53 protein-coding genes and 1 pseudogene (1 of these 54 running past the window's edge) are annotated in these 57,671 nt (G+C 71.8%); 38 read left to right on the forward strand and 16 right to left on the reverse strand.

Translation table 11 applies throughout. The annotated features are described in order from the left end of the window. The first annotated feature begins 493 nt into the window (after window positions 1-493). Window positions 494-1,132 carry a DedA family protein gene (locus ABEA93_RS24230; RefSeq protein ID WP_345677840.1) on the forward strand — a complete coding sequence of 213 codons (639 nt, stop codon included), beginning with the start codon at window positions 494-496 and terminating at the stop codon, window positions 1,130-1,132. 77 nt (window positions 1,133-1,209) lie between these two features. Here the strand turns inward: ABEA93_RS24230 and ABEA93_RS24235 are convergent, their stop codons facing one another. The 4 genes from ABEA93_RS24235 to ABEA93_RS24250 form a co-directional block, all read right to left on the reverse strand. Next, complete coding sequence (locus ABEA93_RS24235) at window positions 1,210-1,896, reverse strand: DUF305 domain-containing protein (protein ID WP_425585082.1); 687 nt, start codon at window positions 1,894-1,896, stop codon at window positions 1,210-1,212. 8 nt (window positions 1,897-1,904) lie between these two features. After that, complete coding sequence (locus ABEA93_RS24240; RefSeq protein ID WP_345677842.1) at window positions 1,905-2,618, reverse strand: thioredoxin-like domain-containing protein; 714 nt, start codon at window positions 2,616-2,618, stop codon at window positions 1,905-1,907. A 93-nt stretch (window positions 2,619-2,711) separates the two neighbouring features. After that, window positions 2,712-3,113 carry a hypothetical protein gene (locus ABEA93_RS24245; protein ID WP_345677843.1) on the reverse strand — a complete coding sequence of 134 codons (402 nt, stop codon included), beginning with the start codon at window positions 3,111-3,113 and terminating at the stop codon, window positions 2,712-2,714. A gap of 157 nt (window positions 3,114-3,270) precedes the next feature. Beyond that, window positions 3,271-3,891 carry a TOPRIM nucleotidyl transferase/hydrolase domain-containing protein gene (locus ABEA93_RS24250; RefSeq protein WP_345677844.1) on the reverse strand — a complete coding sequence of 207 codons (621 nt, stop codon included), beginning with the start codon at window positions 3,889-3,891 and terminating at the stop codon, window positions 3,271-3,273. A 142-nt stretch (window positions 3,892-4,033) separates the two neighbouring features. Here ABEA93_RS24250 and ABEA93_RS24255 point away from each other — a divergent pair, with 142 nt between their 5' ends. The 4 genes from ABEA93_RS24255 to ABEA93_RS24270 all read left to right on the forward strand — a co-directional run bounded on the left by ABEA93_RS24255 (window position 4,034) and on the right by ABEA93_RS24270 (window position 7,471). Continuing rightward, window positions 4,034-4,273 (forward strand): hypothetical protein, encoded by a 240-nt coding sequence (locus tag ABEA93_RS24255; protein ID WP_345677845.1) that lies wholly within the window; start codon window positions 4,034-4,036, stop codon window positions 4,271-4,273. Window positions 4,274-4,287: 14 nt separating this feature from the next. After that, a complete protein-coding gene (thrS, locus tag ABEA93_RS24260; protein ID WP_345677846.1) occupies window positions 4,288-6,264 on the forward strand; it encodes a threonine--tRNA ligase in 1,977 nt (658 codons plus the stop codon). A gap of 134 nt (window positions 6,265-6,398) precedes the next feature. Next, complete coding sequence (locus ABEA93_RS24265) at window positions 6,399-6,947, forward strand: HIT family protein (RefSeq protein ID WP_345677847.1); 549 nt, start codon at window positions 6,399-6,401, stop codon at window positions 6,945-6,947. 98 nt (window positions 6,948-7,045) lie between these two features. Beyond that, window positions 7,046-7,471 carry a thiol-disulfide oxidoreductase DCC family protein gene (locus tag ABEA93_RS24270; protein ID WP_345677849.1) on the forward strand — a complete coding sequence of 142 codons (426 nt, stop codon included), beginning with the start codon at window positions 7,046-7,048 and terminating at the stop codon, window positions 7,469-7,471. A gap of 63 nt (window positions 7,472-7,534) precedes the next feature. Here the strand turns inward: ABEA93_RS24270 and ABEA93_RS24275 are convergent, their stop codons facing one another. After that, entirely contained in the window at window positions 7,535-8,833 is a 1,299-nt protein-coding gene (locus ABEA93_RS24275) for a glycoside hydrolase family 15 protein (protein ID WP_345677850.1), read from the reverse strand. A 180-nt stretch (window positions 8,834-9,013) separates the two neighbouring features. On the opposite strand from ABEA93_RS24275, the gene ABEA93_RS24280 reads away from it, so the two are divergent. Beyond that, entirely contained in the window at window positions 9,014-9,904 is an 891-nt protein-coding gene (locus tag ABEA93_RS24280; RefSeq protein WP_345677851.1) for a polysaccharide deacetylase family protein, read from the forward strand. A 62-nt stretch (window positions 9,905-9,966) separates the two neighbouring features. Here ABEA93_RS24280 and ABEA93_RS24285 read toward each other — a convergent pair whose 3' ends face one another. Further along, entirely contained in the window at window positions 9,967-12,132 is a 2,166-nt protein-coding gene (locus ABEA93_RS24285) for an elongation factor G-like protein EF-G2 (protein WP_345677852.1), read from the reverse strand. Window positions 12,133-12,527: 395 nt separating this feature from the next. Here ABEA93_RS24285 and pgsA point away from each other — a divergent pair, with 395 nt between their 5' ends. From pgsA to ABEA93_RS24320, 7 genes are all read left to right on the forward strand, one after another. After that, window positions 12,528-13,181 carry a phosphatidylinositol phosphate synthase gene (gene pgsA / locus ABEA93_RS24290; protein ID WP_345677853.1) on the forward strand — a complete coding sequence of 218 codons (654 nt, stop codon included), beginning with the start codon at window positions 12,528-12,530 and terminating at the stop codon, window positions 13,179-13,181. Then, a complete protein-coding gene (locus tag ABEA93_RS24295) occupies window positions 13,178-14,101 on the forward strand; it encodes a phosphatidylinositol mannoside acyltransferase (RefSeq protein WP_345677854.1) in 924 nt (307 codons plus the stop codon). Before pgsA ends, ABEA93_RS24295 begins: the two co-directional genes overlap by 4 nt. Beyond that, on the forward strand, window positions 14,098-15,270 hold the full coding sequence (locus ABEA93_RS24300; RefSeq protein ID WP_345677855.1) for a glycosyltransferase family 4 protein: 1,173 nt from the start codon (window positions 14,098-14,100) through the stop codon (window positions 15,268-15,270). The genes ABEA93_RS24295 and ABEA93_RS24300 overlap by 4 nt, the downstream gene beginning before the upstream one ends. A gap of 3 nt (window positions 15,271-15,273) precedes the next feature. Continuing rightward, window positions 15,274-15,819, forward strand: coding sequence for a hypothetical protein (locus ABEA93_RS24305; RefSeq protein ID WP_345677856.1), 546 nt, complete (start codon window positions 15,274-15,276; stop codon window positions 15,817-15,819). A 112-nt stretch (window positions 15,820-15,931) separates the two neighbouring features. Beyond that, complete coding sequence (gene pdxS, locus ABEA93_RS24310) at window positions 15,932-16,855, forward strand: pyridoxal 5'-phosphate synthase lyase subunit PdxS (protein WP_345677857.1); 924 nt, start codon at window positions 15,932-15,934, stop codon at window positions 16,853-16,855. Window positions 16,856-16,965: 110 nt separating this feature from the next. Beyond that, a complete protein-coding gene (pdxT, locus tag ABEA93_RS24315; RefSeq protein ID WP_345677858.1) occupies window positions 16,966-17,571 on the forward strand; it encodes a pyridoxal 5'-phosphate synthase glutaminase subunit PdxT in 606 nt (201 codons plus the stop codon). A 78-nt stretch (window positions 17,572-17,649) separates the two neighbouring features. After that, window positions 17,650-18,402 (forward strand): YebC/PmpR family DNA-binding transcriptional regulator, encoded by a 753-nt coding sequence (locus ABEA93_RS24320; RefSeq protein ID WP_345677859.1) that lies wholly within the window; start codon window positions 17,650-17,652, stop codon window positions 18,400-18,402. Between the two features lie 39 nt (window positions 18,403-18,441). Here ABEA93_RS24320 and ABEA93_RS24325 read toward each other — a convergent pair whose 3' ends face one another. Both ABEA93_RS24325 and ABEA93_RS24330 read right to left on the reverse strand, forming a co-directional pair. After that, the gene (locus ABEA93_RS24325; RefSeq protein ID WP_345677860.1) at window positions 18,442-19,710 is read right to left on the reverse strand and encodes a mannosyltransferase family protein; all 1,269 of its coding nucleotides are present in this window, start codon (window positions 19,708-19,710) and stop codon (window positions 18,442-18,444) included. 166 nt (window positions 19,711-19,876) lie between these two features. Beyond that, window positions 19,877-20,323: a group III truncated hemoglobin gene (locus tag ABEA93_RS24330; RefSeq protein ID WP_345677861.1), complete on the reverse strand. Its 447-nt coding sequence runs from the start codon at window positions 20,321-20,323 to the stop codon at window positions 19,877-19,879. 179 nt (window positions 20,324-20,502) lie between these two features. Between ABEA93_RS24330 and ruvC the strand changes: the two genes are divergently transcribed. From ruvC to ABEA93_RS24370, 8 genes are all read left to right on the forward strand, one after another. Continuing rightward, the gene (ruvC, locus tag ABEA93_RS24335) at window positions 20,503-21,051 is read left to right on the forward strand and encodes a crossover junction endodeoxyribonuclease RuvC (protein ID WP_345677862.1); all 549 of its coding nucleotides are present in this window, start codon (window positions 20,503-20,505) and stop codon (window positions 21,049-21,051) included. A 4-nt stretch (window positions 21,052-21,055) separates the two neighbouring features. After that, window positions 21,056-21,655, forward strand: coding sequence for a Holliday junction branch migration protein RuvA (ruvA, locus tag ABEA93_RS24340; protein ID WP_345677863.1), 600 nt, complete (start codon window positions 21,056-21,058; stop codon window positions 21,653-21,655). 211 nt (window positions 21,656-21,866) lie between these two features. Continuing rightward, window positions 21,867-22,970, forward strand: a complete 1,104-nt coding sequence (ruvB, locus tag ABEA93_RS24345) for a Holliday junction branch migration DNA helicase RuvB (RefSeq protein WP_345677864.1) — start codon at window positions 21,867-21,869, stop codon at window positions 22,968-22,970. A 140-nt stretch (window positions 22,971-23,110) separates the two neighbouring features. After that, window positions 23,111-23,542 carry a preprotein translocase subunit YajC gene (gene yajC, locus ABEA93_RS24350; protein ID WP_345677865.1) on the forward strand — a complete coding sequence of 144 codons (432 nt, stop codon included), beginning with the start codon at window positions 23,111-23,113 and terminating at the stop codon, window positions 23,540-23,542. A 177-nt stretch (window positions 23,543-23,719) separates the two neighbouring features. Further along, window positions 23,720-25,615, forward strand: a complete 1,896-nt coding sequence (gene secD / locus ABEA93_RS24355) for a protein translocase subunit SecD (RefSeq protein WP_345677866.1) — start codon at window positions 23,720-23,722, stop codon at window positions 25,613-25,615. Beyond that, the gene (secF, locus tag ABEA93_RS24360) at window positions 25,615-26,799 is read left to right on the forward strand and encodes a protein translocase subunit SecF (RefSeq protein ID WP_345677867.1); all 1,185 of its coding nucleotides are present in this window, start codon (window positions 25,615-25,617) and stop codon (window positions 26,797-26,799) included. The genes secD and secF overlap by 1 nt, the downstream gene beginning before the upstream one ends. Before the next feature lie 137 nt (window positions 26,800-26,936). Then, window positions 26,937-27,473 carry an adenine phosphoribosyltransferase gene (locus ABEA93_RS24365; protein ID WP_425585069.1) on the forward strand — a complete coding sequence of 179 codons (537 nt, stop codon included), beginning with the start codon at window positions 26,937-26,939 and terminating at the stop codon, window positions 27,471-27,473. A 404-nt stretch (window positions 27,474-27,877) separates the two neighbouring features. Beyond that, window positions 27,878-30,493, forward strand: a complete 2,616-nt coding sequence (locus ABEA93_RS24370) for a RelA/SpoT family protein (RefSeq protein WP_425585070.1) — start codon at window positions 27,878-27,880, stop codon at window positions 30,491-30,493. 166 nt (window positions 30,494-30,659) lie between these two features. On the opposite strand, the gene ABEA93_RS24375 is transcribed toward ABEA93_RS24370, so the two are convergent. Together ABEA93_RS24375 and ABEA93_RS24380 are read right to left on the reverse strand one after the other, a co-directional pair. Further along, on the reverse strand, window positions 30,660-31,889 hold the full coding sequence (locus ABEA93_RS24375; protein WP_345677868.1) for a DUF349 domain-containing protein: 1,230 nt from the start codon (window positions 31,887-31,889) through the stop codon (window positions 30,660-30,662). Between the two features lie 120 nt (window positions 31,890-32,009). Beyond that, on the reverse strand, window positions 32,010-32,831 hold the full coding sequence (locus ABEA93_RS24380; RefSeq protein ID WP_345677869.1) for a peptidylprolyl isomerase: 822 nt from the start codon (window positions 32,829-32,831) through the stop codon (window positions 32,010-32,012). A gap of 325 nt (window positions 32,832-33,156) precedes the next feature. On the opposite strand from ABEA93_RS24380, the gene ABEA93_RS24385 reads away from it, so the two are divergent. From ABEA93_RS24385 to ABEA93_RS24400, 4 genes are all read left to right on the forward strand, one after another. After that, the gene (locus ABEA93_RS24385; RefSeq protein ID WP_345677870.1) at window positions 33,157-33,852 is read left to right on the forward strand and encodes an MBL fold metallo-hydrolase; all 696 of its coding nucleotides are present in this window, start codon (window positions 33,157-33,159) and stop codon (window positions 33,850-33,852) included. 13 nt (window positions 33,853-33,865) lie between these two features. Continuing rightward, complete coding sequence (hisS, locus tag ABEA93_RS24390; protein WP_345677871.1) at window positions 33,866-35,125, forward strand: histidine--tRNA ligase; 1,260 nt, start codon at window positions 33,866-33,868, stop codon at window positions 35,123-35,125. Then, window positions 35,122-36,975 (forward strand): aspartate--tRNA ligase, encoded by a 1,854-nt coding sequence (gene aspS / locus ABEA93_RS24395; protein WP_345677872.1) that lies wholly within the window; start codon window positions 35,122-35,124, stop codon window positions 36,973-36,975. The genes hisS and aspS overlap by 4 nt, the downstream gene beginning before the upstream one ends. 603 nt (window positions 36,976-37,578) lie before the next feature. Next, window positions 37,579-38,046: a hypothetical protein gene (locus ABEA93_RS24400; protein WP_345677873.1), complete on the forward strand. Its 468-nt coding sequence runs from the start codon at window positions 37,579-37,581 to the stop codon at window positions 38,044-38,046. A gap of 32 nt (window positions 38,047-38,078) precedes the next feature. On the opposite strand, the gene ABEA93_RS24405 is transcribed toward ABEA93_RS24400, so the two are convergent. Continuing rightward, complete coding sequence (locus tag ABEA93_RS24405; protein WP_345677874.1) at window positions 38,079-38,666, reverse strand: hypothetical protein; 588 nt, start codon at window positions 38,664-38,666, stop codon at window positions 38,079-38,081. 802 nt (window positions 38,667-39,468) lie between these two features. On the opposite strand from ABEA93_RS24405, the gene ABEA93_RS24410 reads away from it, so the two are divergent. Beyond that, window positions 39,469-40,155 carry a vWA domain-containing protein gene (locus ABEA93_RS24410; protein WP_345677875.1) on the forward strand — a complete coding sequence of 229 codons (687 nt, stop codon included), beginning with the start codon at window positions 39,469-39,471 and terminating at the stop codon, window positions 40,153-40,155. Between the two features lie 30 nt (window positions 40,156-40,185). Here the strand turns inward: ABEA93_RS24410 and ABEA93_RS24415 are convergent, their stop codons facing one another. Then, window positions 40,186-40,521: a hypothetical protein gene (locus tag ABEA93_RS24415; protein ID WP_345677876.1), complete on the reverse strand. Its 336-nt coding sequence runs from the start codon at window positions 40,519-40,521 to the stop codon at window positions 40,186-40,188. 255 nt (window positions 40,522-40,776) lie between these two features. On the opposite strand from ABEA93_RS24415, the gene ABEA93_RS24420 reads away from it, so the two are divergent. Next, window positions 40,777-42,141: a replication-associated recombination protein A gene (locus tag ABEA93_RS24420; protein ID WP_345677878.1), complete on the forward strand. Its 1,365-nt coding sequence runs from the start codon at window positions 40,777-40,779 to the stop codon at window positions 42,139-42,141. 60 nt (window positions 42,142-42,201) lie between these two features. Here ABEA93_RS24420 and ABEA93_RS24425 read toward each other — a convergent pair whose 3' ends face one another. The 3 genes from ABEA93_RS24425 to ABEA93_RS24435 form a co-directional block, all read right to left on the reverse strand. Beyond that, window positions 42,202-43,074, reverse strand: a complete 873-nt coding sequence (locus ABEA93_RS24425; protein ID WP_345677879.1) for an MBL fold metallo-hydrolase — start codon at window positions 43,072-43,074, stop codon at window positions 42,202-42,204. Window positions 43,075-43,335: 261 nt separating this feature from the next. After that, on the reverse strand, window positions 43,336-44,880 hold the full coding sequence (locus ABEA93_RS24430; RefSeq protein WP_345677880.1) for a threonine/serine exporter family protein: 1,545 nt from the start codon (window positions 44,878-44,880) through the stop codon (window positions 43,336-43,338). A gap of 179 nt (window positions 44,881-45,059) precedes the next feature. Further along, a complete protein-coding gene (locus ABEA93_RS24435; protein WP_345677881.1) occupies window positions 45,060-45,908 on the reverse strand; it encodes a DUF2470 domain-containing protein in 849 nt (282 codons plus the stop codon). A 162-nt stretch (window positions 45,909-46,070) separates the two neighbouring features. Here ABEA93_RS24435 and rpsD point away from each other — a divergent pair, with 162 nt between their 5' ends. The 7 genes and pseudogenes from rpsD (at window position 46,071) to ABEA93_RS24470 (ending at window position 53,439) form a co-directional block, all read left to right on the forward strand. Further along, window positions 46,071-46,679: a 30S ribosomal protein S4 gene (rpsD, locus tag ABEA93_RS24440; protein WP_345677882.1), complete on the forward strand. Its 609-nt coding sequence runs from the start codon at window positions 46,071-46,073 to the stop codon at window positions 46,677-46,679. Window positions 46,680-47,063: 384 nt separating this feature from the next. Beyond that, window positions 47,064-47,492, forward strand: a complete 429-nt coding sequence (locus tag ABEA93_RS24445) for a DUF948 domain-containing protein (RefSeq protein ID WP_345677883.1) — start codon at window positions 47,064-47,066, stop codon at window positions 47,490-47,492. 1 nt (window position 47,493) lies between these two features. Continuing rightward, on the forward strand, window positions 47,494-48,009 hold the full coding sequence (locus tag ABEA93_RS24450; protein ID WP_345677884.1) for a DUF6167 family protein: 516 nt from the start codon (window positions 47,494-47,496) through the stop codon (window positions 48,007-48,009). Beyond that, window positions 48,009-50,678 carry an alanine--tRNA ligase gene (gene alaS, locus ABEA93_RS24455; RefSeq protein WP_345677885.1) on the forward strand — a complete coding sequence of 890 codons (2,670 nt, stop codon included), beginning with the start codon at window positions 48,009-48,011 and terminating at the stop codon, window positions 50,676-50,678. Before ABEA93_RS24450 ends, alaS begins: the two co-directional genes overlap by 1 nt. Before the next feature lie 76 nt (window positions 50,679-50,754). Next, window positions 50,755-51,204 (forward strand): annotated as a pseudogene (gene ruvX, locus ABEA93_RS24460) (Holliday junction resolvase RuvX); the annotation flags it as partial. Between the two features lie 250 nt (window positions 51,205-51,454). Continuing rightward, window positions 51,455-52,597: an endolytic transglycosylase MltG gene (gene mltG, locus ABEA93_RS24465; protein WP_345677886.1), complete on the forward strand. Its 1,143-nt coding sequence runs from the start codon at window positions 51,455-51,457 to the stop codon at window positions 52,595-52,597. A gap of 5 nt (window positions 52,598-52,602) precedes the next feature. Beyond that, window positions 52,603-53,439, forward strand: coding sequence for a shikimate dehydrogenase (locus ABEA93_RS24470; RefSeq protein WP_345677887.1), 837 nt, complete (start codon window positions 52,603-52,605; stop codon window positions 53,437-53,439). Between the two features lie 42 nt (window positions 53,440-53,481). On the opposite strand, the gene ABEA93_RS24475 is transcribed toward ABEA93_RS24470, so the two are convergent. Next, entirely contained in the window at window positions 53,482-54,159 is a 678-nt protein-coding gene (locus tag ABEA93_RS24475; protein WP_345677888.1) for a prepilin peptidase, read from the reverse strand. Between the two features lie 341 nt (window positions 54,160-54,500). On the opposite strand from ABEA93_RS24475, the gene aroC reads away from it, so the two are divergent. From aroC to aroQ, 4 genes are all read left to right on the forward strand, one after another. Beyond that, window positions 54,501-55,685 carry a chorismate synthase gene (gene aroC / locus ABEA93_RS24480; protein ID WP_345677889.1) on the forward strand — a complete coding sequence of 395 codons (1,185 nt, stop codon included), beginning with the start codon at window positions 54,501-54,503 and terminating at the stop codon, window positions 55,683-55,685. 73 nt (window positions 55,686-55,758) lie between these two features. After that, a complete protein-coding gene (locus ABEA93_RS24485; protein WP_345677890.1) occupies window positions 55,759-56,373 on the forward strand; it encodes a shikimate kinase in 615 nt (204 codons plus the stop codon). Beyond that, window positions 56,370-57,476 carry a 3-dehydroquinate synthase gene (gene aroB, locus ABEA93_RS24490; protein WP_345677891.1) on the forward strand — a complete coding sequence of 369 codons (1,107 nt, stop codon included), beginning with the start codon at window positions 56,370-56,372 and terminating at the stop codon, window positions 57,474-57,476. Before ABEA93_RS24485 ends, aroB begins: the two co-directional genes overlap by 4 nt. Then, a protein-coding gene (aroQ, locus tag ABEA93_RS24495; RefSeq protein ID WP_345677892.1) for a type II 3-dehydroquinate dehydratase crosses the window boundary here: on the forward strand, window positions 57,473-57,671 show its 5' end (the start). The gene runs 251 nt beyond the window's last position; the window shows 199 of its 450 coding nt (coding positions 1-199); it begins with the start codon at window positions 57,473-57,475; its stop codon lies beyond the right edge, outside the window. The genes aroB and aroQ overlap by 4 nt, the downstream gene beginning before the upstream one ends.

Here is a 57,671-nt window from a genome sequence, read left to right on the forward strand (position 1 = left end):
ACCCAGGCTGTCCTGGCCCTGGCTCGCCGGAGAGTCAACGTCCTGTGGGCGCTGATTCGCGACGGACAGTGCTTCCAACGCGGACTCCCGGTCACAGCAGCGGCTTGACAACATCATTAGGAGGTGGGGCTGCGCCTCTTGCCCTCGCTTTCTGGTGGGTCCGGAGCTGGATGGGGTTTGGGGCTGCGCCCTTGCCTCGGCTCTTGGCGGTGGGCTCGGATGCGGGTGGGGTTTGGGGGTGTGTCCTCTTGTCTTGCTTCCCGTGGTGAGGATGGGGGGCGTGGGCTTTCGGGTTGCTGGGGTGTCCAGTTCGTTGGGTGCTCGGGTGTGGAGGGGCGTTCACCTGGGGTTTCGGGCATCGGCTCGTGGGGAGTCGTGTGAGTGCCGAGGCGGGACCCGCTGTCGGGGTGGGTGGGGCGACGCGCGATGATCGGTCGGTGACCGACACCGACATCGACCTAACCGGCACCAACCGGTCGACCGGAGGCACCCCGTGACCGCGGCCGGAACAGGCCTACTGTTCTCGCCTTGGCTCTGGTTCGTACTGCCGCTCATCGTCTGTGCGGACTCCGTGGTCCCGATCATCCCCGGCGACGAACTCGTCATGGCCGCCGCGGCGGTCGGACGCGACCACTTCGGCTATCTCGCCCTCGTGCTGCTGCTGGCTGCCATGGGTGCCTTCGTCGGCGACCAGTGCGCGTACGCGGTGGGCCGGGCGAAGCTCCGCCGGGGCGGGGACATGACCCTCGGGCCGCGGCGGCAGAAGGCCTTCGATCTTGCGGAGAGTGCCCTCAACCGCGGCGGGATGGCCGCGTTGGTGGCGGCACGGTTCCTGCCCGGTGGTCGGACCGCGGTGAACATCCTTGCGGGACGGGTGGGTTACCCGCCGCGGGACTTCCGGGCCGCCACGCTGGTGGGTGCCTGTATATCGATGTCGTACGCGCTCACCCTCGGCGCGCTCGCCGGCCAGTTCGTGCACGACAGCCCGCTGGTGGTCGCGGGCTGCGGCATGGCGCTCGGGGCGTCGGTGCCGTTGCTGGTCGGCATACCCGCGCGCTTGGTCCGCGCCGTGCGGCAGCGTCGGCTGGAAGCCGCCGCGGAACCGGCCGAAGCCGCGGCCGAAATCGGCTGACCGTACCGCCGGAAGAGCCCCCGGAAAGGCCGGGGGCCGGATACGCGGTGCGCATCCGGCCCCGACAGGTGTCCGCGTCAGGCGCCGCGGGCCGCCAGCATCTGGCGCATCAGGTCGATCTCCGAGTTCTGGCCGACGACCATCGTCTTGGCGAGATCCTTCGCCACCTGCGACTGCGCGTGGTCGAGGGCGTCCTGCGCCATCTGCACACCCGCCTGGTGGTGCTTGATCATCAGCTGCAGGAACATCACCTCGGCCTCGCGGCCCTTGAGCGTCTTGAGCTTCTCCAGCTCCGCCTTGGTCGCCATGCCGGGCATCAGCGGGTCGTCCGGACCCGGCGTCCCCATCGGCATCGTGTGGTCGCCCATCATCGCGGTCATGCCCTGCTGGCTCATCCACTGCATGGGCGGCGCCATCGTCGTCTGGGTCAGGCCCCACAGGTCGAGCCAGCCGGTCATCTGGCCGATCTGGTTCTGCTGCGTCATGGCGATGTCGTACGCCAGCCGCCGCGTCTCCTCGTCCTGCGTCAGGTCGCGGACGATCATGCTCATTTCCACGGCCTGCGTGTGGTGCACCTTCATGTCGCGCGCGAAGCCCGCGTCCACGGAGGTGTCCGACGGCGGGTTGGCGACCTCGGCCTTCGGCACGCCCAGCATGACGGGGGAGCCCGTCGCGGCCGGCGTCTTGCCGCCGTCGTCGGACGAGCATGCGGCGAGTGCGGGCAGACCGAGCACCGCGGTCGCGACGAGCGCGGCCGCCTTCATCCGGCGGTTCACTCCGGCTTCCCGATCCCGCCGGTGCACGCGGCGCCGTACTCCGGCGTCGTCTGCTTGTTGACCCGGTACTGCTTGATGAACGCGTCGATCCGCGGGTCGTCGGGGTTGTCGACCTTGAGCTGGAAGCCCCACGAGGTGACCGTGATCGGCGTCGACATGCCGTCGTGCGGGCTCAGCAGCATGAAGTCGGTGCGCGCCTTGGTCTGCAGCTTCGCGACCTGGTCGGCGGGCAGCGACGGGTTGTAGGTGATCCAGACCGCGCCGTGCTCCATCGAGTGGACGCCGTTGCGGTCCTGGATCGGCTGGCTGTAGATGCCGCAGTTCTGCCACACCGGGTCGTGCTGGCCGCCGACCGGCGGGGTCTGCTTGTAGGTGATGTTCTTGTTCGGCTCGTGGCCCTGCGACGCCGTGTACGTCGACACGCCCTCGATCGGGCTGCTGATGTTCGGGGCCGCCGAGACGTCGGCGGTGATGTTGCCCGACAGGTTGTTGCCGCTCTTGCCGTCGTCGGACGTCATCACGACCGCGGCCAAGCCGGCGACGACACCGGCCGCGACCACGGCGGCGGTGCCGCCGATCAGGATCGAACGCCGCTTGGCGGCCTTCCGGTCGCGTTCCCGCTGCTCGGCCACCCGCTGGCGGGCGGCCGTCATCTTCGCGTTCTTCGCGGCCTTGTTCTGCTTCTTCGAGGTGCCGGACTGCGGCGCCATGATCCCCTCCGGGGAAAGTCATCCGTGATGTGTCGGTGGTCTGCGGGCACGCGCACTCGCCCCGGGACGTGCCAGGGGTGCGCGGAACGCCGGTCAGGTCCGACTGACGCAGAGGTCGTGCAGGTTGCGGAACACCGCGCTGGGCGCGGCGCCGAGGGCGGGACCGGAACCGTCCGGGTCGACCAGCCACGGCGGCACGAACGAGCCGTCCGGCACATCCATGACCGGCGGCAGCGGCGGCACTGTGGACACCTGGCACACCCGGACCTCGCCGCCGCAGCCTCCGCTGCCGCCTTGCGGCTCGTGCGGGCCGCTGACGTGGTACGGGCAGGCGATCGGCCCGGTGAACGGCGCGACCGGCGGCGGCGCGGCGGCGCGCTCCGCGTGCGCGGGGAAGGCCCCGCCCGTCACGGCGGCGAGCACGAACAACGCCACGGCCAACACCCGAACGGCGGGCCGCAGCGATGCGGCCACGAAGTCCGTCCGATGCGTCACGGGCCCCATTCTCACCCGAACGGGTGACCGTGTAAGCCCCGGGAGGGATATTTCACGGCCGCAAAGGCGTAACTCCTTGCGCGATCGGGACACGATCCGTGGCGATGCCGCCAAAACGGGCGACCGGGTCTTGCGCGGCCGTGGGCGGTCCCGCGCGTCAGAGCACGGCGAACAGGCCGGCGAGCGGGGCGGGGACCCGGTCGGGGGGCAGCGCGGCGGCGAGGACGCGCCCGTAGTGGATCTTGCGGCCCTTCTTGGTGCCGAGGAAACGCCGGAGCTGCTGCGGGGCGGGGCGGGTGCGCTGCGCGGGCTGCTGGAGGAAGGTCTCCAGGGCCCGCAGGTCGCCTTCCGCGGCGATCAGCTCGGTCACCCGGCCGACGCCGAGCGCGCGGATCAGCTCGTCCTCGAGGTCGGCTCTGCAGACGAAGAAGTCCCGGACGTCGGCTCCGGCACCGGCCCAGCCGCGGACGTAGAAGTCGCGTTCCCGCTCGTCGCACAGGCCGGTGAGATGCAGGCCGAGCCCGTTCGGGCCGAGAAACCGGGCGAAGCGGCCGACGCTCATCGCGCCGCCCATCGCCAGGACGCAGATTCCGTCGCCGGGCAGATCCCGTCCGCGGCTCGTCGCCAGCGCCTCGACCGCGGCGACGTCACTGGGGCCTTCGAGCAGGACCGTCGTCCGGATCGGCGGGCCCGCGGCGATCGTGCGGGCCGCGTCGTCGCCGGGGGCACCGGCCGCCCATGCGGCCACGGCGGCACGGAACGCGGCCATGTCGGCCATCGGAGCCCCTTCCGACGCAGTGCCCGGACCCATGACGGCATCCCAGCAGGCGGGCGGTCGGGAGGCAATCCAGTCGGCGTCCGCCTGGGGACGGACGGCCGGAGGGGCCGTCCGCGGTGCCGGGCACGAACGACCGGCACGGGTGGGGGGCCGAGAGCGGCTGGTCCGGCGGACGCCCGGCGCGGTGCTGCTGCTCGCGCTCGGTGCCGCGTCACCGGACGCGCTGATCGCCCGGGTCGCGCTCGCGCAGTACCGGACCGAGGGCGTCGTCGACGTGCGCGACCTCGAGGGTTTGTCGACGGGCGGGTCCGGTCCTCGCCCGGGCAGCGCGTCTTCCTCCCGCGCCCCGATAGCATCGGAGGCGCATCCGTTCACATCATGAGTCAGGAGAAGGCTGTGTCCGACGCCCGAGTGATCATCAAACGCGACCCGGAGCGGGAAGAGCGCTTGGTGGCCACGGGGACGACGGCCGCCGAGTTGTTCGGCGGCGACCGCTCGGTGGTGGCCGCGCGGGTCGCGGGCCGGCTGAAGGACCTTGCGTACGTCGTCGTGGACGGCGACGAGGTCGAGCCCGTCGCGATGGACTCCGAGGACGGCCTCAACATCCTGCGCCACTCGGCCGCGCACGTGATGGCGCAGGCCGTGCAGGAGCTGTTCCCCGAGGCCAAGCTGGGCATCGGCCCGCCCATCAAGGACGGGTTCTACTACGACTTCGACGTCGAGACCCCGTTCACCCCGGACGACCTCAAGCGCATCGAGAAGAAGATGCAGGAGATCGTCAAGCAGGGCCAGCGGTTCTCCCGCCGGGTCGTCGCCGACGACGACGCCCGCACGGAACTGGCCGCGGAGCCGTACAAGCTGGAGCTGATCGGCCTCAAGGGGTCCGCGTCCAGCGACGACGGCGCGAACGTCGAGGTCGGCGCCGGCGAGCTGACGATCTACGACAACCTGGACGCCAAGACCGGCGACCTGTGCTGGAAGGACCTCTGCCGGGGCCCGCACCTGCCGACGACCCGCAACATCCCGGCGTTCCGGCTCATGCGCAGCGCCGCCGCCTACTGGCGCGGCAGCGAGAAGAACAAGCAGCTGCAGCGGATCTACGGCACCGCGTGGCCGAGCAAGGACGCCCTCAAGGCGCACCTGAGCTTCCTCGAGGAGGCCGAGAAGCGCGACCACCGCAAGCTCGGCAACGAGCTGGACCTGTTCTCCATCCCCGAGGAGATCGGCTCCGGCCTCGCGGTCTTCCACCCCAAGGGCGGCATCATCCGCCGCGTCATGGAGGACTACTCGCGCCGCCGCCACGAGGAGGCCGGCTACGAGTTCGTCTACACGCCGCATGCCACCAAGGGGAAGCTGTTCGAGCTCTCCGGGCACCTGGACTGGTACGCCGACGGCATGTACCCGCCCATGCAGCTCGACGAGGGCGTCGACTACTACCTCAAGCCGATGAACTGCCCGATGCACAACCTGATCTACCGGGCCCGCGGCCGTTCCTACCGGGAACTCCCGCTGCGGCTGTTCGAGTTCGGCACGGTGTACCGGTACGAGAAGTCGGGTGTCGTGCACGGCCTGACCCGGGCCCGCGGCTTCACCCAGGACGACGCGCACATCTACTGCACCAAGGAGCAGATGGCGGGCGAGCTGGACTCGCTGCTGACCTTCGTGCTGAACCTGCTGCGCGACTACGGCCTCGACGACTTCTATCTCGAACTGTCCACGAAGGACCCGGAGAAGTACATCGGGTCCGACGAGGACTGGGAGGAAGCCACCGAGACGCTGCGCGCGGCCGCCGAGAAGCAGAGCCTCGACCTGGTCATGGACCCGGGCGGCGCGGCGTTCTACGGCCCGAAGATCTCCGTCCAGGCCAAGGACGCGATCGGCCGCACCTGGCAGATGTCGACCATCCAGGTCGACTTCCAGCTGCCGCAGCGGTTCGACCTGGAGTACCAGGGCTCGGACGGCACCCGGCAGCGCCCGGTGATGATCCACCGCGCGCTGTTCGGCTCGATCGAGCGGTTCTTCGCGGTGCTGCTGGAGCACTACGCGGGCGCGTTCCCGGCGTGGCTGGCCCCGGTGCAGGTGGTCGGCATCCCGATCACCGACGCGCACGTGCCGTACCTCCAGGAGGTCGCGGCGAAGCTGCGGGCGCAGGGCATCCGCGTCGAGGTCGACATGTCGGACGACCGCATGCAGAAGAAGATCCGCAACGCGCAGAAGTCCAAGATCCCGTACATGCTGCTGGCCGGCGACGAGGACGTGTCGCAGGGCGCGGTGTCGTTCCGCTACCGCAACGGCGAGCAGAAGAACGGCATCCCGGTCGACGACGCGGTCGCCGAGATCGCGAAGGCCGTCGCGGACCGCGTCCAGGTCTGATCCGGACCGCGCCACCCGCCGGACACCGGGCCGGGCACCCCGCACGGGGCGCCCGGCCCGCGGCGTTGCGGGCGCCCGGTCGGCGGCCGACCCGTGCGCGGGGCGTGACGGCGGGGCGGCATAGGATTTCCCCCATGACGAGCGAGCCGGAGATCCAGAACGGGGTAGGCGAACCGGATGCGTTCCAGCGCCTGTGGACTCCGCACCGGATGGCCTACATCAAGGGTGAGGGCAAGCCCAGCGGCCCCGCGGCCGCGGACGGCTGCCCGTTCTGCGAGATCCCCACGATGAGCGACACCGACGGGCTGATCGTGCAGCGCGGCGAGAGCGTCTATGCGGTGCTCAACCTGTACCCGTACAACGGCGGCCACCTGATGGTCGTGCCGTACCGCCACGTCGCCGACTACACGGACCTCGACGAGCCGGAGACGGCCGAACTCGCCGACTTCACCAAGCGCGCGATGACCGCGCTGCGCAAGGCGTCCGGCGCGCAAGGCTTCAACATCGGCATGAACCAGGGCCACGTCGCGGGCGCGGGCATCGCCGCACACCTGCACCAGCACCTGGTCCCGCGCTGGGGCGGCGACACCAACTTCATGCCGGTCGTGGGACACACCAAGGTGCTCCCGCAGCTGCTGGCCGACACGCGCGCGATGATCGCCGACGCGTGGCCGGTCGACTGAGCACCCGGCCTACCCACGCAGCACGCGGCACGCAGGGCCACAACGGCCGCGACACCCGACCGCGCCGGCGTCCGGGCCGGCGGTGAAGGCAGGAAGCAATGGCAGCGACGGCAGCACACGCACCGGCGGAACAGCGCCCCGTCCTCGTCTACGACGGCGACTGCGGCTTCTGCACGAAGTCCGTCCAGGTCCTGGAGCGCCTCATCGGCCCCGATGTCGAGGTCGTCGCCTGGCAGTTCGCCGACCTCGACGAACTCGGCGTGACCGCGGAACGAGCCCAGCACGAAGTCCTGCTGGTCACCCCGATCGGGGACGTGTACGGCGGCGCCGAGGCGTTCGCCAAGCTCCTGGCCTTCGAACGCGGCCCCTGGACGCTGCCCGGCGCGGTGCTCCAGCTCCCCGGCGTCGACAAGACCGCGGCCGCGGTCTACCGCCTCATCGCCGAGAACCGCTACAAGCTCCCCGGCGGCACCCCCGCCTGCGCCCTGCCCGCGGACCGCCGCCCGGGCGCCCACCACAGCTGACCGACCGGCTCCTCCACGGGCCGACGTGCCGACGGGTTGACGTGCTGACGGGTTGACGACCGGTCAGCCCGGCGGCACCGGCAGCGGCTGCTCCTGCGCGGTCAGCGCCAGCAGCACCGTCGCCGCGGTCCACGCCAGCGGCGCGACGGACGCGGGCTGCCCGTGCACGTCGACCTTCTCCGGCAGCGACCCGGCCGCGGTGCGGTGCGCCGCCAGCCAGTCGAGGTACGCGTCCGCGCCCGCCCGGTCGCCGGACGCCGCGGCGTACAGCGCGAAACCGGCCGTCTCCGGCGTCCACGCCGCATGCGGGTCGCCGCGCCACGCCTTCCCCGGCAGGATCCCCCCGTTGGGCAGCGTGAGTTCGTGCGCGGTCCGGGCCGCCGCCGCGGCCACCCCGGGGTCCGGCGCGGCGAACGGCGGGCCCAGCCACACCACGGCCGCGTCGGCGCCGCTCCGCTCCGACGGCGTCCGGTTGTACCCGTGGGTGCCGAAACGTTTGCGTACCGCTCCGGCGAGACGCTCGGCGGCGCTCGACCAGCGCTGCGCCTCGGCGGCCGCGCCGGTGCGGCGGGCCAGGTCGGCGGCACCGCGCAGGCCCGCGAGCAGCGGCGCGGCGGTGCCGAGGGTCTGCTGGTCGGTGCGGGTCTCCCAGTAGTCGGGCGCGGCCGGCGGCAGGCCGTCGCGGCCGAGCGAGTCCGCGGCCTTGTCGGCGGCGGTGCGGACGGCGGGCCACAGCGCGGCGAGGGTGCCGCGGACCCCGGGGTCGTCCGGGCGCTGACGCACGTACCAGAACCAGGTCGCCCACGGCATCCAGCCGTCGGCGTCGAGCTGGGCGGCGCGGCCGTCGCCGACCTTGCCGCCGTCGAGCCGGTAGCGGGCTTCCCAGGTGCCGTCGGGGCGCTGCAGTCCGGCGAGGTGGCGCAGCACTTGGGCGGCGTCGTCGCCGTGTCCGGTGACCGTGTAGGCGGCCGCGGCCCAGGCGGCGTCGCGCGGCCACACGTACTTCCAGATGCCGTGCCAGGCGGCCGCGACGGCGCCGTCGTCGCCGGTCAGGACGCGCAGGTCGACGAGTGCCTGGCCGGCCATCTCGCGCTGCGCCGGGGTGCTGCCGGGCACCGTGCCGGCGGCGAGCCAGGCCTGTTCCTCGGCGGTGTGCCGGCGCGGTGCGGCGTTCGGCGGGCGTTCGGCGACGCCGCCCGGTGCGGCGCGGTCGTCGGCGACGCCGCCGAGGAGCAGCGGGCGGGTGCCGGGCCGCGGGGGGTCGGCGGGGCTGCGGAGTGCGGCGACGAGGGTGATGCACAGGGCGACCCCGAACAGCACGGCCGTGAACCAGAGGGGCCGGTGCGGCGTGCGGATCCGCATCGCGACCTCCTCAGCGTTGGACCGGTTTGGCGGCGGGCCGCGAATCGTCAGACGATCACCAAGTATGACGCCTGGGTGGTCGGGCCGCCGACCGCACCCGGCTACGCTGAGGCCGCGCCCCCAACCGGGCGTGCCGGTCCGCGGGACGACCGACCGGCGGACCACCAGGGGAAACGGGTAGTGGACCGACCAGAGGACCGAGCCAAGGACCAACCGACGGACCGCACGGCCGAGTCGGCCGCGGACGGCGGAGACGGCGCAGGACGCGGGGACGGCGCGGCCAAGCGTTCGCGCCGCAGATTCCTGCGGGACTTGTCGATGGTCGGCGCGGGCGGCGTCGTCGGTGCCGCGGCGGCCGCCACGGTGGACCGCACGGCCCTGGCCGACGACCACAAGTTCCCGGCGAACGGCCCTGCCACGCACCCGGACCGGCACCACCCGCCCAAGCACGGACACGTCGACGTCCACTGGAACGTCGACACCGAGAAGAAGCTCGTCGCGCTGACGTTCGACGACGGGCCGATGCCGCAGTGGACGCCGATGGTCCTCGACACCCTGGAGAAGGCCGACGTTCCGGCCACGTTCTTCCTGGTCGGCCGCCGCGTCCTCGACAACGCGCGCATTTTGGAAGGCCGCACGGCACGCCACGAGTTCGGCAACCACACGTGGGCCCACAAGAACCTCGCGACGATGGGCGTCGACGCCGCGCACGACGCCATAGCCCGCGCGCACGACGCCATCGAGAAGGTCACCGGCCGCGAGCCCACGCAAATGCGCCCGCCCTACGGCCACCTCGGCGGCACGACGCTCCTGGCCGCCGCCGACCTCGGCTACGACGTGACGCTGTGGTCGCTCCAGATGGTCGAGTCGGAGTACGTGAACAACCCTCCGGGCCTCGTCACCTACATCGTCGACTCGGTCCTGCCCGGCACGATCCTCCTCGCCCACGACACCGGCCCCCAGGACCGCCTGGTGGCGCTGAAGGGCCTGCCCGACATGATCAGCGGGCTGCGCGCCAAGGGCTACGAGTTCACCACCGTGTCCGAACTCGTCGCGGAGAACCGGAAGTAGCGCAGGTGCCCGGCCGGACCGCCGACGGGGCCGACCGGACACCTGCGGGGGCAAAGCAGCGGTCAGGCGCCGTGGCCGTTCGCCTTCACCTTCGCCGCCATATGCGTCGGCATCGGCTCGTGGCGCACGTACGCCCGGCTGAACTCGCCGGTGCCGTGCGACAGCGAACGCAGGTCGATCGCGTACCGGCTGATCTCGATCTCGGGCACTTCCGCGCGGACCAGCGTCCGCCCGGTGCCGACCGGTTCGGTGCCGACCACGCGGCCGCGGCGGGACGACAGGTCGCTCATGATGGAGCCCACGTACTCGTCGGACACGATGATCTGCACGTCCGACACCGGTTCCAGCAGATGCACCTCCGCCGCCGCGGCGGCCTCGCGCAGCGCGAGTGCGCCGGCCATCTGGAACGCCATGTCGGACGAGTCGACCGAGTGGGCCTTGCCGTCCACCAGCGTCACGCGCAGGTCGACGACCGGATAGCCGGCCGCCACGCCCTTGGCCATCTGGGCGCGCACGCCCTTCTCCACCGACGGGATGAACTGCCGGGGGACCGAGCCGCCGTACACCTTGTCGACGAACTCGAATCCGGCGCCGTTCTCCAACGGCTCCACTTCGATCTCGCACACCGCGAACTGGCCGTGCCCGCCGGACTGCTTCACGTGCCGGCCGCGCCCGGGCGCCTTCGCCGCGAACGTCTCGCGCAGCGACACCTTGTGCGGCACCGCGTCGACGGCGACGCCGTAGCGGCTGCGCAGCCGGTCGAGGAGCACATCGACGTGTGCCTCGCCCATGCACCACAGCACCAACTGCCGTGTGTCGGGGTTGTGTTCCAGCCGGAGCGTGGGGTCTTCGGCGACCAGCCGGGACAGGCCCTGGGACAGCTTGTCCTCGTCCGCCTTGCTGTGTGCCTCGATCGCGACCGGCAGCAGCGGGTCCGGCATGACCCACGGCTCCATGAGCAGCGGCGTGTCCTTGTCGGACAGCGTGTCGCCGGTCTCGGCGCGGGTGAGCTTCGCGACGGCGACGACGTCGCCCGCGATGCCCTTGCCGAGCTGCCGCTGGGTCTTGCCGAGCGGCGACGACAGCGCGCCGACCTTCTCGTCGACATCGTGGTCCTCGTGGCCGCGGTCGGCCAGGCCGTGCCCGGACACGTGCACGGTCATGTCCGGGCGCAGGGTGCCGGAGAAGACCCGGACCAGCGAGATGCGGCCGACGTACGGGTCGGAGGTGGTCTTGACGACCTCGGCGACGAGCGGGCCTTCCGGGTCGCAGGTCAGTGGCGCGTGGGGCTTGCCTTCGGGTGTGGTGACCGCGGGGACGTCGTGCTCCGGCGGGGAGGGGCAGGCACGCACGATGCCTTCGAGGAGTTCGACGGTGCCGAGGCCGTTGGCCGTGGACGACGCGAGCACCGGGTAGAAGCTGCCGCGTGCGACGGCGGTCTCCAGGTCGGTGACGAGCGTGTCGACGTCGATCTCCTCGCCGCCGAGGTAGCGGTCCATGAGGGTCTCGTCTTCGCTTTCCGCGATGACGGCCTCGATGAGCCGGTTGCGGGCCTCGTCGATGAGCGGCAGGTGCTCGGGATCGGGGTCGCGGGTTTCGCGGCTGCCCGAGCTGTAGTCGTACACGCGTTTGGTGAGCAGGCCGAGCAGGCCGGCCACGCCGCCGTCGTCGTCGTGCAGCGGCAGATACAGCGGGAGCACCCGGTCGCTGTCGCCGTCGCCGAACACGCGCTGGCAGATCGCGGTCATCTCGTCGAAGTCGGCACGCGCCGAGTCGAGCTTGGTGACCACGATCGCGCGCGGCATGCCGACCGCGGCGCATTCGTCCCACAGCATGCGCGTCGACCCGTCGACGCCGTCCGCGGCGGACACCACGAACAGCGCCGCGTCCGCGGCGCGCAGGCCGGCCCGCAGGTCGCCGACGAAGTCCGCGTAGCCGGGGGTGTCCAGAAGGTTGATCTTGACGCCGCCGAACTCGACGGGGGCGAGGGACAGCGACACCGAGCGGTGCTGCCGGTGCTCGATGTCGTCGAAGTCCGACACCGTGGTTCCGTCCTCGACGCGACCGGGGCGCGAGATGGTTCCGGTCGCGACGAGCAGGGACTCGACGAGCGTCGTTTTCCCCGCGCCCGTGTGGCCGACCAGGACGACGTTGCGGACGCTACCCGGGCCGTCCACCGCCGGACCTGCACCGGCGGCCCCGGTTGCTCCACCAGACTTGTCCGCCAATGCCCTCACCTCCTCTGTGTCGGGTCTTGCCTCGAAGCCATCGGAGTCATCCGCGTCATCGGAGTCATCCGAGTCGTCAGTGGGGGAGCTGTGCGTGGAGGAGGCGCGGGGAAAGGCCGGTCGCTCGGCGCTTCACGTCCGCACATCCGGTTCCTCACGGCAGCTTTCCGCCCAAAGCGGGCCGAGCACAAGAGCACAAGGCACGTTCTTCCAGTCTCCGCCAGTCTCCGTCCCCCTGCCCGCGCGGCGGATCCGGCACGCCCGCGTGACGCGGGGACACCCCCATCCGGCGGCGTCAGTACGATGGCGTGACCGGGCGGTCGCGGTGTGGGGTCCCGAGGGGGAGACCCCGGGAGAATCGCGGCCGCGGTCCCCAGCGATCCTTCGGGAAGGCGATGCTCAACAAATACGCACGCGCTTTCTTCACCAGCGTGCTCACACCGTTCGCGAGCTTTCTCGTCCGCAAGGGGGTCAGTCCCGACACGGTCACCCTCATCGGGACGCTCGGCGTGGTCGCGGGAGCCATCGCGTTCTTCCCGTTCGGATGGTTTTTCGTCGGAACGCTCGTGATCACCGCGTTCATCTTCTCCGACCTGGTGGACGGCAACATGGCCCGCCAGCTCGGCCGCTCCACCAAGTGGGGCGCGTTCCTCGACTCCACCCTCGACCGGGTCGCCGACGCGGCGATCTTCGGTGCGCTGGCGGTGTGGTTCGCGGGCGACGGCGACAACTTGCGCCTGACCGTGCTGTGCGTGTTCTGCCTCGCGTCCGGCCAGGTCGTGTCCTACACGAAGGCGCGCGCCGAGAGCCTCGGCCTCAAGTGCGACGTGTCCGGACTCGTGGAACGCGCCGAACGCCTGGTCGGCGTACTTGTCGCCACCGGACTGGACGGACTCGGCGTGCCGTACATCCAGGAAGTGGCCTTGTGGGCCATCGCAGTCGGTAGCTTCGTCACCGTGTTCCAGCGCATGATCGCGGTGCGCAAGGAAGCCGACGGCCTGACCATGGGCCGTCCCGAGCCGGCCCCGGAAGGCGGTGGAACGGCGTGAAGCAGCGCCTGGTCGACGCGGGGTTCGGCCTGGGCTGGGCGATGGTCAAGCGGCTGCCGGAACCGGTCGCCCGAGGCGCCTTCACCGCCGCCGCCGACTTCGTGTGGTGGCGCCACGGCGGCGGGGTCCGCCAACTCGAAGCGAACCTGCGGAGGGTGCTGCCGGACGCGGACGACGCGGCGATCCGGCGGGTGTCCCGGCAGGGCATGCGCTCGTACCTGCGGTACTTCCAAGAGGCCTTCCGGCTGCCGGTGTGGAAGCGCGACGCCATCGTGGACGGCATGTCGATCGCGCACTACGACCGGCTGGAGAAGGCCTCCGCGCTCGGCAAAGGCGTCATCTTCGCGCTGCCGCACATGGGCAACTGGGACCTCGCCGGAGCGTCCATCACCGTGCGCGGCTACCCCTTCACCACGGTCGCCGAGCGGCTCAAGCCCGAGTCGCTGTACGAGCGGTTCCTCGAATACCGCCAGTCGCTCGGCATGGAAGTCCTGCCACTGACCGGCGGCGACGGCAACACCTTCGGCACCCTCGCCCGCCGCCTGCGGCAAGGCCGCCTGATCTGCCTGCTCGCCGACCGCGACCTGACCCGCAGCGGCATCCCCGTCGACTTCTTCGGCGAAGAGACCCGCATGCCCGCCGGGCCCGCCGCCCTGTCGCTGCAGACCGGCGCCGCGCTCATCCCGGTCACCCTCGCGTACCGCAAGAAGTCCGGCATCCACGCGACACTGCACCCGGTGGTGGAGATCCCCGCCGACGGCGACCGCAAGGCCAAGATCGCCGCGATGACGCAAGGCGTCGCCGACGCGTTCGCCGACGGGATCCGCGGCAACCCCGAGGACTGGCACATGCTCCAGCGGCTGTGGCTGTCCGACCTCGACGCCGCCCGCCGCGCCCGCATCGAAGGCGGCGCCGCGTGAGGATCGGCATCGTCTGCCCCTACTCGTGGGACGTCCCCGGCGGTGTCCAGTACCACGTCCGCGACCTCGCGAACTGGCTCATCGACCGCGGCCACGACGTGTCCGTGCTCGCCCCCGCCGACGACGACACCCCGCTGCCGCCGTACGTGGTCAGCGCCGGCCGCGCCGTCCCCATCCGCTACAACGGCTCCGTCGCCCGCCTCAACTTCGGCTTCCTGTCCGCGGCCCGGGTCCGCCGCTGGATCCACGACGGCGAGTTCGACGTCCTGCACATCCACGAGCCCGCCACCCCCAGCCTGTCGCTGCTCGCCTGCTGGTCGGCGTCCGGGCCGGTCGTCGCGACCTTCCACACGTCGAACCCCCGCTCGCGCGCGATGATCGCCGCGTACCCGATCCTGCAGACCGCGCTGGAGAAGATCAGCGCCCGGATCGCGGTCAGCGAGTACGCCCGCCGCACCCTCGTCGAACACCTCGGCGGCGACGCCGTCGTCATCCCCAACGGCGTCGACGTCGGGTTCTTCGCCGACGCCGAACCCCTTCCGGACTGGCAGGGCACCCCCGAGGCGCCCACGCTCGGCTTCATCGGCCGCATCGACGAGCCCCGCAAAGGCCTGCCCGTCCTCCTCGAAGCCTTCCCGCGCATCGCCGCCGCCTTCCCCGGCGTCCGCCTCCTGGTCGCCGGACGCGGCGACGCCGAGGAAGCCGCCGAAGGACTCCCCGCCGACGTCCGCGGCCAAGTCGAATTCCTCGGCATGGTCAGCGACCACGACAAGGCCCGGCTGCTGCGCAGCGTCGACGTGTACGCCGCCCCCAACACCGGCGGCGAGAGCTTCGGCATCATCCTCGTCGAGGCCATGTCCGCCGGGGCGCCCGTGCTCGCCGCCGACCTCGACGCCTTCCGCCAGGTCCTGGACGGCGGCCGGGCCGGCGAACTGTTCCCCGTCGAGGACGCCGGAGCCCTCGCCGACGCCGCCATCGCGCTGCTGCGCGACCCGGAGAGCCGCGCCCGGCTCCGCGAGATCGGCACCCGCCACGTGCGCCGCTACGACTGGGCCACCGTCGGCGCGGACATCCTCGGCGTCTACGAGACCGTCACCGACGGCGCCGCCGGCTACGCCCCGCCGGCCGCCGAACGCGGCCCCGCCCGAACCGTGCCGCCCGCGGAGTAGCCCATGATGACCATCGTCTGGATCGTCATCGCCGTCGTGGCGATCGGCGTCTACCTCAGCTGGACCGCCGGACGCCTCGACCGGCTGCACGCCCGCGTCGACTCCACCCGCGCCGCCCTCGACGCCCAGCTCGTCCGGCGCGCCTCGATCGCCCTGGAAGTCGCCACGTCCGGCCTGCTCGACCCGGCCAGCTCGCTCGTCCTCGCCGGCGCCGCACACGATGCCCGCGGCGCCGTCGAGGAGGACCGCGAGATGGCCGAGAGCGAACTCACCCGGGCCCTCCGCCTCGTGTTCGAAGACCCCGGCCAGGTCGAGGACTTGCGCGGCCGGCTGGGCGGCGAGGAACTCGTCGGGGAACTCCGCACCGCCGTCCGCCGGGTGCCCATGGCGCGGCGCTTCCACAACGACGCGGTCCGGGCGGCCCGCGCCGTCCGCCGCCACCGCCTGGTGCGCTACCTGCGCCTCGCCGGCCACGCGCCCTACCCGGTGACCTTCGAGATGGACGACGAGGAACCGCCCGCGCTGCTGCCCGGCGGCCCGGTCGCCTGAGGGGACCGGGCGAAGTGGTCCGGTTTTTCGCCCCTCGATTGGTGCGGAATGCCGGTACATGTCACCCGTACGATGGACAAGTACCCTCGTTTCCCGTCGTGTGAGGTCTCACGTGTCCAGCACCCCTGCAAACCCCGAGTCGAACGGCACCGCCCCCCAGACCGGCACCGACCTGGTCAAGCGCGGCATGGCCGAGCAGCTCAAGGGCGGTGTGATCATGGACGTGGTCACGCCGGAGCAGGCCAAGATCGCCGAGGACGCGGGCGCCGTCGCCGTCATGGCCCTCGAGCGCGTCCCCGCCGACATCCGCCGGGACGGCGGCGTCTCGCGCATGTCCGACCCCGACATGATCGACGGCATCATCGAGGCCGTCTCGATCCCGGTCATGGCCAAGGCCCGCATCGGCCACTTCGTCGAGGCCCAGGTCCTCCAGGCCCTCGGTGTCGACTACATCGACGAGTCCGAGGTCCTCACCCCGGCCGACGAGGCCAACCACATCAACAAGTGGAAGTTCACCACCCCCTTCGTGTGCGGTGCCACCAACCTGGGCGAGGCGCTGCGCCGTATCGCCGAGGGCGCGGCCATGATCCGCTCGAAGGGCGAGGCCGGCACCGGCAACGTCGTCGAGGCGACCCGCCACATGCGCACCATCTCCGGCGACATCAAGAAGCTCGGCGCGATGGACGAGGACGAGCTGTTCGTCGCGGCCAAGAACCTCCAGGCCCCGTACGCGCTGGTCAAGGAGGTCGCCGCGCTCGGCAAGCTGCCCGTCGTCATGTTCACCGCGGGCGGCATCGCCACCCCGGCCGACGCCGCGATGATGATGCAGCTCGGCGCCGAGGGCGTCTTCGTCGGCTCCGGCATCTTCAAGTCCGGCGACCCGGCCAAGCGCGCCAAGGCCATCGTCGACGCCACCCTGCACTTCGACGACCCGGCGATCGTCGCCAAGGTCTCCCGCGGCCTGGGCGAGGCCATGGTCGGCATCAACATCGACACGCTGCCGGAGACCGAGCGCTACGCCGGCCGCGGCTGGTAACCACCCGCCAGGCAGCACCGCAGTACGCGCAGTTCCCGCAGGACCCCCCGGGCCCGGCCGCCGCACGGCTGCCGGGCCCGGCCCCGTGCCACCACCGAAAAGGTCTTCACGTGTCCTCACCCACCATCGGCGTCCTCGCCCTGCAAGGCGACGTCCGCGAGCACGCCGTCGCGCTCGCCGAGGCCGGCGCCCTGGCCCGCCCGGTGCGCCGCCCCGAGGAGATCGCCGACCTCGACGCCCTGGTCATCCCCGGCGGCGAGTCCACCACGATGTCGAAACTCGCCGTCTCCTTCGGCCTGTTCGGCCCGCTGCGCGAACGCGTCGCGGCCGGCATGCCGGTGTACGGGTCGTGCGCGGGCATGATCATGCTCGCCGACAAGATCCTCGACGGCCGCGACGACCAGGAGACGGTCGGCGGCATCGACATGACGGTGCGCCGCAACGCGTTCGGCCGCCAGAACCAGTCGTTCGAGGCGGACATCGCGTTCACTCCTTCGCCTGACCGTCCGCTGCACGGCGTGTTCATCCGCGCCCCCTGGGTCGAGTCCGTCGGCGCCGGCGTCGAGGTGCTCGCCACCCTGGAATCCGCACCCCACGAGGGCCGCGTCGTGGCCGTCCGGCAGGGCAACCTGGTCGCCACGTCCTTCCACCCCGAGCTGACCGGCGACGGCCGCGTCCACGAGTACTTCGTGGACCTGGTCCGCGACGCGGTGTGACGCACCGGGCTCGGTAGGATCTTTGCCGTGGCCTCCGGGCCGCGCGCATCAGTAGGTGACCCGAAGGAGTAGAGGCGGATGTCCGGCCACTCAAAGTGGGCGACCACCAAGCACAAAAAGGCCGTCATCGACGCCAAGCGCGGAAAGCTCTTCGCCAAGCTCATCAAGAACATCGAGGTGGCGGCGCGGACCGGCGGCGGTGACATCTCGGGCAACCCGACGCTGTACGACGCCATCCAGAAGGCGAAGAAAAGCTCGGTCCCCAACGACAACATCGACCGCGCGGTCAAGCGCGGCTCCGGAGCCGAGGCCGGCGGCGCGGACTACCAGAACATCACGTACGAGGGCTACGGCCCGAGCGGCGTCGCGGTGCTCATCGAGTGCCTCACCGACAACCGCAACCGCGCCGCGTCCGACGTGCGCGTGGCGATGACCCGCAACGGCGGCTCGATGGCCGACCCGGGTTCCGTGTCGTACATGTTCACCCGCAAGGGCGTCGTGATCGTCCCGAAGAACGACCTCAGCGAGGACGACGTCCTCGGCGCCGTGCTCGACGCGGGCGCCGAAGAGGTCAACGACCTCGGCGAGGCGTTCGAGGTGGTCAGCGAGGCCGGCGACCTCATCCCGGTGCGCACCGCGCTCCAGGAGGCGGGCATCGACTACGACTCGGCCGAGGCCAACTTCCTGCCGAGCGTCACCGTCGAACTCGACGAGGACGGCGCCCGCAAGATCTTCCGCCTCATCGAGGCCCTCGAAGACTCCGACGACGTGCAGAACGTCTACGCGAACTTCGACGTGTCCGACGAGGTCATGGAGAAGATCGACGCCTGAGCGAGCGGTCGGACCCGTAGTCCCGCATTCCCCGCGGGGCTACGGGTTCGTGTTGACGACGTAGACCAGGTAGCCGACGTACCAGCCGGAGAACGCCGCGCCCGCGACCACCACCGACGCGGCCACCGCACGCGGCCACTTCGCCATCAGCACCGCCAGCGGCAGCACGATCGTGAACGCCGGCAGCATGAACCGCGGCTTCGACTGGAAGAACCACCCGTTGCTCGTGGTCAGCGCCAGGACCATCACCAGCCCGCCGTACACGTGCACCGGCAGCGGCACCCGGCGGTCCCGGAACGACCAGATCATCAGCGCCACCGACAGGATGATCACGAACGTGGTCACCACATAGATCGGCTTGCCCAGATGGGTGAGGTACTTGTTCATCATCTGGACGGTGCTCACGCCGAAGTCGAAGCGCAGGTTGAACGCCTTGTCCTGGATCCACATCCAGGCGTCCCAGCGCCGGCCGATCACGGCCACCCAGAACAGGAACCCGAGCACGCCCAACGGCGCCAGCAGCGTCGCCACCACCGGACGCCGGGCCTCCGGAGCGAGCAGCCCGACCCGGGTGCCGTCCTCGCGCTTCGCCAGCACCACCTGAAGCGCGGCGATGCCCAGCGCGGCGACCAGCGCCACCGCGGTATTGCGGGTCAACCCGGCCAGAATGCACAGCACCGTCGCCGCGGTCCACTGCCGCCGCACGATCGCCAGCAGGCCCCACGAGGCGAACGCCATGAACAGCGCCTCGGAGTACACCATCGTCAGCACCATCGCGCCGGGCGCCACACCCCACAGCACCGCGAACAGCGTCGCCGTGCGGTGGCTCTTGGTCAGCTCCCGGCCCAGCGCGTACACGCCCCACGCGGCCACCGCGCCCGACGCGAACGTGACCACCATCCCGGCGTTCAGGCTGCCGAGCCCGGTCACCGACGACACCACCCGCACGAGGTACGGGTAGCCGGGGAAGAACTCGACGTTGACCCAGTACGGCTTGCCCGCGGGGGAGACCGGCAGCTTGTCGACGTAGCCGTAGTCGGCGATGTCGCGGAACCACTTGCCGTCCCACGAGCCCACCATCGACCAGAACGGCTTGTGCGCGGCGTGCGCCATCAGCGCCAGCACCACCAGGTTCACCACGCGCGCGGCGAGGTACCCGGAGATCGCCGGCAGCGCGGGGCGCAGCGCGGTCACGAAGCTCCCGCGCGCGGCCGCCGCCCGCGCCCGCAGCCGGGCCGCGCGGTCCGCGGGCACCGGGCCGCCGGAATCCGGGCGCTCGGGAGCGACCGGGGTAGACGGTGACGCCATATGTGGGTCCTTCTGGGTGCTCATCGGTGCTCGGCGGTGCCCCGCGGCGACGGCGCGGGGCCCGGAGCGGCCCGCTCGGTGCGTTCCCGGTGCTCGCCCGGCGGCCGCTCGGCTGACCGGCCGAGCACAGCTTAACTGCGCGTGCCCGCCGGGCCCCGCGACACGGTCACTCTGCGTGGCCCGACAGCGGCAGCATGCGGCGGCCCTCAGGAGCGGCCGTCCACGCCGGGGCTCGCACGTCCAGCCGCTTGCGCATCGCCGCGGCCACCCGCCCCGCCTGCACGACCGCGCGCGTCGCCGCCGGACCGGCGAAACGGTTCTCGACGGCCGCGGTCCACAGCGCGAGCCACGTGTCGAAGTGCTCCGCGGTCAACGGGTGGACGGCGTGCAGCGCACGGTGCGGCGCCAGCGCGTTGCCCTGGTAGGTGCCGCGCTTGAGCAGCGCGACCTCCCAGAAGTCCGCCAGCCGCGGCAGATGCGCGGCCAAGTCCATGCGCGCCACGTCCACGAAGACGGGGCCGAGCAGCGGATCGGCGAAGGCGGCCGCGTAGAAGTCCTCGAGCAGCACGACGATGTCGGAGCGGGTGGCGATGTCCCGGCGTTCCTGACCCATGGCTTCCGAGTCTACGGACGGCGGCCCGCGCCACAGGCCGGGTGGCGCGGGGAGTGGCGCGGCTCACGGGGGAGCGCGCGCGGCGCGTCGGGCGGTGCGGGTCATTCCGGTCCGCTAAGGTCATGCCGCAGGCGAACAAATGTTCGCATGCGTGTTCGTACCGAGCCAAGGGGGCCCTCATGCGCGTCTTCGGAGTCGACCCCGGGCTGACCCGCTGCGGGCTCGGCGTCGTCGACGGCGGGGTCGGCAAACCGCTGCGCATGGTCGAAGCCGGGGTCGTCCGCACCCCCGCCGACGCCCCCATCGACGCCCGTCTCCTCGCCGTCGAACAAGGCATCGAGGAATGGCTCGACCGGCACCGACCGGACTGCGTCGCCGTCGAACGCGTCTTCGCCCAGCACAACGTCCGCACCGTCATGGGCACCGCGCAAGCCTCCGCGGTCGCCATCGTGTGCGCCGCCCGCCGCGGACTCCCCGTCACCCTGCACACCCCCAGCGAAGTCAAAGCCGCCGTCACCGGCAGCGGCCGCGCCGAGAAAGCCCAGATCGGCGCCATGGTCGCGCGCATCCTGCGGCTCGACGCACCCCCCAAACCCGCCGACGCGGCCGACGCCGTCGCGCTCGCCATCTGCCACATCTGGCGCGGCGGCGCCTCCGGACGCCTCGCCGCGGCCGTCGCCGCCGCCCGCACGCCGACCCCGCGCCTGCCGCGCGGTACGCGAGGATGACCCCGTGATTGCCTTCGTCAGCGGCACCGTCGCCGCCCTCGCCCCCGAACTCGCCGTCGTCGAGGTCGGCGGCGTCGGCATGGCCGTCCTGTGCACCCCCGGCACGCTCGCCGCCCTCCGGGTCGGCGAACCCGCCCGCCTCGCCACCAGCCTCGTCGTCCGCGAAGACTCGCTCACCCTCTACGGCTTCGCCGACGACGACGAGCGCACCGTCTTCGAACTCCTGCAGACCGCCAGCGGCGTCGGCCCCCGCCTCGCCCAGGCCATGCTCGCCGTGCACAGCCCCGACGCGCTGCGCGCCGCGGTCGCCGGCGGCGACGAGAAAGCCCTCACCGCCGTCCCCGGCATCGGCAAAAAGGGCGCCCAGAAACTCCTCATCGAACTCAAGGACCGGCTCGGCGCCCCCACCGGCACCGCCCGCGTCGGCGCCCCCGTCTCCGCCTCCTGGCGCGACCAGCTGCACGCCGCCCTCGTCGGCCTCGGCTACGCCGCCCGCGAAGCCGACGACGCCGTCGCCGCGGTCGCCCCCGAAGCCGAAGCCGCCGCCACCCCCGATGTCGGCCTGCTCCTGCGCTCCGCACTGCGCACCCTCAACCGCCGGTGAGCCCAGGTTGACCCAGGCGACCCAGGCGACCCAGGCGACCCAGGCGACTCAGGCCCCGAGTGCGCCCCCGCGCCCGGCCGTTTCCGCATGTCGGCCGGGTGCGGAAGGATGACCCGCGGGCGCCGCGGCCGCCGGGACGACCGCACACGCCGCGGCGGGCCGCCTGCCGACACGACCGCCGCCGACACGACCGCGCAAAGGGCGACTACGGATGACGCACGACGGTGACCGCCTGGTCACAGCCGAGGCCGACGGGGACGACCAGGCCGTCGAAGCCGCCCTGCGCCCGCGCAGCCTGGACGAGTTCATCGGCCAGGAACGCGTCCGCGAGCAGCTCTCCCTCGTCCTGCACGCGGCCCGCGCCCGCGGCGGCACCCCCGACCACGTCCTGCTGTCCGGCCCGCCCGGACTCGGCAAGACCACCCTGTCGATGATCATCGCCGCCGAGATGGGCGTCCCGATCCGCATCACCTCGGGCCCCGCCATCCAGCACGCCGGCGACCTCGCGGCGATCCTGTCCTCGCTGTCCGAAGGCGAAGTCCTCTTCCTCGACGAGATCCACCGCATGTCGCGGCCCGCCGAGGAAATGCTCTACATGGCCATGGAGGACTTCCGCGTCGACATCATCGTCGGCAAAGGCCCCGGCGCCACCGCCATCCCCCTCGAACTCCCGCCGTTCACCCTGGTCGGCGCCACCACGCGGGCCGGCCTGCTGCCGCCCCCGCTCCGGGACCGCTTCGGCTTCACCGGCCACATGGACTTCTACGGCCCCGCCGAACTCGAACGGGTGATTCACCGCTCCGCCCGCCTCCTCGACGTGCCCGTCGACGACGACGGCGCCCTCGAAATCGCCGGCCGGTCCCGCGGCACGCCCCGCATCGCCAACCGCCTGCTGCGCCGGGTCCGCGACTACGCGCAGGTCCGCGCGGACGGCCGGGTCAGCCGGGAGATCGCCTCGCTCGCGCTGGACGTGTACGAGGTCGACGCCTCCGGCCTGGACCGGCTCGACCGCTCCGTGCTGCACGCTCTGGTTACCCTGTTCGGCGGGGGACCGGTCGGACTGTCGACGCTCGCGGTCGCGGTCGGCGAGGAGACCGAGACCGTCGAGGAAGTCGCCGAGCCGTTCCTGGTGCGCAGCGGCCTGCTCGCCCGCACGCCCCGCGGCCGGGTCGCCACCGCGGCGGCCTGGAAGCACCTGGGGCTCGTACCCCCGCAGAACGCCGCAAGCGGCCAGTCGGGGCGTACCGGACAGCCGGGACTCTTCGGTATCGGGCCGGAACACGGCGGGAACCCGGCCCCCTCGGCGAACGAGTGACGTCGGGGAACGCATACGCGGCGCGATCGTTGTTCCTTGTGTATCCGTCCGTCTAGACTCCGCCGAGGCCACACGTCGGCCTTGATCGCACGTCATGATCCGAGCCGCCGCGCGGCACCGGAAAGGAACCGTTTCCCGCCGTGAACATCGTCAGCCTTCTGCCACTTCTGCTCATCTTCGTCGTGGTCTATCTGTTCATGATCAAGCCCGCGAAGAAGCGTCAGCAGGAGGCGGCCCAGACGCAGCAGTCGCTGCGCCCGGGATCCGAGGTCCGCACGATCGCCGGTCTCTTCGCGACCGTCACCGAGGTCGAGGACGACACGGTGGTCCTGGAGATCGCGCCGGACGTGCACTGCCGCTACCTCAAGAGCGCCATCGCCGCCGTGCTGACCACCGGCGACGACGCCGAGGACGAGCACGAGGACGAGCACGACGGAGACCACGACGGGGCCTCCGCGGACGCCGGCGACCACGCCGCGGCGTCCGACGACCACGGGGACAGCGTCGACCTGGACAAGAAGCCGGAGAACGGCTCGGCGAACGGCGACCGCGGCGAACAGCCCAGCAAGTAGTAGGGCCGGTTCACCGACAGTGGCCTCCCGTACGCGGGAGGTGGGCGGCGGCCCGCGCGGCCGCCGTCGGCAATACAGTCATGTCCAGGCCACGGATGCACCCGGGCACAGACTCGGGAGCTGTGCCGAGATCCGGCGACCGACGCCGGCACGGCACCAACAGGGAGATGGGCGAAGGTGGCAGCACCGAAATCAAGCACGCGAGGGCACCCCGGCCGGGCGTTGGCCCTCATCGCGGCGATCATCGTGGCCCTCTACGGGCTGATGTTCGCAACCGGTGACACCACGCCGCGGCTCGGCATCGACCTCGCGGGCGGCACCAGCGTGACGCTCCAGGCGAAGCCCGACCAGGGCTCCGGCAAGAACGCGGTCAACGCCGACAGCATGAACACCGCGGTCCAGATCATCCGGGACCGCGTCAATGCGTTCGGCGTGTCCGAGGCCGAGGTGCAGACCCAGGGCAGCGACCACATCGTCATCAACATCCCCAAGGGGAAGGGCGAGAAGGAAGCCGCCGCGCAGGTCGGCCAGACCGCCAAGCTCTACTTCCGGCCGGTGCTCGCCGCCGAGCGACTCCCGGTCACCCCCCAGCAGGCCACCGCGTCGCCGAGCCCCAACGCGTCGCAGAGCCCGAGCGGCTCCCCGAGCCCGTCGGGCAGCCCGGCCGGGAACCAGCCGCAGGGCCAGGCCACGTCCGCGCCGCCGTCCGGCGGCGCCACGCCGACGGCCACCGGTTCGGCCAAGGCCACCGCGACGTCGTCGACGACCGCGAAGCCGCAGAGCCGGGTCATCCCGAACCTCAAGGACGAGACCCCGGCCCCGAACCCGTCCGGCGGGGCGACCACGCCGGCGCCGTTCGACATGACGTCGCCGGGCGGCGCCGCGACCGACCCGACGCAGCAGCAGCAGCCCACCACGCAGGACCTCAGCGCCTTCGGGGTCACCCCCGAGCTGCAGGCCAAGTACGACGCGCTGGACTGCTCGAACCCGGCCAACCGCGGCATCGGCAACGTCACCGACCCGACCAAGGCGACGGTCGCGTGCGAGACCAAGCCGGAGGACGGCTCGATCGAGAAGTACATCCTCGGCCCGGCCGCCATCGACGGCACCGACGTGAAGTCCTCGAACGCGCAGCTCCCGCCGCAGGGCCAGGCCGGCGGCTGGGAGGTCGCGCTCAAGTTCGACGGCTCCGGCACCAACAAGTTCACCGGGATCACCGGCGACCTGGCGGGCGGCAAGTACCCGACCAACCGCTTCGCGGTCGAGCTGGACGGCACCGTCGTCGTCGCGCCGAGCGTGCAGCAGGAGCTTCCGGGCGGCCAGGCCGTCATCACCGGCAGCTTCAGCCAGAAGGAAGCCAAGAACCTCGCGAACGTCCTCAAGTTCGGCGCCCTGCCGCTGTCCTTCGAGCAGAGCGAGGTCACCACGGTCTCCGCGGCGCTCGGCAGCGACCAGCTGCGCGGCGGCCTGATCGCCGGCGCCATCGGCATGTTCCTGGTGATGGTGTACTCGATCGCCTACTACCGCGGCCTCGGCGTGGTCAGCCTCGTCAGCCTGCTGGTCTCCGCGATCCTGACCTTCGGCGTGATGAGCGTCCTCGGCCGCGGCATCGGGTTCGCGCTGAACCTGCCCGCGGTCTGCGGCGCCATCGCGGCCATCGGCATCACCGCGGACTCGTTCATCGTCTACTTCGAACGCATCCGCGACGAAGTCCGCGAAGGCCGCTCGCTGCAGCCCGCGGTCTTCAAGGCCTGGCCGCGCGCCCGCCGCACCATCCTGGTGTCCGACTTCGTGTCGTTCCTCGCCGCCGCGGTCCTGTACTGGGTGTCCGTCGGCAAGGTCAAGGGCTTCGCGTTCACGCTCGGCCTCACCACGCTCCTCGACATCGTCGTGGTGTTCCTCTTCACCAAGCCGCTGATGGTGATCCTGGCGCGCCAGAAGTTCTTCGCGTCCGGCCACCCGTGGTCCGGTCTGGACCCGAAGCGGCTCGGCGCCAAGACGCCGAAGCTCGCGTACCGCGCGACCCGGCGCCCCCGCCCCCGCCCCGGCTCCGCCGAACCCAAGGAGGCCTGATGTCACGCCTCTCCAACCTGCGGAGCGTCGGCCACAAGCTGTACTCCGGCGAGATGGAGTACGACTTCGTCGGCCGGCAGAAGCGCTGGTACGCCGTGTCGGCGCTCATCCTCATCCTGGCCGTGGGCGGGCTCCTGGGCCGCGGCCTGTCCAAGGGCATCGAGTTCGAGGGCGGCGCGGTCTACACCGTGTCCAAGCCCGGCATCACCGTGTCCCAGGCGCACGAGGCGATCAACGAGTACACCGGCGACCACGAGCCGATCGTGCAGAAGGTCGGCGGCGACAAGGTCCGCATCCAGATCGCCAGCAAAGACACCGCCAAGTTCAACGACATCAAGAACGCGCTGAGCAACAAGCTCGGCGTCTCGCAGAACAACATCGAGAGCGAACTGGTCGGCCCCAGTTGGGGCAAGGAGATCTCCAACAAGGCCATGCAAGGCCTGGTCATCTTCATGATCCTGGTGGTGATCTACCTCACCGTCGCCTTCGAATGGCGAATGGCGCTGGCCGCGTTCGTCGCGCTGGTCCACGACATCGTCATCACCGTCGGCGTGTACGCGCTCGTCGGATTCGAGGTCACGCCCGGCACGGTCATCGGTCTGCTCACGATCCTCGGTTATTCGCTCTACGACACGGTCGTCGTGTTCGACACGGTGCGTGAGAACACCCGTTCGATCACCAAGCAGAACAAGATGACGTTCAGCGCGGCCGCCAACCGGGGCCTGAACCAGACCCTGGTCCGGTCGATCAACACCTCGGTCGTGGCCCTGCTGCCGGTCGGCTCGCTGCTGTTCGTCGGCGGCGGCCTGCTCGGCGCGGGCATGCTCAAGGACATCGCGCTGTCGCTGTTCGTCGGCCTCGCGGCCGGCGCCTTCTCGTCGATCTTCATCGCGACGCCGCTCTACGCGGACATGAAGGAGCGCACGCCCGAGATGCGCGCCCTCAAGAAGCGCGTCGAGCAGCACCAGGCCGCGCAGGCCAAGGCCGCCGCGAAGGCGGCCGCGGCCGGCGAGCCCGCCGCGGACACCGCAGCGGACCACGACGCGGACGACGAGGACGAGGACGACGACGGCGAGCCCGCCGGCGCGGGCTCCGGCACCCGCACCCCCGGACCCCGGCGCCAGCCGGTGTCCAACCGCAGCCGGGCGTCGCGCAACCGCCCCGGCGGCAAGCGCAAGCACTGACGCACCGCCGCGGCTCCGGCCGCGGCACGCAGCACCGGCGGCCGGCGTTCCGCGGGTTTTCCAGCCCGCGGGGCGTCGGCAGCCGCCGTTCCGCCCCGACCGGGGGTCCCGCCGGGATCCCGCAGGAGGAGACCTCCGTGGACCTGCACGACCTGCTGGTGAGCCGTATCCGGGACGTCCCCGACTGGCCCAAGGCCGGAGTCGTGTTCAAGGACATCTCGCCGCTGCTCGCCGACCACGACGCGTTCACCGCGCTCGTCGACGCGTTCGCGGGGCAGTGCGGCGAAGCCCGCGTCGACAAGGTCGCGGGCATCGAAGCGCGCGGCTTCATCCTGGCCGCGCCGGTCGCCTACCGGGCGGGCGCGGGCTTCGTGCCGGTCCGCAAGCAGGGCAAGCTGCCGCGTGCGACCTTCGCGGAGAGCTACGACCTCGAGTACGGGTCGGCGACCCTGGAGGTCCACCAGGACGCCTTCGCTCCCGGCGACCGCGTCCTGGTCATCGACGACGTGCTCGCCACCGGCGGGACCGTCGCCGCGACCGTCGAACTCGTGCGCCGCTCGGGCGCCGACGTGGTCGGCGTCTCGGTCCTCATGGAACTCGGGTTCCTCGGCGCGGCCGCCAAGCTCGCCGGCCGCTATCCGGATCTGCCGATCCGGTCGTTCCTCACCATCTGAGGCTCGGGCCCGGATCCGAGGGTCCCGCCCGGCCTCGGCCGGGCAGGCCGCTCCGCGCGGTCCCGGCCGCGCCCGGGGCGGAATCCGGCCGCCGCCGGACGCCGGGGCGACATCTCGCCCCGGGAGAGCGGCGGCAGACCCGGAAGGAGCGCCGCGGCGGCCCCGAAGCGCCGGCGCACCCCGGCCGGGCAGGCCGGGCAACCCTTCCGATCGACATTCCCCGCGCCGACCCGAACCCCCGCACGGCCGCTCTCGTTACGATGGAGGCCCCGGGAAATCCGTCGGCCGGACCGTCCGGAAATTTCCCCGGGGCTCGAAAGCGTTCACGCACGGACCGGCAGGGCCCGAAACCGGGGGACCGCCCTCCGGATGCCGTGATCACCGAATCGGCGGGAGGAGAGCCGTTGCCGGACGAGGTCGTGCCCGTGGCACCGACACCGGGCGGGTCCGCATCGGACCCCGACCCGGCCGCGTCGGAACGGGACCACCGGCAAACCCCCGACGACCCGGCGCCGGGGCGTACCGGCGCGCCGGACGCGCCGCCGCCCGCCCCCGCGGCCGACGAGCCCGCCCCGGACGCCGCAGCCGCGGCAGCCGCGGCGGAACGCACCGGCACCGACCCCGGCGCGGCCGCGGCCGGCCCCGCCAGCGCCGAATCCCGCGTCGCGAACAGCCGCCCCGCGGTCGTCCGCCGCGGCACGACGTCCGGCGACCGCGTGCGCAGCCTCCGCGGCGACACCGGCGGCCGCGTCCGCGCGCGCCTCGCCCGGCTGGGCGTGCAGCGCTCCAGCGTCTACAACCCGGTCCTGGAACCGCTGCTGCGGATCGTCCGCGCCAACGACCCCAAGGCCGACCTGCGCGAGATCGAACGCGCGTACACCACCGCGGAACGCTGGCACCGCGGGCAGCGCCGCAAGAGCGGCGACCCGTACATCACGCACCCGCTCGCCGTCGCCACGATCCTCGCCGAACTCGGCATGGACCCGCCGACCCTCATGGCCGGGCTCCTGCACGACACCGTCGAGGACACCGACTACGGCCTGGAGACCCTCCGCCGCGACTTCGGCGACACCGTCGCCATGCTCGTCGACGGCGTCACCAAGCTCGACAAGGTCAAGTTCGGCGAGGCCGCGCAGGCCGAGACCGTCCGCAAGATGGTCATCGCCATGGCCAAGGACCCGCGCGTCCTGGTCATCAAGCTCGCCGACCGCCTGCACAACATGCGCACCATGCGCTACCTCAAGCGCGAAAAGCAGGAGCGCAAGGCCCGCGAAACGCTCGAGATCTACGCCCCGCTCGCCCACCGCCTGGGCATGAACACCATCAAGTGGGAGCTGGAAGACCTCGCCTTCGCGATCCTCTACCCGAAGATGTACGACGAGATCGTGCGCCTGGTCGCCGAACGCGCCCCCAAGCGCGACGAATACCTCGCCGTGGTCATCGACCAGGTCCAGCAGGACCTGCGCGGCGCCCGCCTCAAGGCGACCGTCACCGGCCGCCCCAAGCACTACTACTCCGTCTACCAGAAGATGATCGTCCGCGGCCGGGACTTCGCGGAGATCTACGACCTGGTCGGCATCCGCGTCCTCGTCGACTCGGTCCGCGACTGCTACGCCGCCCTCGGCACCATCCACGCACGCTGGAACCCGGTGCCGGGACGGTTCAAGGACTACGTCGCGATGCCGAAGTTCAACATGTACCAGTCGCTCCACACGACGGTCATCGGCCCCGAAGGCAAGCCGGTCGAACTCCAGATCCGCACCTTCGACATGCACCGCCGTGCCGAGTACGGCATCGCCGCGCACTGGAAGTACAAGGCCGAAGCGGTCGGCGGGAACCGCGCCGTCACCGACGGGAAGGCGTCCAAGAAGGACAACGCCCAGGTCGGCGACATGGCGTGGCTGCGGCAACTCCTCGACTGGCAGCGGGAGACCGACGACCCGGGGGAGTTCCTCGAGTCGCTGCGGTTCGACCTGTCGTCGCAGGAAGTCTTCGTGTTCACGCCCAAGGGCGACGTCATCGCGCTGCCCGCCGGCTCCACGCCCGTCGACTTCGCCTACGCCGTCCACACCGACGTCGGCCACCGCACCATCGGCGCCCGCGTCAACGGCCGCCTCGTGCCGCTCGAATCCCGGCTCGACAACGGCGACTTGGTCGAGGTCTTCACCTCCAAGGCGGAGACCGCCGCGCCCAGCCGCGACTGGCTCGGCTTCGTCAAATCACCGCGCGCCCGCAACAAGATCCGCCAGTGGTTCTCCAAGGAGCGCCGCGAAGAGGCCATCGAGCACGGCAAGGAAGCCCTCACGCGCGCCATGCGCAAGCAGGGCCTGCCGCTCCAACGCCTCATGACCAGCGGCGACGCCCTGGTGACCCTCGCCCACGAACTCCGCTACCCGGACATCTCCTCGCTGTATGCCGCCATCGGCGAACAGCAGGTCTCCGCGCAGCACATCGTGCAGCGGCTCGTCGCCTCGCTCGGCGGCGAAGAAGGCGCGACCGAAGACCTCGCCGAAGTCACCACGCCCAGCGCCACCCGGCGGGCCCGCCGCTCCGGCGGCGACCCCGGCGTCATCGTCAAGGGCGTCGAGGACATCTGGGTCAAGCTGTCCCGCTGCTGCACGCCCGTGCCCGGCGACCCGATCATCGGGTTCGTCACCCGCGGCAGCGGCGTGTCCGTGCACCGCAAGGACTGCGGCAACGTCGAATCGCTCTCCCAGCAGTCGGAGCGCATCGTCGAGGTCGAATGGGCGCCCACCGCGTCGTCGGTGTTCCTCGTCGCCATAGAGGTCCAGGCCCTCGACCGGTCGCGGCTGCTGTCCGACATCACGCGCGTACTGTCCGACCAGCACGTCAACATCCTGTCCGCATCCGTCACCACCAGCCGGGACCGGGTCGCGCTCAGCCGCTTCACCTTCGAAATGGGCGACCCCAAGCACCTGGGACACGTCCTCAAGGCGGTCCGCGGCGTCGAAGGCGTCTTCGACGCCTACCGGGTGACCAGCGGACGCCAGCACGGCTGACCGGGCGTCCAGGGGCCGCTCCCGGCCCCGCGGACGCCCGGCCTCCGGACACATACGAGACGCACACAGAGACACGCACAGAGACACACAGCGACACACACGAAGGGCGGGTCCCAGGCGCTCTACGCGCCCCGGACCCGCCCTTCGTGTTCCTCCGCAACGGCCGTCAGCCGCTGAACTCCTCCAGCGCCTTGCGCGCCTCGGCCAGCCACTCCTCACGCGCCGCGATCGCCTCTTCGGCCTCGCGGACCTTGCGCTCGTTCCCGGCGGCCTTCGCCTTCTCGCCCTGCGTCCGCAGCTTGTCGATCGACGCCTGCAACTGGTCGACCGTCGCCTGCGCCCGAGCCCGCGCCTCCGGGTTCGTCCGCCGCCACAGCTCTTCCTCGGCGTCCCGGATCGCCCGCTCCACCGCGTGCAGCCGCGCCTCCATCTTCGGACGCGCATCCCGCGGCACGTGCCCGATGCCCTCCCAGCGCTCGTTCACCGAACGCAGCGCCGACCGGGCCGCCTTCACGTCCCCGACCGGCAGGATCGCCTCGGCCTCGACCAACAGCTGCTCCTTGAGCTGCTGGTTCTCCCGCTGCTCGGAGTCACGCTCCGCATACACCTCGCCGCGCGCCGCGAAGAACACGTCCTGCGCGGCCCGGAACCGCTGCCACAGCTGCTCCTCGACGTCCCGCTGCGCCCGACCCGCGGCCTTCCAGTCGCGCATCAGGTCGCGGTAGCGCGCCGACGTGTCGTTCCAGTCCGTCGACGACGACAGCGCCTCGGCCTCCGCGACCAGCCGCTCCTTCGTCCGCCGCACACCCTCGCGCTGCTGGTCCAGCTCCGCGAAATGCGCCTTGCGGCGCTTCGCGAAATGCGACCGCGCCTGCGAGAAACGGTGCCACAGCTCGTCGTCGGTCTTCCGGTCCAGCCGCGGCACGGCCTTCCACGAGTCCACCAGCGCCCGGAGCCGCTCGCCCGCCTGCCGCCAATCCGTGCTCTCCGCGAGCTGCTCGGCCTCGGTGACGATCCGCTCCTTCGCGGCGTGCGCCTCCTCCTGGGCCTTCGCACGCGCCTGCTTGCGCTCCTCGCGGCGCGAATCCACCACGCCGCCGAGCGCGTCCAGGCGCTTCACCAGCGCGTCCAGATCGCCGACCGCGTGCGCGTCGACGATGTGCGCACGCAAGTGCTCGATCGCCGTCGCCGCGTCCTTCGGCGCCAGATCGGTGGTCCGCACACGCCGTTCGAGAAGCTCGACCTCGACGACGAGCCCCTCGTACTTGCGCCGGAAGTAGGCGAGGGCCTCGTCCGGGGAACCCGCCTGCCACGAACCGACGGAACGCTCACCGTCCGCGGTCTTGACAAAGACGTTTCCCTGCTCGTCGACGCGGCCCCACGGGTCGCTGCTCACAGCGGCCTCCTTCGATGCTGAATGCGGCGCACTTTACACAGGACCCGGCGGCGGCGGGCGGCCCGCCGCCCCGAATCCCCGCGATTCGGCCGGACAGCCGCCGCCGCCCCGCCGCCCGCGTCACGCCTTCTTGGTCACCGTCACCGAGTTGAACACCACATTCTCGTGCGGTGTCCCGTCACCAGGGCCCATCAACTCCTGGTCGATCCCCCCGTCGAGGATCTTCTTCAACACGTCCATACCCACCGTCACCTTGCCGAACGGCGTGTAGTTCGGCCCCAGCTGGGTGTCGTTGATGCACAGGAAGAACTGGCTGCCGCCGGTGTTCGGGCCGCCGTTCGCCATCGCGATCGTGCCCGCCGGGTACGTCGCACCCGTCAAGTTCTCGTCCGGCAGCTTGTAGCCCGGACCACCCGAACCGGTGCCCGTCGGGTCACCGCACTGCAGCACGTTCATGCCCTCCGTGGTCAACCGGTGGCACTTCGTGTGGTCGAAGTACTTCTGCGACGCCAGGAAGTTGAACGAGTTCACGGTGTGCGGGGCCTTCGCCGCATCCAACGCCACCGTGATGTCGCCGCACGTCGACTTCAGCACCATCTCGTACTGCGCCTTGGTGTCGATCGACATCGCCGGCTCGTTCGGCCACGTCTGCTTCGTCGGATCACCCGGCGCCGGCTCCGCACACGTCTTCGGCTTGTTGTTCACCGTCGGCGTCGGCGTCGGCGAATCCGCCGCGGCCGGCTTCGCCGAGTCCTTGCCGTCGTCGTCGTTCAACGCCGTGGCGATCCACGTCCCGCCGCCCGCGACCACCAGCACCGCCACAACCGCGCCGATGAGCTGGTTGCGCTGCCGCCGCCGCGCCGAGGCCTCCGCCCGACGCTTCTCCTGACGCTCGAGCTTCGCGCGCGCAAGCGCACGCTGGCGCTGCTCCTTGGTGACCACCGCGTGTTCTCCTGGGTTCGGTTCGCTGACAGCCGGCCTGGACCACGCCGGGACACCGCCCGCAGCCCAGCCGGTACGCACGGCACCACCTGCGGCAATGCACCCGCGCACGGACCGGGGCGACTGGCGCACAGTGTAGGCGCGCCACCCGCGAACCGGTTCGCAAACCGCCCCCGTGCGCCGGTACCCTCGGACGAGGATTCCCAACGTCCGCCGCATACTGCCGTCTGATCGCCCGCCCGGGAAGAGCCGGGCGTGTCGATCGACGACCCGCACCACCGCTCGATCCGCAGCGCGCCGCCAACGAGAACAGTCGAGGACCAACGTGATCATCGCCGGGTTCCCCGCCGGGGCATGGGGCACCAACTGCTACGTAGTGGCGCCCGCCGCCGGCGAGGAATGCGTGATCGTCGACCCCGGGCAGGACGCGTTCGACGGTGTCCAGGACATCGTCCGCGAACACAACCTCCGCCCCGTCGCGGTCCTCCTGACCCACGGCCACCTCGACCACATGTGGTCCGTCGTCCCGGTCTGCGACGAGCACAAGGTGCCCGCCTGGATCCACCCCGACGACCGCGACCTGCTCGCCGACCCCGGCAAGGGCATCTCCCGCGCGCTCGGACAGCAGATCTTCGGCGACATGACGTTCACCGAACCCGACGAGGTCCGCGAACTCACCGACGGCGCCGTCCTCGACCTGGCCGGCCTCGAATTCGTCGTCCGCCACGCCCCCGGCCATACCAAGGGGTCGGTGACCTTCGGCACCGGGCAGGACGCGGACATCCCGCCGATCCTCTACTCGGGCGACCTGCTGTTCGCCGGCTCCATCGGACGCACCGACCTCCCCGGCGGCGACCACGGCCACATGCTCGAATCGCTGACCCGGGTGGTCCTGCCGCTGCCGGACGAGACCGTCGTCCTGTCCGGACACGGCCCCCAAACCACCATCGGCCGCGAGCGCGCCACCAACCCCTACCTCCAGGAGCTGGCGCCGCGGTCGGGACCTCGCCGAGGAATGTGACGGAACGCACGACGTGAGTACTTTCTCCGCCCCCCGGGGCACCTTCGACATGCTCCCGCCCTATTCGGAGACGTTCAACCGCATCCGAATCCAGTTCGGCCTCGAACTGCGGGACGCCGGCTACCAGTACATCGAAACGCCCGCCTTCGAGGACACCGGCCTCTTCGTGCGCGGCGTCGGCGAATCCACCGACGTCGTCAGCAAGGAGATGTACACCTTCCAGGACCGGTCCGGCCGCTCCCTGACGCTGCGCCCCGAAGGCACCGCAGCCGTCGTCCGCGCCGTCCTCCAGCACAACCTCCAGGCCCAGCGGCACCCGGTCAAGCTCTGGTACTTCGGCCCGTACTTTCGCTACGAAGCCGTCCAGGCAGGCCGCACCCGCCAGTTCCACCAGATCGGCGCCGAGGCCATCGGCAGCGCCGACCCCCTCGTCGACGTCGAGATGATCGCCCTCGCCGTCGAAGGCTTCCAGAAGCTCGGCGTCAGCGACTTCCGGCTGCTCCTCAACTCGCTCGGCTGCAAGGAATGCCGCCCGGTCTACCGCGCCAAACTCCAGGAGTTCCTGCGCGGCCTCGACCTCGACGAGGAAACCCGCCGCCGCGTCGAGATCAACCCCCTACGCGTCCTCGACGACAAGCGCCCCGAAGTCCAGGCCCAACTCGACGACGCGCCCCTCATCACCGACAACCTGTGCGAAGCGTGCGCCGAACACCACGCCTTCGTCACCGGCATGCTCGACGAACTCAAGATCGCCTACGAGCCCGCGCCCAAGCTCGTCCGCGGCCTCGACTACTACGTCCGCACCATCTTCGAATTCGTCCACGACGGCCTCGGCGCCCAGTCCGCCATCGGCGGCGGCGGCCGCTACGACGGCCTCGCCCAGGACCTCGGCGGCCCCGAACTCCCCTCCGTCGGCTGGGCCGTCGGCATCGGCCGCACCATGCTCGCCATGGAAGCCGAAGGCCTCGACATCGAGATGCCCGCCGACTGCGACGTCTACGGCGTCGCCCTCGGCGAATCCGCGCGCCGCGAGATCTTCAAATTCGTCACCGCGCTCCGCCTCGCGGACATCCCCGCCGACATGGCCTTCGACCACAAGAAACTCAAGGGCGCCATGAAGGCCGCCGCACAATCCGGCGCCCGCTACGCCATCGTGCTCGGCGAACGCGACCTCGCCGAAGGCGTCGCCCAACTCAAAGACCTCGCCACCGGCGAACAGACCCCCGTCGCCCTCGACGCCGTGGTCGACACTCTGAAGGAGAAGCTCCAGTGATCCGCACCCATGACGCCGGAACGCTCCGCGCCGAGCACGCCGGGACGACCGTGACGCTCGCCGGCTGGGTCGCCCGGCGCCGCGATCACGGCGGCGTGGCGTTCGTGGACATCCGCGACGCCTCCGGGACCGTCCAGGTCGTCTTCCGCGACCTCGAGGCCGTCCACGGACTCCGCAGCGAATACTGCGTCAAGGTCACCGGCGACGTGCGGATCCGCCCCGACGGCAACGAGAACACCGAGATCCCCACCGGTGCCGTCGAAATCCTCGTCACCGACTTCGAGGTCCTCTCCGAGGCCGCCCCGCTGCCGTTCCCCATCGAGGAATACACCCCCGGCACGGTCAACGAGGAAGTCCGCCTCAAGCACCGCTACCTCGACCTGCGCCGCTCCCAGATGGCCCGCAACCTGCGGCTCCGCTCCCAGGTCACGCGCATCATCCGCGACGTCATGGAGGAGCACCGCTTCCTCGACATCGAGACCCCGTACCTGACCCGCTCCACCCCGGAAGGCGCCCGCGACTTCGTCGTCCCGGTCCGCCTCCAGCCCGGCACCTGGTACGCCCTCCCGCAGTCGCCCCAGCTGTTCAAGCAGCTGCTCATGGTCGCCGGCATGGAGCGCTACTACCAGATCGCCCGCTGCTTCCGCGACGAGGACTTCCGCGCCGACCGGCAGCCCGAGTTCACCCAGCTCGACGTCGAGATGTCGTTCGCCGACCAGGACGACATCATCGGCCTCACCGAGGCCCTCGTCGCCCGCGTCTGGCGCGAGGTCCACGGCATCGAGGTCACCCTGCCGCTGCCGCGCCTGCCCTACGCCGAGGCGATGGCGAAGTACGGCTCGGACAAGCCCGACCTCCGGTTCGGCCAGGAACTCACCGACCTGACCGAGTACTTCGCGGGCACCGACTTCCGGGTCTTCCAGGCCGAGTTCGTCGGCGCCGTCGTCATGCCCGGCGGCGCGTCGCAGACCCGCAAGGAACTCGACGGCTGGCAGGACTGGGCCAAGGCGCGCGGCGCCCGCGGCCTGGCCTACGTCCTCGTCGACGCCGACAGCGGCGAGCTGCGCGGCCCGGTCGCCAAGAACCTGTCCGCCGAGCACCTCGCGGGCCTTCCCGCTGCGGTCGGCGCGAAGCCCGGCGACGCGGTGTTCTTCGCCGCGGGCCGCCGCACGGGGTCGCTGGAACTCCTCGGCGCGGCCCGCTTGGAGATCGGCCGCCGCTGCGGCCTCATCGACGAGTCGGCGTGGAACCTGCTCTGGGTCGTCGACTTCCCGATGTTCGAGCCGATCGAGGACGACAAGGGCAACTTCCAGGGCTGGCACGCGATCCACCACCCGTTCACGGCCCCGACGGCCGAGTCGCTCGACTCGTTCGACAAGGACCCGGGCGCGGCGCTGTCGAACGCCTACGACCTGGTGCTGAACGGCATGGAGATCGGCGGCGGCTCGATCCGTATCCACCAGGCCGACGTGCAGAAGCGCGCCTTCGAGGCGATCGGCCTGTCGGACGAGGAAGCGCAGTCGCAGTTCGGCTTCCTCCTGGATGCCTTCCAGTACGGCCCGCCGCCGCACGGCGGCATCGCGCTCGGCCTCGACCGCCTGGTGGCGATGCTCGCGGGCGCCGACTCGATCCGCGATGTCATGGCCTTCCCGAAGACCGCCACCGGCGGCGACCCGCTGACCGGTGCGCCGGCGCCGATCACCGCGGCGCAGCGGAAGGAAGCGGGGATCGACGCGGTTGCGGCGCCGAAGGGGGCCGGGGCGGGTCAGGCTGCTGCGGGCGGCGCCGCTTCGGCCGACGCCGGCTCGTCCGCGGCTGCTTCGTCGGGTGAGGGCGTCGAGGTGGCGTGAGGTCGGCTGTTGGTCGGCCGTCGGTCGGCTGTGGTCGGCTGTGATGGTCGGGTGACGTCGCGGCCGGCTTGGTTTTCCTGATCGTGCGGTTTGGCCTTTGCCTGCTGTTGAGACAGCGGGTGAGGGTGATGGCCCGGGCTCTTCGGAGCCCGGGCCATCGGTTTTTGGCGGGGGTGGGTGTCGGTGGTGGTGGTCGGACTTGTGGAAAAGCTCTGGTCCGGGGTGGGGGTGAATCGTTTTTCCACTGGTTTGGGGCTGGGGCGCGGTGCGTGCTTGCGGGACGTCGTAGCGTCCTTCCCGTGCCTGGCAGACCAGGCGAAAGACGGTGACCGACAAGCCGATTGGGGTGGAGTGAGGATGAAGAACGAGAAGAGCGAGAAGAACGAGAAGGTCGGGAAGAAGGCGGCTCGGGCGGCGAAGGCGGCCGGGGTGGATCGTGTGGGGAGAACGCGGCGGCCCGGCGGGGTGGCGGCAACCGGGCCCGGGACGGGGGAGGACTCGGCGGTGTTGCCGCGACCGCCGGTGCGCGAGTCGGTCGCTGTGGACTCCCGGAGCGTGGGGCGGGGGTCGGCGGTGAGGGGTTCGGGGGTGAGGCCGGGTCCCGTGTACGAACCCGATCCGCCGCCGCGGTCGTCGCCGCCGACGTCGTTCGCGGACTACCTGGCGGCGGCGTGGTGGCCGCGGCGGGGTGAGCCGGCGGGGGCGTTGCCGGGTTCCGTGCCGACGCCCGAGGTCGTGCCCGGGCCGCTGCCCGGGTCCTTGCCCGGGTCCGTGCTGGTGCCGATTCCCGTGCCGCCGGTGTATCCGCCGCCGTACGACCGTCCGCCGATGCTGGTGCCCAAGGGCGTGCTGCGGCAGCGCGGTTGGACGGAGTCCGGGATCAGGCAGTTCCTCGACGGCCCGGACGCGCTCGCGCCGAACCCGGTGGTGCGCACCGCTCCGGCGATGCGGCTGTACGCCCTCGACCGCGCGCTCGCCGCGGAATCCACTCCGGCGTGGCAGGTCTGGCGCGCGGAGTCGGCGGCCCGCCGAGCGTCGCTGCGGGCGCGGTTGCGAACGGGGGAGGAATGATCGGGTGAGGAGGCCCCGGTGTCGGGCGGGTGTCAGGGGGAGCCGTCGTCGGCTCGGCCGCGTGTCCACCGTGCTCGGACCTGATCCACCGTCATGCCCGGTCGGACGAGCATGACCTCGGTGAGGTCGTCGGCCCAGACGACCTGCGGCCCGAACGCGTCCGCTAGTGCCTGTGCGGTGCGGGGTATCGCGTCGGGTGCGGGGGCGTCGCAGATCAGGCCGGCGATGGCGGAGTCGGGTGCGACGCGGCCGCGGTCCGGGCCGCCGTCACGGTCGGCGTCGTGGCCGACCACCAACGTCAGTCCGCCGAGGGGCGCGTCGTCCGACACCGGGGGCAGGGCGCGGGTGAGCGACCCGTTCGCGGTTCCATCGGAGGCGCCGTCGGCGGGCACCGCGTCGGAAGAGCCGTCGACGACGAACCAGCAGTCCGCCGCGACACCGGCGGTTTCGAGGGCGTGCAGCACGTGCTGCGCGCCGGGATAGGGGGTGGTCAGCGCGAGGGCGACCGTCGCGTCGTCGAGCCCGTCGTCGTGCGCCCGCACGAACTCGGTGCCGCCCGCGGCGGAGGCAAACCACCGCAGCGAGTTCACGTGCACGGTACGGGGGCCGGCGGGGCTCACGACGCGGCCCCGTCCGCCGCACCGAACCCGGCCGATGCCGCGTTGGTGCGCGCCGTAGCACCGTCGGCGCGATACTCGCCCATGCCGTCCTCCGTCCCGAGAAATCCCCGAACCATGATCCGACATGGCACTGACACGCGCTGACGGGGCGTCGGGTGGGGAGTGTGGCGGGTGCCGGGCATCAGGCGACGGTAGCCGTACCGGCGTATTGCCGCGCGCCCGTGCAGCCGTGGAGCCGTGCCGCCCGACGTTACGAGCGGCAGGCTGGTGGAGGGGTGCGGTGCCCATATGTGCCGGGTCAAGTTGGTGGGGGTCCCGTCGGTGAGGTGGTCGAGGATGGCGGCATGACGACCTGGTTCCGCACGTGCTATGAGGTCGAACATCTGCGGCTGTATTTCGAGGCTGATGAGGAGGGTTGGGCGACGCGTCACATCGAGATCCGGGGGCGGATGCGCGATCGGTGACGGCGGCTGCGCTGGGGGAGGTTCTGCATCTGCGCGACCATGCCGACTCGGTTGCGATGCGCGGTTCTGTTGCCGCGAGGCCCACTGACACGGCAGCCCTGAGGGAGAACCCCCTGCCGCCCTCCCCGCCGATCTGCCACGGTAGACGCGACAAACCCACCGCAGCACAAACCCGTTCCCCCCTCCCCAAGGAGGCTTCCATGCCCTTCCCGTGGTTCCGCCGTCGTGGTGGTCAGCCGAGTGCCCGGAACACGGCGGGTGGTTCGTGGGCGCCGCCCGCTTCAGGGCCGCGGGCTTCGGTGCGCACCGGGTCGGGCTCGGCGGTGAGCCTCGACAAAATGGAGCAGACCGCGCCGGGGCTGGTGAGCCTCTACAAGGCCGCCGGGGTCAGTCTCGACAAGCACCGGCTGGCCGGTGTCCGGGCCGCCGTCTACCTGGTGCTCGACCGGTCCGGCAGCATGTCCGGCTTCTACCGCGACGGCAGCGTCCAGGCGCTCGCCGAGCGGGTGCTGGCCGCGGCGGCGCACTTCGACGACGACGGTGTCGTGCCCGTGGTGTTCTTCGACAGCAAGGCGCACAACGTCGAGGAGATTTCGCTGGCGGACTACCGCGGCCGCGTCGACAAGCTGCACAAGAAGCTCGGCTCGATGGGCACGACGAACTACGTGTCCGCGATGGAAGCCGTCATCCGCCACTACCAGTCCTGCGGCGCGACCGACCCGGCGTACGTCATCTTCCAGACCGACGGTTCGCCGGACAACGAGAAGCGCGCCGAGCAGACCCTGTGCAAGGCGGCCGAGCTGCCGATCTTCTGGCAGTTCGTCGGCTTCGGCAGGGACCAGTTCAAGTTCCTCCACCGGCTCGACGAACTGCCCGCGCCCCGCTACCGCGTCGTCGACAACGCCGGCTTCTTCGAGGCGGGCGCCAACCCGAGCCGGATGAGCGACGAGAAGCTGTACGACCAGCTGATGATCGAATTCCCCGAGTGGCTGCAGTCGGCCCGCCGGGCAGGCGTCCTGGGTTGAAATGCGGCGTGGCGACGCCCGGGGCGGGGATCAGCCTCCGTCGGCGAGGTAGCCGACGTGCCGGTCGAAGTCCGCCTCGCTCGCGGCCGGGTTCCCCTCGTGCGGGTCCAGCCGCGGCAGCCCGGTCACGAGGCCGAGAGCCGCCCCGTCCGGTGTCGCCGCCGACGTATCGAGCCGCGGGTACGCCTCCCACAGCGCGCGGCGCGCGTCGGTGTCGTTGATCACCCGCAGGTCCAAGGCGTTGAGCACCCCGAAGGGGCGGCGCTGGACGGCGTTGGTGCCGGGGACCGTCCAGGTCTGGTGGCTGGTGCCGCTTCCCGGCAGCCGGGGCACGTCGATGCCGAGGGAGTCCGGCTCTCGGGCCACGTCCGGCACCTCCGACGCGAGGGATGGGCCGCCATGATCGCGGTCCCGGAGAGCGGCCGCCAGAGGGTGCTGCGGTTGCCGCGCGTTCTGGCCAACCCGGCCGTGGGTCCGTCCGTCGAGCGGAGAAGTGCAGCCCTTGTCCGAGAGCCGTCCGCACCGCCCCGTACCCCTCACCCAATTACCCGATCACCCGATCACCCGGCCCCGCCCCCGCCACCCCGACCATGTCCCCCCACCGCGTTAGGGTCGTTCCTTGTGGAACCCGATCTCTTCCTCGCCGCCGCCGAGGAGCGGCAGGCCAAGAACCCCGCACTGGCGCCGTTGGCGGTGCGGATGCGGCCGCGTGACCTCGACGAGGTGGTCGGGCAGGCGCATCTGCTGGGCGACGGTTCGCCGCTGCGGCGGCTGGTGCGGGTCGGCGACGGGGTGACGGCGCCGTCGTCGGTGATCCTCTTCGGGCCGCCGGGGACCGGGAAGACGACGTTGGCGTATGTCGTCAGCCACGCGACCAAGCGCCGGTTCGTCGAACTGTCGGCGATCACGGCGGGCGTCAAGGAAGTCCGCACCGTGATCGAGGCGGCCCGGCGGGAAGCCGGTGCGCACGGGCGCGAGACGGTGCTGTTCCTGGACGAGATCCACCGGTTCTCCAAGGCGCAGCAGGACTCGCTGCTCCCGGCCGTGGAGAACCGCTGGGTGACGCTGATCGCGGCGACGACGGAGAACCCCTATTTCTCGATCATCAGTCCGCTGCTGTCCCGGTCGCTCCTGCTCACGTTGGAGTCGCTGACCGAGGACGACATCCGTGCGCTGCTGCACCGGGCCCTCGCCGAGGAGCGCGGGCTCGGCGGTGCGGTGGGCCTGGACGCGGATGCCGAGGACCATCTGGTCCGCATCGCCGGGGGCGATGCCCGCCGGGTCCTGACCGCGTTGGAGGCCGGGGCCGGTTCGGCGATGGACCGGGGCGAGAAGACGATCACCCTGGCCACGCTGGAGGCCGCCGTCGACCGGGCCGCGGTGCGGTACGACCGGGACGGTGACCAGCACTACGACGTCGCGAGCGCACTCATCAAGTCGATCCGCGGATCGGACGTCGATGCCACGCTCCACTACCTGGCGCGCATGATCGACGCGGGGGAGGACCCGCGGTTCATCGCCCGGCGGCTGATGATCTCCGCGTCGGAGGACATCGGCCTCGCCGATCCGACCGCGCTGCAGACCGCCGTCGCCGCCGCGCACGCGGTCGCGCTGATCGGTTTCCCGGAGGCGAAGCTCACCCTCGCGCACGCCGCGATCGCGCTCGCGCTCGCGCCGAAGTCGAATGCGGCGACGCTGGCGATCGAGGCCGCGCTGGCCGACGTCCGGGCCGGACTCGCCGGCCCGGTGCCGCCGCATCTGCGCGACGGCCACTACAAGGGCGCCGCGAAGCTCGGGCACGCGCAGGGCTACATCTATCCGCACGACGTGCCGGGCGGTGTCGCCGAGCAGCAGTACGCCCCCGACACCGTCCACGGCAAGCGGTACTACCGCCCCACGCGCTACGGCAACGAGGCCCGCTACGCCGACGTCCTCGACCGCGTCCGCGGCAAACTCGGCCACCCGGACGCCTCCCCTGACACCTGAGCCGCCCGGCGACGGTCGACGGAGGGAAAGCCGGCCGGGGGAAGACCGCGGAGCCCGGCCCTACCCCCGGTCCACCACGAACCGCAGCGCCCCGGTTTCCGGCCCGTCCTCGCTCTTCCGCGTCAGCCACCCCGCCGTCGGTGCCGGGAAGTGGGTGCCGATCACCAGCGTCCCCGTGTCCGCGTACCGCTCGACGAACGCCTTCCGGGTCTCGGTGGCCAGGGCCGGGTCCTCGTCCGCGGCGCTCGCGATCTCGGGTGCCGCGAACTGCACGGGGTGGTGGACGAGGTCGCCGGTGACGACCGCGCGTTCCCCTTCGGATTCGACGACCACGGCGACCTGCCCGGGCGTGTGCCCCGGCGCGCCCTCCAGGCGCACGCCGAACGCCACTTCGTGTCCCGGTTCGACGAAGTCGACCAGGTCGGCGTCGATCAGCGGCACCAGGGTGTCGGACAGTTCCGTGCTGCCGGCCGAGGCCGGCGCGGTGCGCCAGAACTCCCACTCGGCGCGCGGGACCAGGTAGCGGGCGTTCGGGAACGTCGGCACCCACGCGCCGTCGACCAGGCGTGTGTTCCAGCCGACGTGGTCGAAGTGCAGGTGGGTGCACACCACGGTGTCGACCGACTCCGGCGGATAGCCGAGTTCCCTGAGGGTGTCGAGCCATCCGGTGTGCAGCGGCAGCAGCTGCGGGATGGTGGTGCGGTCGTTGCCGATGCAGGTGTCGACGAGTATGCGGCGGGTCCCGGTGTCCACGAGCACGGAGTGGAAGGACATCGTGAAGACGCCGTCCGGTCCGGCGAAGTGCGGGGCCAGCCAGGGGTAGGCGTCGAGCAGCCCGCTGTCGGCGGTCCGCAGCGCGCCCGTCACGGGAAGCGGGAACTCCGCTTCGACGACTTTGCGGAGCACTGTCGAGCCGATGCGCCACGTTGCCATGACCGAAATCCTCCGAGAGTCCGGAACCGGCCGCCGCGACCCGGACACGCCCTCGCCCCGGCGGCGTCACGCGCACACCTTCTCACTCAAGCAACTGTTTGAACATGGGTTGAAACGCAGGGTAGGCGCGCGGTACAACACAAGAACCGGGCGCTGTCCGCATCCGCTCACGGGTGCACATCCGGGGACGGCCGGAGGCGGACGGCGCCCGCCTTGCCGCCCGCGCGCCCGCCGCGTGCGTGACAGACGCGGGCCGGGCCGTCAGAACCCGCGGGTCCGCTTCGCCGCCGCGCGCTTGGTGCTGCCGACGCCGCGCTGCGGGGCGGGCAGTACGAAGCGGGCGACCTCACTTCCCAGGTTCACCCCGACCGCGAGGGCCAGGGCCAGGCCCGCCGCGTTGGTCAGGCCGATCCAGCCGCGGTCGGTGTGGCCGAGCGCGAGCCCGAGCAGGCCTTGGTATATGGCGCTACCGGGCAGCAGCGGCCCGATCGACGGGATGATGTACGGCAGCGCGGACGTCCGCCCGGCCCGTGCCAGCAGCTGTCCGAGCAGGCCCACGACGCCGGTGGCGGTGACGGTGGCGAGGATCGGCGACGCGCCCGCGATCCGCAGCACCTCGAAGATCGACCAGCTGCACGCCCCGCCGATCAGCGCGATCACGAGCGCCCGCGGCCGCACCTGCACCAGGACCGCGAACGTGAGCGACACCCCCGCAGCGGCCAGCAGCTGCACGAGCGGGCGCGACGTCGGGTAGAACGAGCCCTCGATGGTCAGGTTCACGCCGAGCCGATTGCCGGCGTACAGCATGATCGAGACGCCGCAGATGATGCCGATGATCAGATAGAAGACTTCCAGGAGCCGGGCGGACGCGGTGATGTAAAAGCCCGTCAGGCCGTCCTGCACCGCCGCGACGAGGGCACGTCCCGGCAGCAGCGCGAACAGGCCACCGGTGACCACCGCATAGGGCTGCACCCCGATATCGGCCTTGATCAGCCCCACCGCCGTCGCTGCCGCGGGCATCGCGGCCAGCACGAACTGGTAGAACTCCGGCACCCCGCGCTTGGCCAGCCCCTGCGCCAGCTTCTCGCCGAGCATCGCCGCGAAGAACGCCGCACACGCCACGACCGGGCCACCGCCGACCAGCACGCTCGCCGTCGCCGCGATCCCGCCCGTCGCGACCAGCACCAGCCACACCGGATAGGGGTGCCGGTTGCGGCGGATCTCCGCCAGCCGGTGGTACGCGTCCTCCAGCGTCAGCTCGCCGGTCGTGATGTCCTCGACCAGCCGGTGCGCCTCCGCGAGCCGGTTGAAGTCCGTCGCCCGCCGCCGCACCACCCGCTCGCTGGTCACCGGCGGGTCGACCAGCGACGGCTGGTAGGAGAGCGTGAGGTTGGTGAACGTCACGTTCGGCGTGCACCGCTCCAGCCCGTAGGCGTCGGTGATGCCGAGCATCGCCGCCTCGACGTCCTCGCCGCCCTCGCCCGACGCCAGCAGCAGTTCCCCGGTCCGCAGCGCCAAGTCGAGCACGCGCGGCACCGACACGCCCGGCTCGGCCTTCTCCGGGGCGAGTGCGGGCGACCCGGCACGCAGCCGGGCACGCAGCCGGTCCTGCCACGGCAGCGTCGACATGGGCGTCGGATGCCACGGCATCCGCACCGGGATTTCGCCGGTCCGGACGGACTCGTCCTCCCGGTCGTCCGTGCCGGGCCGGTTCGCCGAGGGTGCCGTTCCCGCCGAAGGCCGGTTCCGCCCGCGAGGGCCGTCCGTGCCGTCGGCGGTGCCGGGCCGCCGCGGGCGCTCGAACACCGCTTCCGTCCTTCCGCATCGATCGTTGCCGGGAGTTGCGCCGCACCGCGGATGATCTACGGAGACAGCTTCCGATCAATCGGAACACGACGACAGGCCGAATCCAAAACGCGCCACGGCACCGGCGCGGCATGGCTGTGCCGTCCCTGCGGAAGACCTGTGGGCAGCCTGGGCCGTGTCTAGCGCTCCCCGGCCGCCCGAGCGCAGCCGCCCGGGCCTTCCGGGCCGCGGACCAGGGCGCGCAACGCCTCGCCCAGCGCCGCGGGTTCGGCGACCGGGGCGCGGAACTCGAAGCGGACGTCGCGGGTGGCGTCCGCGGTGCTGCACCGCAGGCGGATGCCGTGCCGGTCGAGGGCCACCGGCACGGCCTGCGCGCCGGGCCCGCACGCGCCGACCCGCACGCACAGCCGGAGGAGTTCGTCGGCGTGCGCGCCGGCCAGGTGCTGGAGGAGTTCGGACTCGTGTGCGGCGAGCGGGTCGGGGGCCGCGGCGGCGTACTCGTCCGGTTCGACGTGTTCGGCGCCCCACAGGTCGTCGACGAGGACCTCGCCCGGTTCGAGGCGGACGACCGCGCCGCTGCGGCCGCCGCCGAACGCCAGCATCGCCGGGTCGGGCGCGACCGCGGCGAGCCGTGCGGCGGCCTGCCCGAGGTCCGCGCCGACCGGGACGCTCAGCCAGCCCGCGATCCAGCAGTGCGCGCGCACCCGGTGCGGCACGGCGACCGGCGCCACGTCCACCAGGTGCAGCACCGCGGCGATGTCGTCCCGTGCGGTCAGCACGGCGGCGCCGATTTCCGGCGGCAGGAGCAGCAGCACCGACCCGTCGGGCTCGACCAGGCGGGCGGCGGGAACAACCTGCTCTTCGCCGATGCTGCCGGGAAGGTCGAGGACCGCGGACGCGGCGTGTGCGGCGAGCGTGCGGCAGCGGGCGGCGGCGTCGGGCCGGACGGAGGCGGTGTCGTCGGGGCAGCCGGCGGCGGAGGCGGCGGTCGTGTCGGCGGTGCGGGACGGCGGCGTGGACGGGCTCATACGGCGGCTCCTGGGGGCTCCTGGCGAGGGGCGGCGCGTCCGGCGGGTCGGTGCCGGGATCCGGGGATCCGGGCGGGCTTCCCCCCGAGACGCCGTGGCATTAAGGTTAGGCTTACCTAAGAAGGCCGCGGCTGGCAAGTACCCACCGAACCGGAGGACCCGTTGAACCAGGCCCGCCCCAAGGTCAAGCGCAGCCGTGCGCTCGGCATTGCGCTCACCCCCAAGGCGCAGAAGTACCTCGAGAACCGGCCCTACCCGCCCGGCGAGCACGGCCGCGGCCGCAAGCAGTCCTCCGACTACAAGGTCCGGCTCCTGGAGAAGCAGAAGCTGCGCGCCCAGTACGACATCAACGAGACCCAGATGCGCGCCGCGTTCGACGCCGCCCACAAGCACCAGGGCAAGACCGGCGAGGAAATGGTCGTCTCGCTCGAACGCCGCCTCGACGCGTTCGTGCTCCGCGCCGGCTTCGCCCGCACCATCTACCAGGCCCGGCAGATGGTCAGCCACGGCCACTTCGAGGTCAACGGCGGCAAAGTCGACCGGCCCAGCTACCGGCTCCGCCCCGAGGACGTCGTCGCCGTCCGCGAACGCAGCCGCGACAAGCCGCTCTTCCAGGTCGTCCGGGCCGGCGGATTCGCCGCCGAGAACACCCCCAAGTACGTCCAGGCCAACCTGCCCGCGCTCGCCGCCCGCCTCGACCGGCTCCCGCAGCGCCGCGAAATCCCGGTGATCTGCGACGAACAACTCGTCGTCGAGTACTACTCGCGCTGACCCGAACGGCTGCCCCGAAGGCAGCCCGAACCGCGGCCCCGAAGAAGGCCCGGAAGACGGCCCGAAACACCGCCCGGCAGGCCGCCCGCACCGCACGGCGACGCACCCGAGGGGCCCGCTCCGCACCCGGAGCGGGCCCCGCGCCGTCTCCCCGCACGGCACGGACAACCCTCGCCATAAGCAGCGATTCCCCGCCCCCGGGGCCGCGCGCGGCAAGTGCGCCGCACCCCGCCCGGCCGGTAGTGTCAGGCGACCCTGCCGCCGCGTCGCGGTAGGGTCGGGTTCCCGGGCCGCCGGTGCGGCAGTGCCCCGCATGGTCCCGGTGACGCCCTCTCAAACAGGCAGTCCGCCGTTGCTTTTCGGCCGTCGAAGGAGCGCAACAAGGTGTCGGGTGGCGAAGTCGCGCTGATGATCATCGCGACGTTCTGGGCGATTCTCGTCGCCTTCCTCGCGCTGGTGCTGGTCAAGCTCGTGAAGGTGCTCAAGGAGGCCACCCGCCTGGTCTCCGACATCGCCGACCGCACCCCGCCCCTGCTGGACGAGATGACCGATGCCGTCCGGGCCACGAACGCCCAACTGGCCCGCGTCGACCAAATCGCCGGCAACGTCCAGACCATGTCGACCAACGCGACCGCGCTGTCCTCCACCGTCGCCGCCACCCTCGGCGGCCCGCTGGTGAAGACCGCCGCGTTCTCCTACGGCGTCCGCCGCGCCCTCTCCGCGCAGCAGCGCGCCGAACTCGCCAAGCGCGTCCGCGCCACCGCCCGCGCCGAACGCGTCGCCCGCCAGCGCGCCGCCCGCGGAAGGAGCTGACATGGCCCGCATCTTCTGGATGGCCGTCGGCGCCGGCGCCGGCATGTGGGCCGCCCGCAAGGTCAAGGACAAGGCGCACAAGTACACGCCCGAAGGCGTCGCCGACAACGTCACCGGCATCGGCGACGCCATCCGCTACTTCGCCGACGAAGTCCGCGCCGGCATGGCCGAACGCGAAGCCGAGCTCTACCGGGCCATCGGCGCCGACGTCACCGCCGCCGCGGCCCCGCCCGCACTCCCCGGCGGACCCGGCATCCGCGCCCTCCCCGGCGCCCGCACCCCGTACCGTGGACCGGACCGCCACGCGGCCGACCCCTACGGCGACCCGTACGATGCCGACCCGTACGACCGGTACGACGGCCACCCGGCCCACCCGGCCGACCAGGCACGCGAGTACGACCGGTACGACAACCAGCAAGGCTTCCGCCTCGGCATCCCCGGGGCCGCAACACCCCCCGCACCCACGCAGCATGTCCGCCGGCGAGGCGGCAGGTACGACCGGAAGGACCGACGCTGATGGATTCCGCAGAGATCCGTAGCCGCTGGCTGCGCTTCTTCGAGGAGCGCGGACACACCGTCGTCCCCTCGGCGTCCCTCGTCGCCGACGACCCGACGCTGCTCCTCGTCAACGCCGGCATGGTGCCCTTCAAGCCGTACTTCCTCGGCGAAGTGAAGCCGCCGTTCCCGCGCGCCACCAGCGTCCAGAAGTGCGTCCGCACCCTCGACATCGACGAGGTCGGCAAGACCACCCGCCACGGGTCGTTCTTCCAGATGTGCGGCAACTTCTCCTTCGGCGACTACTTCAAAGAACGCGCCATCACCCTCGCCTGGGAACTCCTCACCTCCCCGGTCGGCGACGGCGGCTACGGCCTCGACCCCGAACGGCTCTGGATCACCGTCTACCTCGACGACGACGAGGCCGAGACGATCTGGCGCGACAAGATCGGCATCCCCGCCGAGCGCATCCAACGCCTCGGCAAGAAGGACAACTTCTGGTCCATGGGCGTCCCCGGCCCGTGCGGCCCGTGCTCGGAGATCAACTACGACCGCGGCCCCGCCTACGGCGAAGAAGGCGGCCCCGCCGTCAACGGCGAGCGCTACCTCGAGATCTGGAACCTCGTCTTCATGCAGTTCGTCCGCGGCGCGGGCATCGGCAAGGACGACTTCGAGATCCTCGGCGACCTCCCGGCGAAGAGCGTCGACACCGGCCTCGGCCTCGAACGCCTCGCCACCATCCTGCAAGGCGTCGACAACCTCTACGAGATCGACACGTCGCGGATGATCCTCGACCGCGCCGCCGAACTCACCGGCCACCACTACGGCGCCGACCTCAAGTCCGACGTCTCCCTGCGCGTCGTCGCCGACCACATCCGCACCGCCGTCATGCTCATCGGCGACGGCGTCGTCCCCGGCAACGAAGGCCGCGGCTACGTGCTGCGCCGCATGATGCGCCGCGCCATCCGCAACATGCGCCTCCTCGGCGCCCAAGGCCCCACCATCCGCGAACTCGTCGAAACGACCATCGACGCGATGGGCCCGCAATACCCCGAACTCGTCACCGACGCCAAGCGCATCGACACGATCGCCGTCGCCGAGGAAGCCCGCTTCCTCGACAAGATCGTCACCGGCACCTCGATCCTCGACACCGAGATCGGCAAGACCAAGGCCGCCGGCAGCGACGTCCTCCCCGGCGCCGCCGCATTCACCCTGCACGACACGCACGGCTTCCCGATCGACCTCACCCTCGAAATGGCCGCCGAACAAGGCCTCGCCGTCGACGAGGACGGCTTCCGCCGCCTCATGGCCGAGCAGAAGCAGCGCGCCAAGGAAGACGCCCGCGCCAAGAAGCACGGCCACGCCGACGTCTCCGCCTACCGCGAGGTCGCCGACACCTCCGGCGCCACCGAGTTCACCGGCTACACCGCCGACGAAGGCGAGGCCACGATCGTCGGCATCCTCGTCGACGGCGTGCCCGCACCCGCCGCCCACGAAGGCGACGACGTCGAGATCGTCCTCGACCGCACCCCCTTCTACGCCGAAGGCGGCGGCCAGCTCGCCGACACCGGCCGCATCCGCGTCGAAGGCGGCGCCGTCGTCGAGATCCGCGACGTCCAGCAGCCCGTCCCCGGCGTCAGCGTCCACCGCGGCACCGTCCAGGTCGGCGAAGTCACCGTCGGCGCACCCGCATACGCCGTCATCGACACCGACCGGCGCCGCGCCATCGCCCGCGCGCACAGCGCCACCCACCTCACCCACCAGGCGCTCCGCGACGCCCTCGGCCCCACCGCCGCCCAAGCCGGCTCGGAGAACGCGCCCGGCCGCTTCCGGTTCGACTTCGGCGCGCCGTCCGCCGTCCCCGGCACCGTCCTCACCGACGTCGAGCAGAAGATCAACGAAGTCCTCGCGCGCGACCTCGACGTGCAAGCCCAGGTCATGAGCATGGACGAAGCCCGCAAGCAGGGCGCCACCGCGATGTTCGGCGAGAAGTACGGCGACCGGGTCCGCGTCGTCACCATCGGCGACTACAGCAAGGAGCTGTGCGGCGGCACGCACGTCCACAACACCGCCCAGCTCGGCCTCGTCAAGCTCCTCGGCGAGTCCTCCATCGGCGCCGGCGTCCGCCGCGTCGAAGCCCTCGTCGGCCAGGACGCCTACCACTTCCTCGCCCGCGAGCACACCATCGTCAACCAGCTCACCGACGTGGTGAAGGGCCGCCCCGAGGAACTCCCCGAGCGCGTCGCCGGCATCGTCGCCAAGCTCCGCGAAGCGGAGAAGGAAATCGACCGGATGCGCGCCGCCCAGGTCCTCCAGGCCTCCGGACAGCTCGCCGCCGACGCCGCCGACGTCAACGGCACCGCCCTCGTCGCCCACCGCGTCGCCGACGGCACCACCACCGACGACCTCCGCAAGCTCGCCCTCGACGTCCGGCAGCGCCTCAACGCGCGCGCCGCCACCGTCGCGGTCGTCTCGGTCGTCAACAACAAGCCCATGGTCGTCGTCGCCACCAACGAAGCCGCCCGCGAACGCGGCATCAAGGCCGGCGAACTCGTCCGCACCGCCGCGCAGACCCTCGGCGGCGGAGGCGGCGGCAAGGACGACGTCGCGCAGGGCGGCGGCGCCAACCCCGGCGCCGTCGAAGAGGCCCTCGCCGCCGTCGCCCGCCTGGTCGCCGAGCGGACGGCCTAACTTTGCGAACACCGGCGCAGGGCACGCGGATAGCGCGCCGCCGCCCCTGGACACCGGTACCTGTGGGGAGGTACCGATGAGGAGAGGAGTCCGCGTCGCGGTCGACGTCGGCGACGTCCGTGTGGGCGTCGCCGCCTGCGACCCCGACGGCCTGGTCGCCACGCCGGTCGAAACCGTGCCCGCCGGGCGCGGCGCCGTCCGGCGCATCGCCGACCTGGTCGCCGAACGCGACGCCGTCGAGGTCGTCGTAGGGCTGCCCCGCAGCCTGTCCGGACACGAAGGCGCCGCGGCCGGCAAAGCCCGCGACTTCGCCGCCCGGCTCGCCTCGGCGATCGCCCCGGTCGGCGTACGCCTCGTCGACGAACGGCTGACCACGGTCACCGCGACCCGCGACCTGCGCGCCTCGGGCGTACGGGGCCGCAAGGCCCGCACGGTGGTCGACCAGGCCGCGGCCGTGGTCATCCTCAACTCCGCGCTGGAGACCGAACGGTCCTCCGGCCGGCCGCCCGGCCTGGCGGTCGAGGTTCCCGGCGTGGCAGCAACGGGAACCGGAACCGCCGGCGGCGCGACTCCGCACCCGGAGGCGCCACCCGCAGGACAGCGCCACCCGGACGCCGACCCGCAAGCCGCGCCACCCGGCCGGCCCGCGAAGAAGCCCCGCCGCAAGAAGGCCCCGAGCGACGCCTCCGCCCCGGAGACGCCCCGCGAGGACGCCGCGCACCACCCGCATGCCCCGTCCCCGGCCCCAGCCCCGACCCAGGCGGAGACCACCCCAGATGAGTGACCTCGGACTGACGATGGACACGGAGCCGCGCAGTCGGCGCCGGGCCAAGAACGGCCGGTCCCGCGGCCGCAAGAAGGACAAGCGCGGCCGCAGCGGTTGCGCGGTGTTCATCGCGTTCGCCGTCGTCATCAGCCTGCTCGGCATGGGCGGGTGGTACGCCTACGGATTCGTGAAGGACCGTTTCGGCCCGCCGCCGGACTACAGCGGCACCGGCGACAACGGCAGCACGATCGTCGTCGTCGTCAAGCCCGGCTGGGTCGCCTCCAACATCGGCAACGAGCTGAAGCGCGCGGGCGTCGTCAAGAGCGTCGACGCGTTCACCAAGGCCTACACCGGCGACAAGCAGCAGCGGAACATCGAAGCCGCGGCCTATGTGATGAAGAAGCACATGTCCGCGAAGACCGCCTTCGAGTTCATGGTCGACCGCAAGAACCAGTCCAAGGTGACGATCCCCGAAGGCACGCGCAAGAAGCGGGTCTACGAGATCCTCGCCAAGCAGATGCAGCTGCAGCCCGCGGACGTCGAGAAGGCCGCCGCCGACCCGTCGATCGGCCTGCCCGCGTGGGCGAACGGCCAGATCGAAGGCTTCCTGTTCCCGACGCAGTATCCCGTCGCGCCCGGCATGAACCCGGTCGACGTGCTGCGCGACATGGTGACCAACGCCAAGAACAAGTTCACCGCGTGGAAGCTCGAGGAACGCGCCACGGCCCTCGGCAAGTCGCCCTACGACATACTCACCATCGCCAGCCTCGTGCAGGCCGAAGCCCGGCACGACGACGACTTCGGCAAGATCTCCCGGGTCATCTACAACCGCCTGACATCCAAGATGCCGCTCGGCTTCGACTCGACGATCAACTACGGCCTCGACCGCAACAACATCGTCGTCACCACGGAGATGACCAAGCAGGACACCCCGTGGAACACGTACATTCGCGCGGGCCTGCCGAAGACGCCAATCGACAACCCCGGCAAGCAGGCCATCGACGCCGCGCTCGCGCCGGCCGACGGCAAGTGGCTGTACTTCGTGACCGTCAACACCGACACCGGTGAGACGAAGTACGCCGAGACCGCCGCCGAGCACGACAAGTACAAGAAGGAATTCGACGCCTTCATCAAGCAGAAGAACGGCGGCTGAACCACGTGACCGACCAGCACCACCGGGCCGCGGTGCTCGGCTCTCCGATCGCCCACTCGCTGTCCCCGGTCCTGCACCGGGCGGCGTACCGGGCGCTCGGGCTCGACGGGTGGACGTACGAAGCGCACGAGGTCGACGAAGCCGGGCTCCCGGCTTTCGTCGCCGGCCTCGACGCGTCGTGGGCGGGCTTGTCCCTCACCATGCCGCTCAAGCGCGCGATACTCCCGCTGCTCGACGAGGTGTCGGCGGTCGCGACGGACGTCGAAGCCGTCAACACGGTGCTGTTCGGTGCGGACGGGCGGCGGACCGGGGACAACACCGACGTCCCCGGCCTGGTCGCCGCGCTCCGCGAACGCGGGGTGGAGAAGGTCGACTCGGCGGCGGTCTTCGGCGCCGGCGCGACCGCGACGTCGACGCTCGCCGCGCTGCGGTCGGTATGCACGGGCCCCGTCCGGGCCTACGTGCGCGGCGCGCTGCGGGCGCAGGAGATGTTCGAGGCCGGGGAACGGCTCGGCGTCGAGATCCAGATCCGGCCGTGGGAGGACGCCCGGAAGGCGTTCGACTATCCGCTGGTGGTGTCGACCACCCCCAAAGGGGCGACCGATCACTTGGCCGACGATGTTCCCGGCTCGGCCGGTGTGCTTTTCGACGTGGTCTACGACCCGTGGCCGACGCCTTTGGCGGCGGCGTGGTCCGCGGCCGGCGGGAAGGTCGTCGGCGGACTGGATCTGCTGGTGCACCAGGCGGTGCTGCAGGTCGAGCTGATGACCGGCCGGCCCGGGCCGCTCGCGGAGATGCGGGCGGCGGGGGAGGCGGCGTTGCGGGCACGGTCCGCGGGCTGAGTTTCTTCGTGGTGACGGCCGACGGCGTTGTGCCGTCGGCCGTCACCATGTCCGGTAGGCCTCGGTCAGCTCGGCGCCGAAGAGGATTCCGCCGAGGGCCCCGAGGAGCATCCAGGGCCCGAAAGCCAGTGGTGTGTCGAGGCGTGCCCTGCCCGAGGCCAGCATGAAGGCCGCGGTCGTGCCCGCTCCGACGAATGAGAGGGCGGCTCCCGCGATCAACTCGCCCCAGCCGAGCCAGGAGAGGTGCAGGCCGAGAACGGCGGCCAGTTTGACGTCGCCGAAACCGAGCGCGCCGCGGCGGAAGACGGCCAGCGCGAAGTGGTAGGCGGCCAGGACGATGGCGCCCGCGAGAGCGCGGACGTACGAGCCGATTTCGTCGACGGCGAGCGCTTCGATGCCGAGCAGGCTGAGGCCCGCGAGGAGTATCGCGCCGGTGACGATGTCGGGCAGGCGGAGCGTGCGCAGGTCGACGAGGGCCAGGACGACGCCGCCGGCCGCGAGGGCGAAGAACGCGACCAGGTCGAGACCGGGGCCCAGGCGCCAGGCCAGCGTGGTGAAGAGCACGGCGGTGACGGCGCCGAGGGTGAGTGCGGCGGGGGCGTGGCTGCGTGCGGGGACGGCGGACGGGCCCGCGGACGCGAGGCGGTCGGCGGGGGAGCGCAGGGCGCAGCCGACCGCGAAGCCCACGGTGGCGCAGAGGAGAGACGGTCCGAGTAACACGGGTCAGAGATTACGGTGGATGAGCGTCAGGATGCGGTGAGTTATCCACAGGGGCGGGTTTCGTGTTCGACACTCGCAAACCGCGGCCGCGAGACTCCTCATGTCGGAGATATCCGATGGCGGCGGGGGCGGGGGAGGGGCTTTCGACGCGAGACCGACTTCCGGAGATGGTGGGAGGAGGGAGGGCCCTGTGTCGTGTTCGGCGGACCGCGCTCGTCCTTTCCGTCCATCCCTCGGACGTCATCACAATCCCCGCCCCCCGGCATGAAAGGATCAGGGCAGGAACCCCCGCCACCGAGCGGGCTCCCCGGCAGTCGCCGGGCCGCACTGGAGGAACACCGTTGGGCAACTTGCGCTGGCTGACCGCGGGCGAATCGCACGGTCCCGCCCTCGTCGCAACCCTGGAGGGCCTCCCCGCCGGGGTCCCCGTGACCACCGAGGCCGTGGCGGACGCGCTTGCGCGCCGGCGGCTCGGTTACGGCCGCGGGGCGCGCATGAAGTTCGAGCGGGACGAGGTGACGTTCCTCGGCGGCGTGCGGCACGGGCTGTCGCTCGGCAGCCCGGTCGCGGTCATGGTCGGCAACACCGAGTGGCCGAAGTGGGAGCAGGTCATGTCGGCCGACCCGGTCGACGAGGACATCCTCGCGGGTCTCGCGCGCAACGCGCCGCTGACCCGGCCCCGCCCCGGGCACGCCGACCTCGCGGGCATGCAGAAGTACGGCTTCGACGAGGCCCGCCCGATCCTGGAACGCGCGAGCGCCCGCGAGACCGCGGCCCGCGTCGCGCTCGGCGCGGTCGCGTCGTCGTTCCTGGAGGCCGCGGCGGGGATCCGCATCGTGAGCCACGTCGTCGAGTTCGGTGCCGCGAAGGCGCCGAGCGGCGTCGTCCCCACGCCCGACGACACCGAGCGCCTCGACGCCGACCCGGTGCGCTGCCTCGACGCCGAGGCGAGCGCGGCGATGGTCGCCGAGGTCGACGCCGCGCACGAGGCCGGCGACACGCTCGGCGGTGTCGTCGAGGTCCTCGCCTACGGCCTCCCGCCGGGTCTCGGCAGCCACGTCCACTGGGACCGGCGCCTCGACGCGCGGCTCGCCGCCGCGCTCATGGGCATCCAGGCCATCAAGGGCGTCGAGGTCGGCGACGGCTTCGACCTGGCCCGGGTCCGCGGCTCGCAGGCGCACGACGAGATCGTCAACACCCCCGACGGCGCCCGCCGCACCTCCGGCCGTTCCGGCGGCACCGAAGGCGGCATGTCGACCGGCGAGGTGCTGCGCGTCCGCGCCGCGATGAAGCCGATCGCGACGGTGCCGCGCGCGCTGGCCACCTTCGACGTCCGCACCGGCGAGGTCGCGCAGGCCCACCACCAGCGCTCCGACGTCGCCGCGGTCCCCGCGGCCGGCATCGTCGCCGAGGCCATGGTCGCGCTCGTGCTCGCCGACGCCGTCACGGAGAAGTTCGGCGGCGACTCGGTCCCCGAGACCCGCCGCAACCTCACGGCGTACCTCGACGGCCTCGCCATCAAGTAGCCGCCTCCGGGCCCGGGCACCCCGCCCGGGCCCGCCGCGGAACCGCAGAATCGGCAGAATCAGGGGAGTTCCGATGGACGCACGCCCCGCCGCACACCCCGGCCCGGGGCCCGTCGTCGTCCTCGTCGGCCCGCCCGGCGCCGGCAAGACCACGGTCGGGATACTGCTCGCCGAGCACTACGGCGTCGTCTTCCGGGACACCGACGCGGACATCGAGCAGACCGCCGGCAAGCCCATCCCCGACATCTTCGTCGACGAAGGCGAGCCGCACTTCCGCGCCCTCGAGCACCAGGCCGTCGCCGACGCCCTCGCCGGCCACCCCGGCGTCCTCGCCCTCGGCGGCGGCGCCGTCATGGACCCGGCGACCCGGAAACTCCTCGCCGACCACCCCGTCGCCTTCCTCGACGTCGAACTCGCCGACGCGGTACGCCGCGTCGGCCTCGACGCGCCCCGCCCGCTGCTCATCGGCAACCCGCGCGCCCGCTGGCGGGAACTCATGGACCAGCGCCGCCCGCTGTACGAAGAAGTCGCCACGGTGATCGTGCCCACCGCCGGGCGCACCCCCGCCCAGGTCGCCGTCGCCGTCGCCGCGGCCCTCGCCGAGGGCGCCTCCGCGGAGCCGGGCACGCCGCAGCAGAACGACCGCCCCGGGGCAGACCCCGCGGACCACAAGGACCAGGAGCGATGAGCGCAACCAGCGAACCCGTCCGCATCGCGGTCGGCGCCGAAACCGCACCCGACAGCGAGCGGTACGAAGTCGTCGTCGGCACCGGCCTCCTCGGCGAACTCGCCGCGATGCTCGGCCCGCGCGTCCGCCGCGTCGCCGTGATCCACCCGGAAGCGCTCAGCGTCGCCGGCGAAGCCGTCCGCGAAGACCTCGCCGCGCAGGGCTACGAAGCCATCGCCATCCAGGTCCCCAACGCCGAAGAGGCCAAGGACGTCCAGGTCGCCGCGTACTGCTGGTCGGTTCTCGGCCAGACCGGCTTCACCCGCTCCGACGCGATCGTCGGCATCGGCGGCGGTGCCACCACCGACCTGGCCGGCTTCGTCGCCGCGTCCTGGCTGCGCGGCGTCCGCTGGATCGCCATCCCGACCACGCTCCTCGGCATGGTCGACGCCGCCGTCGGCGGCAAGACCGGCATCAACACCGCCGAAGGCAAGAACCTCGTCGGCGCGTTCCACCCGCCGGCCGGCGTCCTCGCCGACCTCGCGACCCTGGAAACGCTGCCCGCCAACGACTACATCAGCGGGCTCGCCGAGGTCGTCAAGGCCGGTTTCATCGCCGACCCGGTGATCCTCGACCTCATCGAGTCCGACCCGGCCGGGGCGCGCACCCATGCGGGCCCGCACACCGCCGAACTCATCGAACGCGCCATCCGGGTCAAGGCCGACGTCGTCACCAACGACCTCAAGGAATCCGGCACCCGCGAGTTCCTCAACTACGGCCACACCCTCGGCCACGCCATCGAGAAGGCCGAGCGCTACAAGTGGCGGCACGGCGCCGCCGTCAGCGTCGGCATGGTCTACGCCGCCGAACTCGGCCGCCTCGCCGGCCGCCTCGACGATGCCACCGCCGACCGGCACAAGACCGTCCTGGAGGCCCTGGGCCTGCCGCTCACCTACCGCGGCGACGCCTGGCCCAAGCTCCTCGACAGCATGCGCATCGACAAGAAGTCGCGCGCCGACAGGCTCCGCTTCGTCGTCCTCGACGGCCTGGCCAAGCCCGCCATCCTCGAAGCGCCCGACCCGGCCATGCTGGCCGCCGCGTACGGCGAGGTGGCGCGCTCGTGACCGCCCCCACCCGCGTCCTCGTCCTCAACGGCCCCAACCTCGGCCGCCTCGGCAGCCGCGAGCCCGACGTGTACGGCTCCACCTCGTACGCCGGCCTCGTCGCCGCCTGCGAGAAGACCGGCGTCGAACTCGGGTTCGCCGTCGAGGTCCGGGAGACCAACGACGAAGGCGAAATGATCCGCTGGATCCACGACG

The sequence above is a fragment of the Yinghuangia aomiensis genome, assembly GCF_039542225.1.
Classification (GTDB): domain Bacteria; phylum Actinomycetota; class Actinomycetes; order Streptomycetales; family Streptomycetaceae; genus Yinghuangia; species Yinghuangia aomiensis.

Excerpts from the sequence above, each read along its gene's own strand:
- ABEA93_RS24235 (WP_425585082.1), bottom strand. The coding sequence starts at position 1,896 with ATGAAGGCGGCCGCGCTCGTCGCGACCGCGGTGCTCGGTCTGCCCGCA.
- ABEA93_RS24240 (WP_345677842.1), bottom strand. The coding sequence starts at position 2,618 with ATGGCGCCGCAGTCCGGCACCTCGAAGAAGCAGAACAAGGCCGCGAAG.
- ABEA93_RS24250 (WP_345677844.1), bottom strand. The coding sequence starts at position 3,891 with ATGGCCGACATGGCCGCGTTCCGTGCCGCCGTGGCCGCATGGGCGGCC.
- ABEA93_RS24265 (WP_345677847.1), top strand. The coding sequence starts at position 6,399 with ATGACGAGCGAGCCGGAGATCCAGAACGGGGTAGGCGAACCGGATGCG.
- ABEA93_RS24270 (WP_345677849.1), top strand. The coding sequence starts at position 7,046 with ATGGCAGCGACGGCAGCACACGCACCGGCGGAACAGCGCCCCGTCCTC.
- ABEA93_RS24275 (WP_345677850.1), bottom strand. The coding sequence starts at position 8,833 with ATGCGGATCCGCACGCCGCACCGGCCCCTCTGGTTCACGGCCGTGCTG.
- pgsA (WP_345677853.1), top strand. The coding sequence starts at position 12,528 with ATGCTCAACAAATACGCACGCGCTTTCTTCACCAGCGTGCTCACACCG.
- ABEA93_RS24305 (WP_345677856.1), top strand. The coding sequence starts at position 15,274 with ATGATGACCATCGTCTGGATCGTCATCGCCGTCGTGGCGATCGGCGTC.
- ABEA93_RS24320 (WP_345677859.1), top strand. The coding sequence starts at position 17,650 with ATGTCCGGCCACTCAAAGTGGGCGACCACCAAGCACAAAAAGGCCGTC.
- ABEA93_RS24325 (WP_345677860.1), bottom strand. The coding sequence starts at position 19,710 with ATGGCGTCACCGTCTACCCCGGTCGCTCCCGAGCGCCCGGATTCCGGC.
- ABEA93_RS24330 (WP_345677861.1), bottom strand. The coding sequence starts at position 20,323 with ATGGGTCAGGAACGCCGGGACATCGCCACCCGCTCCGACATCGTCGTG.
- ruvC (WP_345677862.1), top strand. The coding sequence starts at position 20,503 with ATGCGCGTCTTCGGAGTCGACCCCGGGCTGACCCGCTGCGGGCTCGGC.
- ruvB (WP_345677864.1), top strand. The coding sequence starts at position 21,867 with ATGACGCACGACGGTGACCGCCTGGTCACAGCCGAGGCCGACGGGGAC.
- secF (WP_345677867.1), top strand. The coding sequence starts at position 25,615 with ATGTCACGCCTCTCCAACCTGCGGAGCGTCGGCCACAAGCTGTACTCC.
- ABEA93_RS24410 (WP_345677875.1), top strand. The coding sequence starts at position 39,469 with ATGGAGCAGACCGCGCCGGGGCTGGTGAGCCTCTACAAGGCCGCCGGG.
- ABEA93_RS24425 (WP_345677879.1), bottom strand. The coding sequence starts at position 43,074 with ATGGCAACGTGGCGCATCGGCTCGACAGTGCTCCGCAAAGTCGTCGAA.
- ABEA93_RS24435 (WP_345677881.1), bottom strand. The coding sequence starts at position 45,908 with ATGAGCCCGTCCACGCCGCCGTCCCGCACCGCCGACACGACCGCCGCC.
- ABEA93_RS24450 (WP_345677884.1), top strand. The coding sequence starts at position 47,494 with ATGGCCCGCATCTTCTGGATGGCCGTCGGCGCCGGCGCCGGCATGTGG.
- alaS (WP_345677885.1), top strand. The coding sequence starts at position 48,009 with ATGGATTCCGCAGAGATCCGTAGCCGCTGGCTGCGCTTCTTCGAGGAG.
- mltG (WP_345677886.1), top strand. The coding sequence starts at position 51,455 with ATGAGTGACCTCGGACTGACGATGGACACGGAGCCGCGCAGTCGGCGC.
- ABEA93_RS24485 (WP_345677890.1), top strand. The coding sequence starts at position 55,759 with ATGGACGCACGCCCCGCCGCACACCCCGGCCCGGGGCCCGTCGTCGTC.
- aroB (WP_345677891.1), top strand. The coding sequence starts at position 56,370 with ATGAGCGCAACCAGCGAACCCGTCCGCATCGCGGTCGGCGCCGAAACC.